Consider the following 57671-nt stretch of genomic DNA (forward strand, 5'->3'; position numbering starts at 1 on the left):
GCATGGTAACATGTGTAGCTGACCAATACTAACGGTTCGAGGGTTTGACCTAAAATAAGGTTAACTTGAAAAGATTATGTTTAGTTTTAAAAGTATATGCATAAATAAAAATTTAAAGCATATACTGTAAGAGTAACCAATTAATTAATAGGTCTCTTACACAAATATTCCTCGATAGCTCAGCGGCAGAGCATTCGGCTGTTAACCGAAGGGTCGTAGGTTCGAACCCTACTCGGGGAGTTTATAAGGCCCATTGGTCAAGCGGTTAAGACACCGCCCTTTCACGGCGGTAACAGGAGTTCGATTCTCCTATGGGTCATTTTTGGTGACGATGCGACTTAGGGAAACACCCGTTCCCATACCGAACACGTAGGTTAAGACTAAGTCGGCTGATGGTACTTGGCTGGAGACGGCCCGGGAGAGTAAGTGGTTGCCAAATTCATATGGCGGCATAGCCAAGTGGTAAGGCAGAGGTCTGCAACACCTTCATCACCAGTTCAAATCTGGTTGCCGCCTTTTAAAAACAGCTTAGATAATATCTAAGCTGTTTTTTTGTATGTAGAAAATTATATTACCTAGATATTTAAAAATGGCCGTATTATAATCGATAGATAGAATTTGAAAGAAGATATAATTGGAATAGAGACCAACAGATGGAAGAGAAGGTAAATGGAGTACATTAGGGGCAGGTATAGAAGCTATAGCAGGGATTATGACGATAGTTATTATATATAAGATAATGTTTTCTCAATATAATTTAATAGCCATCAAAAGGCTGTTGAAGGTTAAGATAGAATGGAAATAAGTAATCACAAAACCTATGATTGTTTCAATAGGTATGGGTGTAATGAGTTTCTTCCTATATAAAAGGTTTATAAGGGTTACACATAGTGTGATAAAATGGACATGAATTAGAGTACCAGTAGCAGTTTTAATTTATAGTATTGGATGCATATTAACTAAGACAGTTACATTACATGATATTCAATATATTCCACTAGTTAATAAATATATAAAGAAATTCAAAGATAGGAATGTAAAAGATAATATATCGAAAATTTCTTTTTTCCATTATCAAAGGATTTAATTTATAATTCTTGAAAAATCATGTATAATAAGAATTAAAAATGGTAATTAATCAAAGGAGGGTAAAGAAGTGAACTATCAAGTTGGAGATGTAGTGCAGATGAAGAAGCCGCACCCTTGTGGGACTAATGCCTGGGAAGTCCTAAGAGTGGGGGCGGACTTCAAACTGCGCTGCCAACAATGCCAACATATTATTATGTTACCACGTGACAAGTTTGAAAAAAATGTAAAAAAAGTTTTAAAACATGCAGATTCTGAAGCTTAAAAGCAACATTATCCAGCATGTTTTTCATTAAAAAGCTTGTATTCATTACCTGTTTATGATAAGATAGTAAACTGTAATGTAATCCTTGCTCTACACAAGATGTAGGGCCAAAGTCCAAAAGGAGGTGCCAAGATGAAAAACTACGAATTATCACTAGTATTTATCTCAACTTTAAGTGAAGAAGAAAAAGTAGCTAACCTTGAAAAAGTGAAAGAATTAATCGCTCGTTTCGGTGGTGAAGTTACTAACGTTGATGATTGGGGCAAAAGAAAACTTGCTTATGAAATCAACAAACAAAAAGAAGGTTTCTACTACTTCATTCAATTCAATGCTGAGACATCAACTCCAGCAGAACTTGAAAGCAGACTTCGTATCACAGAAACTGTTCTTCGTTACTTAATCGTACGTCTTGACGAAAAATAATAATAACCGTAAGAAGGAGGTTATGATATGAATAAAGTTATCCTAATGGGACGTTTAACACGTGATCCAGAAGTACGTTATTCACAATCTGCCAATCCAGTTGCAGTTGCAAGATATGGACTAGCTGTTAGAAAACAATTTGCAAAACAGGGAGAACCAGATGTGGACTTCTTTAATATAGTTGCTTTTGGGAAAGCCGGAGAATTTGCAGAAAAGTTCTTTAGAAAAGGACAAATGGTTGCAGTCGTAGGTAGACTCCAAACTAATAGTTGGGAAGACCAACAAAGAGTGAAACATACATCAATTGAGATTGTTGTAGAAGAGCAACATTTTGCAGAAAGTAAATCTTCAGCCGAATCAAGAGGTGTTATGACAAATAGCCCACTTGAAAGTATGTCCCCTGCCTCAACTAATCCTTCAACTGGTCCAGTAGATGGTTTTATGCCAACTACTATGGAAGAAGACGACGATTTACCATTCTAAATCACTTAAAAGGAGGGAAAATACCATGGCAATGCAAAAAAGACGTAACCGTAGAAGACGTAAAGTTAATCAATTTGCAGGTGATAACATCAAAAAAATCAACTACAAAGATATTAACACACTTAAAAAGTTTATCTCTGAAAGAGGTAAAATTCTTCCTAGAAGAATTACAGGTAACTCTGCTAAAGCACAACGCAAACTTACAGTTGCTATCAAACGTGCAAGACATATAGCACTTTTACCATACACTCAAGACTAATTAAGAATTATTAAATTCAATTCAGCACTATATAGAGAGACAAATAAGCGCACACACAATATGCACACGCACTGCTTTTAGCAGTGCTTTTTTTTATATATAAGGTGGTAGGGAGGTGCCTATAGTGGGGGACTATATATAATCTCTAAATTATGATATAATAGAGAGGACTCATTGAGGAGGATTAAAAAGCTATGAATCAAGATATAAGACAGTATGTAAAGTTATTGATGATAAGCCTTTTATATATTGCATTAGGGATTATAGGCATATATTCTAGTACACTTATCTTTTTAGTACCTTTATTAATGGCCCCTATGGCTATCTATTTAATGAGTAGCAAAAGAAACTATACAAGAGATATAATAATGCATATGGTGATTAGTATACTTATTTTTGGTATGACTATGCGATTTGATGAGGCATTATTATATCTGATTAGTGTGGCGATCCCTGCGCATATATTAGTAGCATGTTATAGAAAACAGTATTCTGTACCTCATGTTGCTATGTATACAGGCATAGGGACAGTTGGGTTATTCTATATTTATATTATAGCCATGAAGTATTTACAAATCGATTATATAGCAATGTATAATGCCTTGTTAGACGCCTTTAAAGTAGAATATATCAAAATGATAGAAGAAATGAGTCAGATGACTAATATGTCTGAACAAATGGCAGTGCAAATCAAGGTTATTAAAGAGCAACTTCCAAAGATTATTTCTTTATTTAAATACACCTATCCTGCCATGTTATTAGAAGCAGGTATTGTTATAGGGTTATTAAGTACAGCAATCATTACTCTAATTGGAAGAATGAAAAAGTGGCGTATGGCATCTCTTACACAACTTGTAAATTTTAAGTTTTCTAAATGGATGGCAGGGCTATTTTTAATTGCAGGATTTATTATTCAATTTAGTTCAGGAGGAAATGACTCACTTACAGCACTTGGCATTAATCTTTACTATTTTATAAGCTATTTATTACAGCTTATAGGGATTGTAGCGCTGATTATGATTATTAGAAAAAGTAAATGGAGCTCAGGCCTTAAAGTGATCAGTATTGTACTCAGTTTAATGATGTTTTGGACTACACCATTCATAATGATGATTATTGGACTTGGAGATACTTTATTTAATTTTAGAAAAGTTGATATTATTGTTTAGCTAGGGAAGGTAGGAACTATGAGTACAAAGAAAAAAAATCCATTAGGTTATATGGCCTATATAATACGCTTTGCTCAGGTGTGTTTTGTATTTGGAATAATACAAGGGATAATAGGGATTTACTTTAACACCTTTTTTGGTATTTTTGAAGCTTTAATTTTTGTAGGTATGCTTGCATATAGTTTTATGTTAGAAAAACGTTTAAAGTCGCATATGCAAGCTGAAATATTAGATCAAGTTAATGCTTTAGGTAAAATCAAAAAAGATATGTTTATAGATTCGCCTATTCCTATTGTTGTTATTGATAAAATTGGAACCATTGTATGGAGTAATGAATCTTTCAGAAGTATATTAGATGAGGAAGAAGATATAGATAAGAATATACGTGCTATATTTCCAGATTTTCAAATGGAGAACTTACCAAAAGAAACAGAGCTCTATGAGCGAGATATCTTAAAAAACGAGCAGCATTATCATATGATCTGTAATAAAGTTATAGATGTAGAAAATGCTTCTAACTTCCAATATGTATTATACTTTATTGATACAACAACTCAAAAAGAGTTAGAAGAACAAGTTAAGAAGCAAAGGTGCATGGTAGGTTATATCTATATTGATAATTACGAAGAGATTATGCAAAGCATAGAAGAAGTTAGAAGACCTATGTTAGGAGCTATCATTGATAGAAAGATTAATATATGGTTTAAAAATAATGATGTAGCAGTTTGTAAATTTGATAGAGATCGTTATATGATTTTCTTTACTCAAGAAAATCTAGAAAAGATGCAAAATCGTAAATTTGATATTTTAGATGAGCTTAGACATATTCAGGTAGGTAATGATTTACCTGTTACTGTAAGCATTGGTATAGGGCGTAATTTTGACTCCCTTATTGGTTCTAAAGAAGACGCTAGAGCTGCTTTTGACCTTGCATTAGGTCGTGGTGGGGATCAAGCGATTATTAAGAAAAATGATAAATATACGTTTTATGGTGGTAAAACTAAAGAGGTTGAGAAGAGTACACGTGTAAAAGTAAGAATTAAAGCTTATGCTTTTAAAGAGCTATTACATGAGGCTGATAAAGTTCTTATTATGGGGCATCAGAATATTGATATGGACTGTTTAGGGGCGGCTATGGGTGTTTATAGAGCTGCTACCATTATGGGTAAGAAAGCCCATATTATTTTACAGGACTCTACCTTTGCAGTACAGGAACTTTATAATAGAATTATAGAATTGCCAGAGTATCAAGATTTATTTATTTCACAAGAAAGAGCAGACCAAGAACTTACTAAACAGACATTAGTTGTCCTTGTAGATGTTCATAGAAAGAGTTATTTAGAGTACCCAGCGCTTTTAGATAAGACAGATAATATAGTTGTATTTGATCACCATAGATTAAGTACAGATTACATTGAGAATGCAGTACTTACTTATATTGAACCGTTTATCTCTTCAACAAGTGAAATGATTTCAGAGATTCTTATCTATCTTGCAGATAAAGTAAAACTTACTCAGATAGAAGCAGATGCACTTCTTGCAGGAATTACAGTAGATACTAAAAACTTTGCTTTTAAAGCAGGGGTAAGGACTTTTGAGGCGGCAGCCTTCCTCAGAAGGGCTGGTGCAGATAGCACAAGGGTACGTATGTTATTTCAAAATGATATGGAAACGTATAAGATTAAAGCAACAACGATTAAAGATGCTGAAATATGGGATGAAGATATTGCTGTGGCTGTTGTAACTAACAATCATATGCATTCTAATATTATAGCAGCTCAAATTGCTGATGAACTGCTTACTATTAAGGGTATACAGACTACATTTGTTATTACAGTTAATGGCCCTGATTTACAAGTTAGTGCAAGAGCTCTAGGTGATATGAATGTTCAACGTATTATGGAGATGCTAGGTGGAGGTGGGCATAAGAATATTGCAGGTGCCCAGCTTAAAGATACAACAGTTGAAGATATGAAAGTAAAACTTAGAGAAGCAATTAATGATTATAAACAGGAAGGTGAATAGAATGAAAGTTATTTTAACACAAGATGTAAAAAAAGTAGGTAAAAAAGGTGATGTTTTAGAAGTTAAAGATGGATATGCTAGAAATGCCCTTTTCCCAAAAGGTTTAGCAGTAGAAGCGAATGCAGTTAATCTTAATCAAAGAAAAGTAGAGCAACGTTCTGAAGATAAGAAAAAACAACAAGAATTAGATGCAGCTAATGAAACAAAAGCATTAATTCATGAGAAAAAAGTAAGCATTCCTATTAAAACAGGTGAAGGCGGACGCGTATTTGGTTCTGTAACAACAAAAGAGATTGCAGAAAGTATTCAAGTTGCTTTTGGTGTTAAAGTAGATAAGAAAAAAATCAATCTTGCTCAGCCTATTAAAGCAGTAGGAACAAAAACAGTAGAGGTTAAACTACATCCAAAAGTAACAGCAGAAGTTACTGTTTGCACAGTTGAATCAAAATAATTCATAATAAGGAAGAGGGGAACGTCTATGGATGAGTCACAAATAATGCGTATTCCTCCACATAATATTGAAGCAGAGCAATCCGTAATCGGCGCCATTATTATGGATCATGAAGCACTTATAGTAGCTACTGAAACTTTAAAGCCAAAGGATTTTTATAGACCGGATCATCAAGAAATTTATAGTGCTATTATGGAGCTTTATACTTCTAATAGTCCTGTAGACCTTGTTACGATTCAAAATAGGTTATCTGAAAAAGGGGTTTTAGAACAGGTTGGTGGCATTAGCTATTTAGCAGAGCTTGCAACCATCGTTCCAACTTCTGCACATATTAAGGAATATGCAAAGATTGTACAAGAGAAATCAATGCTTAGAAAGCTTATTAAAGCCAGTCAAGATATTAGTGCAAAAAGCTATGAAGGCGAAGAGGGACTTCATGATATTATGGGATTTGCAGAAAAGCAAATTTTTGATATTACTCAAAATGTCCAGACAGAAGATTTCTCACATATTAATGAAATTGTTGTTACTTCTATTGATAAAATAGAACAGGCACATATTACAAAAGGCGGTATTACAGGTGTACCTACTGGGTTTATTGACTTAGACTATAAAACAGCAGGGATGCAACCTTCTGACCTCATTCTAGTTGCTGCTAGGCCTTCTATGGGCAAGACAGCTTTCTCATTGAACATTATTCAAACTGCAGCTATAAAGCATAAGAAAAAAGTAGCTGTATTCAGTCTGGAAATGGCAAAAGACCAGCTCGTAAACCGTATGCTATGCGCAGAAGCATTAGTAGATGCACAGAAAGTACGTACAGGTAACTTAGAGCCAGAAGATTGGGATCGTATTGCTATGGCTATCCCTAATCTAAGTGCTGCAGATGTCTTTATAGATGATACACCTGGTATCTCTGTTATGGAAATGCGTGCTAAGTGTCGTAGGCTGAAACTTGAAAAAGGACTTGATCTTATTATGATTGACTACTTGCAGCTTATGACAGGTAGTTCAAAATCAGATTCAAGGCAGCAGGAAATCTCAGAGATTTCACGTTCTTTAAAAGCACTTGCTAGAGAGATGCAGGCACCTGTAATTGCTTTATCACAGCTCTCTCGTGCGTGTGAAGCCCGTGCAGACCATAGACCTATGTTATCAGACCTTAGGGAATCTGGAGCTATCGAGCAGGATGCTGACGTTGTTATGTTCTTATACAGAGATGAGTATTATCACCCAGATTCAGATAAGAAGAACATTGGTGAAGTTATTATTGCAAAACAAAGAAATGGTCCAACAGGTACAGTAGAACTGGTATGGCTTGGACAATATACAAAATTCGTTAATAAAGATAGAGAATAGTAAAAGAGGTATGAACATGAGTCATACCTCTTTTTATGTTATGAGTGTCCTATTAGATACGAGATAAGTAATTATAGTATATCGGTTCTATAAATGACTATGCTTTGGCTAAGGTACTATGGATTTCTGCAAAGATATCTTCTACATGCTCAATGTGAGTAGCTTTATAAGCATTACTGCCGCAGAATAGCAGTGCATTCTCTGTATCACCATTAACGGCATGAATAAGGGCACTGGAAATACAATAAGGAATATCTGTCACACCACACTTATGAAGACAGTGGAAGAAGCAAGCTTTATTGCCACGGGGGTTAGTGATAAAATCATTTAAAATGGCACGTCCTGGCATACCTACAGGACTTTTAATAATACCTATGCTATCTTCTGTAGAGTGAATATAAGCTTCTTTAAAGGCTAAATCGGCATCACATTCATGAGTTGTTACAAAGCGTGTTGCCATTTGTACGCCATCGGCACCTTCTTTTAGTGCGCATGCCACATCTTTACCAGTATAAATACCACCAGCAGCAATAACAGGAATAGATTTATTATATTTTTGACCATATTCTAGGGCTACAGCCTTAACTTCTTTAACAAGATCCATAAGTACAGGAGGATTATCAAGTACATCAGCATGGAAACCTAAATGACCGCCAGCAAGAGGGCCTTCTACTACAATAGCATCAGGTGTACATTGGTACTTCCTATCCCAGTGCTTACAGATGATATTAGCAGCCTTACCAGAAGATACAATAGGGACGATTTGAGTACTAGAACCTTTTGTATAAAGTGGGAGATCTAAAGGAAGCCCTGCACCTGAAATAATAAGATCAATTTTAGATTCTACAGCCTTTTTTACATATTCACCATAGTGTTTCATGGCAACCATTAAATTAACGCCAATAATACCTTCTGGTGCTTTTAAACGTGCTTTATGAATTTCATCTGCAAGAGCACGTAAATTTGCTTCAAGTGTATTCTTAATAAAGTCTTTTTCTCTATAACCAATTTGTGCGCCTGAAATGATTCCTATACCACCACATTTTGCTACACTTCCAGCTAATGAACTTAAAGATACGCCTACTCCCATACCACCTTGGATAACTGGGAATTTTGGTCTTAAATGACCTATAATAAGTTTTGATATTGACATATAACACCTCGTGGAATAAGTTTTGATTAACAAATAATTTGATTTTCAAACTATATAATTATTATAAAGAGACTATAAAAAGATGTTGTGAAGAGAATAAATAATATTATTGAAAGTATGGAAAAATATGGTATAATTGAGGAAAAGGGTTTTTATACAAAAGATAGGGGGCAAATCAGTGAACGAAAAAGTTTATACGATTAAAGAAGTGGCCACTATTTTAGATATTGAAGCTTATGTTCTAAGATATTATGAGAAAGAACTAGAGCTTCAAATACATAGAAATAGCCAAGGGCATCGTATCTATACGCAAAAAGATATTACAATACTACAGCAGATTAAAGAGTTGAGAGAACAGGGATTAGAGCTTAAGGGCATACGTAACGTCATACATACATTAGATCAGGAAGGATTAGAATCACTTACACAAGTAAGTGCTACAAATGCTAAGGTTATTCCATTAGTAGGAGAGGACATAGATATTGGAGATAAAGATGATCAGAAAGTAAAGCAGTTTACGATGATTATCAAAGAAATGCTTAAACAAACCTTAGTAGAGTATGGAGAAGAAAACAAGAGGCAGCTGCATGAGGAATTGACACAAGAAATGGATATTATGATGGATAAGAAACTATCAGAATTAGAGGTAAGTCAGCAACAAAAGAATGAAGAGTATTATAAGAAGATGGATGAAACCATGCGAGAGATGCAGAAAATGCGAAAAGAGATTGCTTTATTAGAACAAAATACACAGAAACCATCTTTATGGAAGAAATTATTTAAAGACAAAAATAAAACAGAAGAAATAGAAGAAAAGAGCATGTAGGGGCAGCTACATGCTCTTTTTATATTTTAAAGGAATTGTGATTTATGCATAAATCGGTAAGTTATATTTCTTAAAAATCTCTTTAACTTCTTCAACTTCTGATTTAGAAGGTTGTTCAGTATCGAAGAGAGAATACTCATAACCGAGTTGTTCCCATTTGAACTCGCCCATTTTATGGAATGGAAGTAAATCTACTCTCTGTACGTTTGGAAGAGTAGTTAAAAACTGTGCTAAGTCTTCAATATCTTTTTTATCATCCGTTAAGCCTGGAACATAAACATAACGAATCCATACTGGAATATTACGTTCTTTTAGATGTTTAGCAAATGCTAATGTTGGATCTAAAGGAACACCTGTTAAATCTTTAAATACAGTAGGATTATAAGACTTAATATCAAGTAAAACTAGGTCAGTATAATCAAGAACAGGGTCAGCTTTTTCAATGCTAACAAAACCTGAAGTATCAAGACAGGTATGAATGCCTTCTTCTTTGCATTTTATAAACATATCTTTGACAAAGTCAGGTTGAAGAAGAGGTTCTCCACCACTTATAGTGAGACCGCCACCTGAGCAAGTCATAAATGATTTATATTTTCTGATATCTTGAATAAGAGTGTTGGTATCTTCTTCTCTCCCATCATTCATTTTCCAAGTATCTGGATTGTGACAGTATTTACAACGCAGGGGGCAACCTTGTGTAAATAAGATGTAACGAATCCCAGGCCCGTCTACAGTACCGCAGGTTTCTACTGAGTGAATTCTACCTATCATGCCTTATACCTCCTGTAATGTAATGGTTAAGAGGATACACACTTATCCTCTTAACCTCATAAAGATTTAATAAATTAGAATTTTTCGTGGAATGTTCTATTGATAACGTCTAATTGTTGTTCTCTTGTAAGACGAATGAAGTTTACAGCGTATCCAGAAACACGGATTGTAAGCTGTGGATATTTTTCTGGGTGATCCATAGCATCAAGTAATGTTTCACGGTCAAATACGTTGATGTTTAAGTGGTGACCATCTTGTACGAAATAACCATCTAACATACCTACAAGGTTGCTGATACGTTCATCTGCTGATTTACCAAGAGCACCTGGAACGATTGAGAATGTGTATGAGATACCATCTTCAGCGTGTTGGTATGGAAGTTTAGCAACTGATGCAAGAGATGCGATAGCACCTTTTGTATCTCTACCATGCATTGGGTTAGCACCTGGTGCAAATGGTTCGCCAGCTTTACGTCCGTCTGGAGTGTTACCTGTTTTCTTACCATATACTACGTTTGATGTGATTGTTAAGATAGACATAGTTGGGTAAGAGTTTCTGTATGTTTTATGTTTTCTAATTTTGTTCATGAATGTTTCTGTTAATTTAACAGCAATTTGGTCAACTCTATCATCGTTGTTACCGTATGCTGGGTATTCACCTTCGATATCGTAGTCAACTACAAGACCATCTTCATTTCTGATTGGTTTAACTTTAGCATATTTAATAGCTGATAATGAGTCAGCTGCTACTGAAAGACCAGCGATACCTGTTGCGAAAGTACGAAGGATTTCTTTATCATGAAGAGCCATTTCGAGTTTTTCGTAGCAGTATTTATCATGCATGTAGTGGATGATATTTAATGCATTTACGTATGTTTCAGCTAACCAATCCATCATTGTATCGTATTTAGCCCAAACGTCATCGAAGTCAAGGTATTCTGTAGTAACAGGAGCAAATTGTGGAGCAACTTGTTCACCTGATTTTTCATCTTTACCACCGTTGATAGCGTAAAGTAATGCTTTAGCAAGGTTAGCACGAGCACCGAAGAATTGCATTTGTTTACCAATTCTCATTGCAGATACGCAACATGCGATACCGTAGTCATCACCCCAGTAAGCTCTCATAAGATCATCGTTTTCGTATTGGATTGAGCTTGTTTGGATAGAAACTTTAGCACAGAAGTCTTTGAATCCTTGTGGGAAGTTTTTAGACCAAAGTACTGTTAAGTTTGGTTCTGGAGCTGGTCCTAAGTTGATTAATGTGTGAAGTACACGGAAGCTGTTTTTAGTAACAAGTGTACGTCCATCAAGTCCCATACCACCGATTGATTCTGTTACCCATGTTGGGTCTCCTGAGAATAAATCATTGTATGCTGGAGTACGAAGGAAACGTACCATACGTAATTTCATTACGAAGTGGTCCATTAATTCTTGAGCTTCTTCTTCTGTGATGATACCAGCTTTAAGGTCTCTTTCCATGTAGATATCAAGGAATGTAGATGTACGACCAAGTGACATAGCAGCACCATCTTGTTCTTTAATAGCACCAAGGTATGCAAAGTATGTCCATTGAACAGCTTCTTTAGCTGTTTGAGCTGGAGCAGAGATATCGAAACCATAGTTTGCAGCCATTACTTTAAGTTCTTTTAAAGCGCCGATTTGTTCTGTGATTTCTTCACGAAGTCTGATAATATCTTCTGTCATGCTTGGAACTTCAAGTGTAAGTTTTTGAGCTTCTTTATCAGCGATTAATCTATCTACACCGTATAATGCAACACGACGATAGTCACCGATGATACGACCACGGCCATAAGCATCTGGAAGACCTGTGATAACACCTGAGTGTCTAGCTTTTTTGATATCTGTTGTATATGCAGAGAATACACCATCGTTATGTGTTTTACGGTATTTAGTAAAGATTTCTTGTGTTTCTTTATCTAATTCATATCCGTATGCTTCAAGAGCATTTTTTACAGTACGCATACCACCGTTTGGCATGATATTTCTTTTTAAAGGTGCATCTGATTGGAAACCTACGATTTGTTCTAAATCTTTATCTAAGTAGCCAGGACCGTGAGAAGTAATTGTTGAAGGAATTTTTGTTTCAACATCTAAGATTCCTTTTTCACGTTCTTTTTTCATAAGTTCAGCTACTTCAGCCCATAATTTAGTTGTTCTTTCAGTAGCTCCTGCTAAGAAAGAATCATCTCCTTCATATGGTGTGTAGTTCTTTTGGATGAAGTCACGTACATTAACTTCTTTTTGCCAATCGCCTGCTATAAAACCATTCCATTGTTCAAACATCTTAAGGTCAACTCCTTTTATTTTTAAAATCATCTTATTATCCAATTAATAATAAACTCAGATACAAAGTTGATAACTTAGAGGATAATAATTATTAGTTAATTTCTTTACACTCCTATTATATAATGTATACTGTATACACGTCAATAGTAATACAAAAAAATATTATTATGAATTTTGTAATAACTTTAAGTTTTTAATTAGAATAAATAAAATCAGGCTGATAGAGAACTACATTAATAAGGAAAGGATTAGGTAATAGATAAGTAAAACATTGTCATAAACAAGGTGAGACATTATAATAGTACAGGTATATACTACATATTTTAAAAGGAGTCCGAAATGATTAAGCATGTTATGAACATCTTTTATGGCATTATTTTAGGTGTATCTAATGTTATTCCGGGTGTGAGTGCGGGCACTATGGCAGTTGTACTTAACATCTATGATGAATTATTAGGTGCAGTAAGCCTTAAAAAAGAGTATTTAAAGAAAAACCTTATATTTCTTGCAACGATAGGGATAGGGGCAGTTGTAGGTATTCTTGTTTTTAGTAATGCCATTACTTTTTTATTTGAAAAATACAATATGCCGACTAATTTTCTCTTTATAGGAATTATTATAGGAAGCATTCCTATGGTAATAAATCATGCAAGAGCTGGGGAAAAAATACGTTCTAAAAACTGGATACCATTTATTATTACATTTGGAGTGATGATCGTAATGGTATTGACAAATGATGCAGAGGCTAATGAAGTTATTTTAAGAGAAATAAATCTGGGAATGTCTATATGGTTAATATTTGCAGGTGCTATTAGTGCATTTTCAATGATTATTCCTGGGATTAGTGGATCTTTTATCATGCTCACTTTAGGCGTGTATACATCAGTTATTACAGCTGTATCAGAATTTAACTTTGCAATTCTTATACCAGTAGCAATCGGCATACTCATTGGACTTATTTTGGGCATTAAGATTGTAAAAGTGTTGTTATCAAAGTATCAACAAGCAACTTATATGGCTATATTAGGACTTGTAATAGGTTCTGTTTTAGTTATTTATCCAGGATTTACATTTAACTTTACTGGATTTTTTGCTTTAATATGTATGTGTATAGGTATTATGATCACTTATTCTTTTGCAGATAAATAACCGTAAATGATTTAAAAAGAATAAGGACATACTAAATTAAGTACAAAACGACAGTGAATGTACGTAATAAATGAAGGAGACAATTATGGGAAAAGAGACTTATGTATTTGGACACAGAAATCCCGATACAGATTCTATATGTTCAGCAATAGCTTATGCACATCTTAAACGTGCATTAGGTGTAGAAAATGTAAAAGCAGTAAGACTTGGAAAAGTAAGTAAAGAGACAAACTTTGCATTAAATTATTTTAATGTAGAAGCACCGACTTTAATTGAGCATATTAAACCACAAGTGAAAGATATGAAGTACTATGCTATCCCACCTGTCTACACAGTAGATTCTGTAAAAAAAGCATGGGATGTTATGACTGAGAATAGAAGACCTATGATTCCAATACTTTATCCAGATCATAAATTAGCTGGTGTAGTATCTATGTCAGATATTGCAAAAACTCATATTGGTTTAACAGATGGTAATGTACTTCAAAAATATCGTACACCATTTGTAAATATTGCAGCAGTACTTGAAGGTAAAATCGTATGTGGTGATTATCCACAACCTTATGTAGAAGGTGAAGTCTTTACTACAGCTTCTATTACAGAAGATGATAGACTTAAAGATGTAGACATTGTTATTACAGGAAGTAATAAAACTCTTGTAGATATGGCAATTAAATCAGGTGCAGGTTGTGTTATTATTACAGATCAAGATATGGATGAACTTGATTTTACACATCAAGTAGAAGGTAACTGTGCAATTATTTGTACACCGTACTCATTCTTTAAAACAATTAAAATGATTTCTCAAAGTATTTCTGTTAAACACTTAATTGGTAAACAAGATCTTATCTTCTTCCAAACAGAAGATACTATTGATGAAGTTAAAGAAATCATGCTTAATACAACACATAGACATTTCCCGATTGTGGATGAAGATGGCAAAGTAAAAGGAATTATTTCTAAACGTCATATTTTAGATATTCAAAAGAAACCTGTTATTTTAGTGGACCACAATGAGAGAGATCAAAGTGCCATGGGTATTGAACAGGCACAAATCTGTGAAATTATTGATCACCACCGTATTGCAAATATTGATACAGTAGGGCCAGTGTTCTTAAGAGCAGAGCCTGTAGGATGTACATCTACAATCGTGTCAAAAATGTATGAAGAAAACAATATTATGCCACCTAGAGAGATTGCGGGTCTTATGCTTAGTGCAATTCTTTCTGATACACTTATCTTCAAGTCACCAACTTGTACAGAGACTGATATCAGAATGGCAAAACGTCTTGCAAAAATTGCAGAAGTTAATCTTGAAGAATATGGTATGGACCTTATTGCAGCAGGAACTTCTCTTGAAGGTATGACACCAAGAGAATTACTTGATATGGATCGCAAACCATTTGTAATGGGTCAATTTAGTACAGCTGTTGCCCAAATCAATACTGGAGATTTCAAAAGCATCTATAAGATGAGAGATGAAATTCTTGCAGAAATGGAGAACTTAAGAGAACAAGAAGGGTTAGGACTTGTAGTTCTTATGGTAACAGATGTAGTTGTTGGTGGTACTGAATTATTTGCAGTAGGGCCAGAAAAATGGATTGTAGAGAGTGCCTTTGAACTTCCAAAAGAAGATGATAGTATTTTCTTGAAAGATGTTTTCTCAAGAAAGAAACAAATCATTCCACAACTTACAGCAGCAGCACAAAATTAATTTTTTAAAAAGTTGATAAATAGAAGTATTCTATTTATAATATAGAAGTGAAATACACATTAAAAAAGGAGGATATACAAATGGCTAAACAAGTGACAAAAGACATGGTAATTGGTCAAATTATCCAAGTAGATAGAGGTATTATTCCTATTCTTATGCAAGCAGGTATGCATTGCCTTGGCTGTCCATCAGCTCAAATGGAATCTATTGAAGATGCATGTGCAGTACATGGTATGGATGCAGATGAATTAATCAAAAAAATCAATGATTATCTTGCAACAACAGAAGAAGCATAAAATATAAAAAAGAGGGATGTCCTATAGTCTTAGACTATTAGGATGTCCCTCTTTTTATAAATAGTGAACGAGTATATCTAATGCATTAGAAGCGATAAGAACTTTTGCATGTTCTTTAAGGAATGTTTCATTTAAATCACTAGCAGTGCCTTCTTCGCCAAATTCACTTAACATACTCTTTAAAATGTCTGTATTTGTTTTTTTATTCTTATTAGGTTCGAGAATCATAAAATATTGGTTATCATATTTATAAAGAGTCGTCTCGCCAAAATAGAGATGTTGTATATAACAAGAGGCATGTGTTACATCCTCTAAATTCTTAAAAGTATACATAAGCATATGGGAAGCAGTATTAGAAGCTTTAGGGGTCTCTTTAGCTAAGGCTTGCAGATCGCTTAATTTATTTTCTAGAGACTCTTTGAAGGTACGATGAGTTGGCCTTTCACCGATGGCTTCTAATCTTTCTTCTATTTGATTAGGGTCATCAACTTTTGTTACAACAATCATGATGCTGTCTGTAGATAATGGAACAGCTTCAATCATAAGTGGTACATTTTCAGCCTCAAAGCCGAAGTCTTCATAAGCTTTAGCCATCATATCTCTAAAAAGTGCTTGAGCTTTAGTTGACCCATAAGCAAGCTCACCGATTTTAATATCTCTATTTTGTAAATCAGAATGATTTAGAGTGACTCGGATTTGTGTATCGCTAATTTTCTCGATTTTCATACAACTCACATCCTTTCATAAAGTCACGATATTTTAAGACAAATAAATATAAAGATATAAATTAGTATAAGGGAATGAACCATAAAAGTAAAGAGGATAAATCTATCAAATGCATAGTAAGAGTGAGTTAATTTATTATATGATAAGAAGAAGGTTTTTATTGCCTACTTGTAACAAAAAAAATCAAAAGTATGATATACTGAATCAAATAAAGGAGGTTAAACCATGTTAAAAAAGATATTCTTGACACTACTTATAGGTGTTTTACTCGTGGGCATAGCTATAGGTACAGTTCTTTTTATGCCAGGTAAAGATACCGTTGACCCGCTTACATATTTCAGTGAGTTTAAGAAGGGTCAAATCAATGTAGTTTACGAAGATACAAGAGTAGATATGGAAAAGCCAATTATAGAAGAGGCAAATCAAATTTATGTTTCTTCAGAATTTGCAAAGCAGTATATAGATGATAAGATTTTCTATGATGAAGCAGAAGAAATTTTGACCATTACTAATTTAGAAGAGATAAAGCGTATCTTGCCAGGAGAGAAAGTAATAGATGTAAATGGTGAGAAAATAGAGTTAGCTGATCCTGTTATTGTAAAAGAGAATAAAGTTTATATTCCTGAAAGTTACCTAGAAGCAGAGTATCCTGTAGAAATTGAAAAGGGTAAAGATGGTCGTTTAGTTATTGTGTCTAATGCGAGAACACCTAAAAAGTTAGGAGTAGTAAGGAAGAAGGAAGCGAGTGTAAGAACACATCCAGATAATAAATCATTAATTACAGATACTACTCAAAAAGGAGAGAGTGTAGTTGTATATAAAGAAACTGGAGACCATTTAAGAGTAAGAGATGAAAATGGTATTATAGGCTATATGGATAGAAGTGATGTAAAACTAGAAGGAGAGACTTCTATTAAGGAAGAGAAGACATACACTTTAGCGCCTATGGCAAAGCCTTTACAGGATAAGGTAAAACTTGTATGGGATCAGATGACAGTTAAGTCAACTGGAGATTGGTCTACACCTAAATATCGTAATATAAAAGGTGCTAATGTCATTGCACCTACTTGGTTTGAATTTGAAGATGAAAGTGGTAAATTAATAGACAGAGCATCTAAAGCCTATGTCAATGAAGCACATGCTAGAGGAATGCAAGTATGGGCACTTATGAGTCATAACTTTACATCACCTGAGCTTACTAAAACGATTTTAACAAGTACAGCTAAAAGGCAATATGTGATTGACCAGCTATTAGAAGCAGCAGATATATATGGATTTGATGGTATTAATATTGATATAGAAAATGTACAAGCTGACTTTGGAGAAGAATGGGTACAATTTATGAGAGAACTATCTGTACAAGCTAAGAGACAAAATCTTAGTGTTACAGTAGACGTTTATATGCCATCTGCTTGGTCAGGACATTATTCAAGAGAACGAGTGGCAGAAGTTGTAGACTACTTCATTGTAATGGCCTATGACCAACATTGGGGCGGTTCTGAAATAGCAGGACCTGTAGCAGGGCTTACTTGGGTAGAAGAAGGGATTCAGATTAATCTTGAAGAAGTACCTAAAGAAAAGCTTGTGCTAGGTATGCCAACTTATACACGTATATGGAAAGAAACAAAGGATGGTATGAGTTCATCTGCTTATGGTATGGCAGCAGCTAAAAGCATAGTAAGTAAGTGGAATAGTGAAGCACTATATGATGACCAACATGGTCAAAACTACATGCAGATGATAGATGGCGATACTTTATATCAAGTATGGATAGAAGATGCTACAACAATTGAAAAGCGTGTGGGGCTTGTTAATAAATATGATTTAGCAGGTTATGCACTTTGGAAATTAGGTCTTGAAACACCAGATGTATGGGATAGTTTAAAACAGATGCAAGAATAAAAGTGTCATATTAATGGAGGGGAACTTAGATGATTAATGCTAATCGATATGATAAAATGGTTTATCGTAGATGCGGACATAGTGGGATTTTACTTCCTGCACTATCACTTGGATTATGGCATAACTTTGGAAAAGTAGATAACTATGAAAATAGTAAAGAAATGATTCTAACAGCTTTTAATTTAGGAATAACACACTTTGATCTAGCCAATAATTATGGACCTCCTTATGGTTCTGCAGAGGAGACTTTTGGAAGGGTATTAAAAGAAGATTTAAAAGGTTATAGAGATGAACTTCTTATTTCTACTAAAGCGGGTTGGGACATGTGGCCGGGACCTTATGGGAATTTTGGTTCACGTAAGTACCTTATAGCAAGCTTAGATCAAAGCTTAAAACGTATGGGATTAGATTATGTAGATATTTTCTATTCACATAGAAGAGATCCAGAGACACCACTAGAGGAAACCATGGGGGCACTAGCATCTACAGTTCATCAGGGTAAAGCTCTTTATGTAGGGATTTCTAGCTATAATGCATTAGATACTAAAAAAGCCGCTACAATACTGAAGAATATGGGAGTGCCTTGTCTCATTCATCAGCCCTCTTACTCTATGATGAATAGGTGGATTGAAGAGGGGCTTACGGATGTATTAAGACAAGAAGGAATAGGTTCCATTGCCTTTTGTCCACTAGATCAAGGTTTACTGACAAGTAGATACCTTGATGGCACTATTCCAGAAGGTTCAAGAGCAAGTAAAGAGTACAGTTACTTAAGTGCAGAAAGTATTACATCAGAACTTCTAGATAAGATAAGAAAATTAAATGAAGTGGCTAAAAGAAGAGGACAAACTCTTGCACAAATGGCATTAGCATGGACGCTTCGTGAGGGCGGAGTAACTTCAGCATTAATAGGGGCAAGTCATAAAGCGCAAATAGAGGAGAATGTAAAAGCTTTAGATAACCTAGAATTTTCTAGAGAAGAGCTTATAATGATTGATCATATTGTAAAAGGATTATCATAAAAAGAGGAGGCCTAGCCTCCTCTTTTTATGGTATTTTTTTTCTTCTTGTCTAATACAATTAAAAGAGAAATAAAGAGTACAAGTATAGGGAAGAAGGGGAATAAATATGGAGCGTTTAATTAAAAGAAACCAATTAAACATGCTTGTCCTAGGGTTAGTATGTATGATTTCATTTTGTGCATACTTAAAGTTTGCAAATGGTGCATTAGAAACATTTGGACTTTCAACAGCTTCTAAAGTTATTGTCATAGATGCAGGACATGGTGGATTTGATCCAGGTAAGGCAGGTCCAAACGGAACGAAAGAGGATGAAATTAATCTGCAAATTGCATTTAAGCTTAAAGATTATTTAGAACAATCTGGAGCAACAGTCATTATGACTAGAACTGATGATGAGAAACTTCAAGGAGAAAACGGGAATACACATAAAAGAAGAGATATGAATTATAGAAAGCAGGTCATTCAGTCAAGTGATGCAGATATTTTAGTGAGTATACATCAAAATGCTTTTTCACAGCCTAAAGTAAAGGGAGCGCAGGTCTTTTATTATCAAGATTCTGAGCAAGCAAAATTGCTAGCAGGATGTATACAAAATAGTATTAAAGCTTATGCTGACTCTGAAAATACGAGGAAGATAAAAAGTAGCAAAGACTATTACATATTAAAAATCAGCCAAATGCCAGGTGTCATAGTAGAGTGTGGTTTTTTAACGAATCCAGAAGAGGAAGCAAAACTGGCTAGTGACAAATATCAAGATCAAATAGCATGGGCCATTTATGTAGGAATTATAGATTACTTTGGGCAATTAGAGAAATGAAAAGGAGGTAATGTTTCAACTTAAGAAGCATTACCTCCTTCTATTAATTCATTTCAAGTGTAGAGAGCTCTTTAAGACAGTCTATCATAAGGGGGAGTGTATGGTCATCTAAGTGAGCTAAAGAAAGACGGAAGTATGTACATTTAGATTTTAAGGTAAACACTTCTCCAGGAGAGATAATAATATGATGTCTAAGAAAGCAATCATAGAAAGCTTCAGAAGAAATCTTAGTAGGCTTTATCCAAAAGAAAAGGCTACCTTTATGAGAATAAATTTCTAAAAGATGAGAAGCAGCAGAAAGCGCTTCATAAACTTTTAGATAGGCAAGATAACTCTTTTCAATAATCTCCTGACGTATACTGCCTAGAGCATCAGATTCTAAATAAAAGTGAAGTAAACGCTCATTAAAAGTACATGCTACAGGATCATTAATCTTTTTATGTAAGCTATTTGGAAGCGCTATAAAAGTATATTGAAGTGGTGGCAAATAAAGTTTAGAAAAGTGATGCAGATAAATAACCTGACCATGAGAATCAAGTGTATAAAGAGGTTTTAGACATTCATGGCTATAGGTGAAATCACTTAATGTACCATCCTCAATAATATAAAAATGGTGTAAATGAGCGAGTTCTATAAGACGATTTTTGCATTCAGGGCTATAAGAAATGCCTGTAGGATTTTGAACATAAGAAGATACCCATATAAAGCCAATATGCTCTGTTTGAAGTTGCTTTTCAAGATAAGTTAAATCTAATCCATCGTCAGTAAGCGGTATTTCTATAATTTTAAAACCTAAAGAACGTAGAAATGAGCTATAAGTTAAATCGTGATAAGCTTCTACACAGATAGTAGAAGAAGGATGTACCTTAAGTAAGTCTAATAGGAATGTGCAAAAATCTTTAGGAAATCTAATTTGAGCAGGTGTGGTCATAATACCTACAGACTTAAAGAACTGGCAGATGCTTTGTCTAAGAAGATTACGTTCTCTGTACAGAGGGTCAGAAAAAGCTCCCCAGCCTTCAAGTGCGATAATTTGCTCAGTGAGCTGTGTAATAAGAGAGGTAGGAAAATAGTCTTTATTAAAAGAAAGTGTACTACAGGATATAGTCTGAAGATTAGTTTCAGACTCATAATCTTTTTGAGAGGTAAGCGGACTCACATAAGTCCCACTACCTACATGCGCTACAACTAGTCCCTTATTTTCTAGAACCTTATAGGCATTAACAACTGTATCGCGATTAATTTTAAGCTTACGAGAAAGTGTACGTATGGTAGGAAGCTTAGTGCGCTCTGGAATTTCGCCTATTTTAATAAGGTGAGCAAGTTCACTGGCTAGCTGTATATATAAAGGGGTTGGATCAGATTTAGAAAGATGAATTGTACAAAACATATAGACCTCCTTAATGCTATCTAGTAGTAGAAAAGATAAGCTTTTATAAAGTATATTAGAAAGTCTACAAAAATATAGCAACCTCTTTTAAGAAGTTGCTGTTTTACCCCATTTCTTCAACATACGAATATCATCACCAAAGAATCTAAAGGCAATATATTCCCCAAATATACGGGAGAGAATACGCTCAGAATAAAGATTCTTCCAGTCTTCGAGAGGAAGGTTTGTTGAAATAATGGTAGAAGTATTATTAAGTGCTCTTGTATTAATAACATGGAAGAGATCAGGTGCTGTAAAGCTGTTTGTTGCCTCTGTTCCGAAATCATCTATAATGAGTAAATCTACTGTGAGTAAAATATCTAAGTTATTTTTTGCATCCTCTTCCATATCTTCACGGTGGAATCTAGACTCTTCAAAAAGCTTAAAGAGCTCTTGGGCACTTAAGTAGAGTACACTATAACCAAGATTTAATAATTCTCTTGCAATACAATTACATAAGAAGGTTTTACCTAGTCCTGTGGGGCCGTGGAATAAAAGATTTGTTTTTTTAAAACCGAACTGTTCTACAAAGTCTATAGATGCACGGTAAACACGTTCAATATTTCTTCTAGGGGAAGTACCATAGGTCTCATCTATAGCATCAGAGTAGTAATCAAATCTAAAGGATGAAAAGTTTTGATTAGCTGTTAAAGCCTTCATATTAGATTGAGTGCAAGCCATGTTAATTAAAGCTTGTTCAAAACATTTACAAGGTTTATGGTGAGCATATTCACTTGCAATGCTATCAGGTCTTGAAATATCACTAATGAATCCTGTATCTTTACAAATAGAGCATTCATAATGCGTATCTAAGTAATCAACAGGGTAACCATGTTCAACTAAAAGTTGCTTTTTACTACGTAAAAGTTCTTCATTTTTTTTGCGAAAATCTTCTAATAGGTTCTGAGGAGAAGTACTAAGTGCACTTTTAACAAGATTAATCCCTAATCGATTTAAGGACCTATCAATTACCTCGATATCTGGAATTTTAGTATAGATTTCTCTTTCACGATTGCGTTTTTCTTCAGCTGCACGTGTACGTTTTTGGTCATATTCTTTTATAAGAAGCTTATATTGAATTTCTCTATTGGTCATACTAGTTTCCTCCATACATCTTCTCTATATATTCACGTTCACGTTTTTCAAGTTCTGCTAAATCCCAATTATGAGAATAAGTCGTCGTGAAATGTGGATTTTTACTTTTAGCTTTGGGAGCCACAGGCCCTGCTTGCTGCTCTTTTTCTTTAGTGTGATTTTTATCTAAACGTTCGATATCTTCAACGGTTTTAATTCCTTTGTCGTGCCACTTGTCTAAAATGGAACCTAAGTAGTTAAGACTTGGAGATGAAGAATAAGTTACAGTGCGATTACATGCTTCGAGTATAACCGATAAATCAAAGGCATAATCAGTAAGCCATTTATCAAGCAGTTTACGCTGGTGTTTTGTAATCGTTTCTCCGGTCATTCCCAGTGCTTTTAAAATAGTACGATATTTTTTAGTAACAGCCGCTTGGGCTTTCGCACTTTCTACAGTGGTAATACCTTGATCCACCCATCCTAATGCAACCTTCTCTATGTAGCGTATATGGGTGTGATTATTAGAAGTGCAGTATTCTACTAAGTATTCAATTAAATCAAGAGGGAGATTGAGCCAGTCGTAAAGACCATACAGTACTTGCTGATCTGTAGCAGAAAGTAATCTACCTAAGTATTTTTCACAGATTGTGAATAAGTTAGAAATGGAAGCATGTTCTTGACAGTAGAGGCTTAATTCATCAGCAGAATAATGAGGTCTAGTCTGTTGAATGAAAGTTCTAGGTGCAGCAGTAGCAGCTATAGGGATTTCGGGAGATTTAGTTTCCATTTCAGGCTTTGTTTCAGCAAAACTTAACTCAAATTCATCTTCTGTTAAAAGTTTAAATGTAAGGACACCTGTCGTATTCCAGTATTCTAAAGCAGTAATAAGCTCTGAGTGGAGCATGTCTAGGTCTTTTGCAATATCTTCAAGCTGAATACCTTCTTGGGCTGGATTTTGATAGATTGCTAACATATAAAGATAAACTTTAACGTAGCCACCTAATGCTTGTGGCATATAATCCATAGCGAACCAGTAAGGAACAGAAAAAGATGTGGGAGTATTTGAGATGAACTTTACATATGCCAAAGCGTACGCCTCCTTTAAACGAAATATTATTGTGTTAGTATTATAGCACAAAAAATAAAAAATAGTATGGGGCAAAAAATAAAATCCCCTTAATTCCAAGGGGATTATGAGGATAAGCTGTTAATAAGTAAATAAATATATTCACATGACTTATGAACAGGCACCTGTGGATAATGTGGATAACTTAGTTTCCTAGTAAAATATCAGCGATTTGATTTACGTTACCAGCACCCATAGTTATAATCAAATCGCCTGGTACACAATGTTCCAACAAATAATCTGCAATTTCGCCAAAATCTGATATATACACAGCTGTCTGTTCTGTTTTGTGGATTTTATTGATAATATCTTGTGCATGGATATCCCCAGGATTTTTTTCCCTTGCTGCGTAAATATCTGTTACAATAAGACAATCTACTGAAGAAAGCACTTTAGCAAAGTCATCTAAGAAAGCTTTTGTACGTGTATAAGTATGTGGTTGGAAGACAACAAAAAGGCGATTATGAGGATAATCTTCAGCTACTTTTAAAGTGGCTGCGATTTCAGTAGGATGATGTGCGTAGTCATCAACAATTGTAACACCATGAATGTTACCTTTAATTTCGAAACGTTGGTCAGGGCCTGTAAAGAGCGTAAGGCCTAAATTAACTTGATTAATATCTATTTTAAGAAAGTGGCAGACAGCACATACAGATAAACAGTTAAGGACGTTATGCATACCAGGAACATGTAGATTAATGTGACCTTTATGCTGGCCTTTATAATAAACATCGAAAGAAGCACATGCTTTCTCGTTAAGATGAATATTTTTGGCATACCAGTCAAAGCCTTCATCAAGACCAAATGTTTCTACCTTACAAATCATGTCATTAGTAAGTTCTTTTATATGATCAATATGACCATTGATAGCTAAGAAACCATCCCAAGGAATAAGCTTGCCGAAATTTGTAAAAGAGCCACGAATTTGATGAATATCTTTAAAGTAATCCATATGATCTTCTTCGATATTTAAAATGACACCAATCTTAGGAAAGAAGTTTAGAAAACTGTCACAGTACTCACAAGCCTCAGTAACAAAGTATTCGCTACCACCTAATCGGATATTACCTTGAATAGATTTAAGCATACCTCCTACAGTAATAGTAGGATTAAGACCAGCATCCATAAGAATTTCAGAAAGCATAGAGGTTGTTGTTGTTTTGCCATGTGTTCCAGAAACGCAAATTGGATAGTCATAAGTTTTCATAAGTGCACCTAAAAATTCTGCACGTACTAGTGTAGGAATCTTGTGAGCTCTAGCAGCAATTAGCTCTGGGTTATCATCATGGACAGCTGCTGTATAAACAACTAAATCAATACCATTTGTAATATTTGAACTACTATGAGTAGGAAAAACTTCAATACCTAGGGACTCAAGGTGCTTGACTGTAGCAGAAGTTTTCATATCAGAACCTGTTACCGTATGGCCACGGTCATGCATGATTTCAGCAAGTCCGCTCATACTAATACCACCAATTCCAATAAAATGAATATGATGTTTGCTTGTAATTGCACTAAAATCTATCATATAATTATCCTTCCAATCTTTATAAAATATTTCTATACAGTATTATACTATAAGGAGTGAATAACGTGTACTTAAATTATTAGGTAAAACTACAAGATAATAGCAAAATATTCGAATGTTTTATAATCTATACATTGAAAGATTCGGGTTATGATGTATAATAAAGCTAATGATAACAATAAAGGAGCTATGGGCAATGAGAAAAGTTCAAAAAAACGAGAGAATAGGGGTTATATCAAGTATTCTGACGGATAACCCAAATCAAATTTTTACCCTGACTCATTTTTGTGAAGTATTTAATTGTGCGAAATCTACAATAAGTGAAGATATAGATGTAATTAAAGAGATCTTTAGTAATTATCAGTTAGGAACAATAGAGACAGTAGCTGGTGCAGCAGGTGGTGTATATTATAATCCACTTATGAATCATGAACAGATTAAAAACTTTACAGATGAACTATGTGAGATTATTGATCATCCAGATCGTATAATTCCAAGTGGTTATATTTATACGAATGATTTACTTTATTCTCCCCAAATTTCAAAAAAAATAGGGACAGCACTTGCTAGTTTATTTAATGGTCAAGAAATAGATTATGTTGTAACTGTGGAAACAAAAGGTATTCCTATTGCGCTTATGACAGCAAGAGCGCTTAATAAGCCAATGGTAGTTGTAAGAAATCAAAGTAAACTTACAGATGGTACAGTAATTTACATGAATTACATTACTGGAAGTAACAACCGTATTAAAACAATGTGTTTACCTACAAGAGCTATTAAAAAAGGTTCTAAAGTTTTATTTATTGATGACTTTATGAAAGCTGGAGGTACAGCAAAAGGTATTATTGATTTAATGCAAGAGTTTCAAGCTGAGATGGTGGGGGTAGGTGTGCTTATGGCGACTAAAGAACCCCATAATAAACTTGTGGATGATTTTAAAACTTTAGTATGGATTGATAATATGGATGAAGCAAATAAAAAAATGCATATCTATAGTGCTTTTAAATAACAACTAGATTAAATCTAGTTGTTATTTTTTTATGTGATAAATTGTTCTTGATAGGCATCATAAAATACATGATATTCATATACAGTATACGAGGTAGACTGAAAAAAAATTCTTATAGCTTATAAAACCTAAAAGAATCATAGAAATTCCTGTATATATAAGAAAAAATATAAACTACAAAAAATGTAAAAAACTTGAAGAAATTATATTTGAATGTTATAATCTAATTAGTTGGAATTTTTTATTAAAGTACAAACGAATATGGAGGGGTGTGCATGGGAAAAACGGAAATGATGGCAATGCTACTTGCAGGTGGACAAGGAAGTCGTCTGGGGATTTTAACAAAAGAGATTGCAAAGCCAGCAGTTATGTTTGGTGGTAAATATCGTATTATTGATTTTCCACTAAGCAATTGTATTAATTCAGGGGTTTACACAGTAGGGGTACTTACACAATATGAGCCACTTATTTTAACAAAACATATTGGAATAGGAACGCCATGGGATTTAGACAGAAGTAATGAAGGGGTGACAATGCTTTCACCTTTTGTAAAGGGAAATCAAGGTGAGTGGTACTCAGGTACTGCAAATGCTATTTATCAAAACATTAGATTTATTGATAGTTATGATCCAGAATATGTACTTATTTTATCAGGGGATCATGTATATAAGATGGATTATAGTAAGATGTTAGACTTCCATAAGGAACATAATGCAGATGCAACCATCGCTGTTATGGAAGTAAGTTATGAAGACGCTAAACAGTTTGGAATCATGAATACAGATGAGACAGATAAAATTATAGAGTTTGAAGAAAAACCACTAGTTCCAAAAAGTAATTTAGCATCTATGGGGATTTATATCTTTTCATGGGCAGCTTTAAGACAAGCTCTTATTGTAGATCATGAGAAGCATGAAGATAGTGATTTTGGAAAGCATATTATTCCAATGTTTATTGAAGAAGAGAAGGAAGTATTTGCTTATCGATTTAACGATTATTGGAAGGATATTGGAACAATAGATGCTTATTGGGAAGCTAATATTGAGCTTACTCATACACTGCCTGAGTTTAATCTTTATGATGAATTTTGGAAAATTTATACTAATATAGATCATCAACCACCACAATTTATAAATGATACAGCTATTGTAGAAAAAGCATTACTTTCAGAGGGATGTGAGATATCTGGAAAGGTTTATAATTCAGTCATTGGGCCAAGGGTAATTATTGAGGAAGATGCTATGATCATTAATTCTATCATTATGCAAGATACTATTGTAAAACGAGGGACAGTTATAGAAAGAGGTATTGTATCTGAAAAATGTATTATAGGAGAAAATACATATATTGGCCAAGGGGAAAATACCCCACATGAAACTAAATCCCATATTTATCATAATGGTATTACGGCAATAGGGGCATATACCAATATTCCTGAGAATGTAGTGATTGGGAAAAACTGTGAAGTTAGTGGAAATACTACAAAAGAACATTATCAAAACGGTAAGCTTGAAAGCGGACGTTCACTTATTGTATAGGGGAGGTATACTATGAAAGCTGTAGGAATTGTATTAGCAGGTGGAAAAAGAAATGCACTTGGAGCACTTACCATGCAACGTAATGTAGCAGCTATTCCTATTGGAGGATCTTATAGAGCTATTGATTTTGCATTAAGTAATTTAAGTAATTCTGGTATTAAAAAGGTAGCAGTTGTATGTCAGCATAATACAAGGTCATTAACAGACCATATTACTTCTTCTAAATGGTGGGGGTTTGGACGTAAAAAGACGGGGCTCTTTTTGTTTACGCCTCATATGATTAGTGCAGAAACATTTAGTTATAGAGGAACAGCAGATGCTATTTATCAAAATATAGATTTTCTTAAGAAGAGTAATGAGCCTTATGTTGTTATCACAGCGTGTGAGCAAGTCACCAAGATGGACTATAATAAAGTCATTAAATACCACATAGAAAAAGGTGCAGATATTACAGTTGTATGTAAGGAAATGGGGAGTTTTGATGTAAGAGATTATGGGGTAGTAGAACTAGATGAAGAATCAAGACTGATCAATCTAGAAGAAAAACCTCTAGAGCCTCAACATACAACGGTATCTCTAGGAACTTACGTAATAGGTAGAGAACTTCTTATTCATTTATTAGAAGAACTTGAGAGTGAAGCGCGTTATAACATTGTAAGTGATATTCTTATTCGTTATAGGCGTAAACTCAAAATTTATGGATATATGTTTACAGGATACTGGAAAACAGTTAAAGATATAGAAGCATTTTATAATATCAATATGGATTTCTTAAACGCTGAAGTGCGTACATTATTATTCAAAACATCACCACATATTTACACAAAAGCTAAAGATGAGCCACCAGCAAAATTCAATGATCATTCTAATATTTCTAATAGTATTATAAGCGGTGGAGACATTATTAATGGAATGGTAGAGGAATCTGTAATCTTTAGAAAAGTATTTGTTGGAGAAAATGCTGTTATTAAAAATTCTATTATTATGGAAGGATGTACAATTGGACGAGGTGCTGTGTTGGAAAACGTTATTTTAGATAAACAAGTTTATGTTTCGGATGGGCAAAGGCTCATTGGAACACCTAATGATATCCTAGTTTATCCTAAGAGAAGTATTATATAACACATTAAAAATAGAAAAATTACAATAATACACTATTTTTATGCATTTTTATTAATAAAGGTTAAAAAAATATTGATTATTGTTTAAAAATGTTATATAATTTAAAATATAATACACAGGTTAGCTGAAGGATGGGGACACCTTGGCTCGACTTTAAAAACAGGAGGGTTTGCTAATGGAAATCACAGATATCAGGGTCAGAAAAATAAATAAAGAAGGGAAGATGAAAGCAGTAGTTTCTGTTACATTTGATAATGAATTCGTAGTTCATGATATCAAAGTAATCGAAGGCGACAAAGGTAGCTTTATTGCAATGCCAAGTCGCAAAACTCTAGATGGTGAATTTAGAGATATTGCTCATCCAATTAACTCTGAAACACGTGATCGTATTCAAAAGACAGTACTTGAAAAGTATGAGATGGTACTTCTTTCAGATGACGATATTGTAAGTGACGAAGTAGCCGTTTCAGAAGAATACTAAAATAAAAGGCATCTCTTAGAAATAGAATACTAAGAGGTGCTTTTTTTTAGCGCCTCTACTTGCGTAAAATAACAAGAAATGAGAAAATAAGATTAGCAAAATTGTGAGAGGATGTGCAATCGGTGAAAACGAAGTCCATTATATTAGCGGCAGGTCAAGGAACTCGCATGAAGTCTGGTACTTCTAAAGTACTTCATGAAATTTTTCATAAGCCATTAGTTTATTATCCTATTGAGGCAGCTAGATATGCAGGAGCACAGGAAGTATGTCTTGTAGTAGGGCATAAATCAGAAGAGGTTATGAAAACCTTTGGAGATACTGTAAAATATGCATTGCAGGCAGAGAGATTAGGGACGGGACATGCTGTCATGCAGGCAATGGATTTTATTGGAGATGACGGAGAAATTCTTGTTCTCTATGGAGATACACCACTTATTACAGCTCAGACAATAGAGAAGATGCTTGCTTTTCATAGAAAAAAGAAAAATGCTGTAACTGTACTTTCAGCTTTAGTGGATGACCCTACAGGATATGGCCGTATTGTAAGAGATGAGAGTAAACACTTTGTAAAAATTGTAGAGCAAAAAGATGCAACAGATGAAGAAAAACGTATTACAGAGATTAATGGTGGGATGTATGTTTTTGAAGCTAAGCACTTAAAATCTGCCCTTTCTAAAATTACAAATAATAATAAACAACAAGAGTATTACTTAACAGATACTATAGAGATTTTGCTTCATGAGGGTTATAATGTAGATGCTATTGCTATTATGAACCCAGACGATATATTAGGTGTTAACTCTAGAGAGCAGCTAGCACAGGCAACTGCTATTATGAAACAACGTATTAATAGAAAACATATGGATAATGGTGTTACTTTAATAGATCCTCATCATACGTATATTGATCCAGAAGTTGAAATTGGGCAAGATACAGTTATAGAGCCAGGCTGCATCATAGAGGGAAATACATCCATCGGAGAAAACTGCCTTATTGGTTATAATACTAAGATCAGAAACTGTAAAGTAGGCAATAGCGTTGCTATAGAATCTAGTATGCTCATTGATAGTCAAATAGATGAAGGATGTCATATAGGACCATTTGCTTATATTAGACCGAACAGTCATATAGGAGCAAAGGTAAAGATTGGTGATTTTGTAGAGATTAAAAATGCCACAATTGGAGAAGGAACAAAAGTGTCTCATTTAACCTATATAGGTGATGCAGATGTAGGTTGTGATGTGAACTTTGGATGTGGTACAGTAGTTGTAAACTATGATGGAGAGAAGAAACATCGTACTATAATAAAAGATCATGCTTTTATTGGCTGTAATACAAACCTGGTATCTCCTGTTGTAATAGAGGAAAATGTTTACACAGCAGCAGGGTCTACCATTACACAAGATGTACCAAAAAATAGTTTAGCTATTGCAAGAGCAAGACAAGAAATTAAGCCTGAATGGGTAACAAAAAAACGACAGAAATAGCCGAAATATTTACTAAAAATGTATAAAAACGTTCATATAAGTTGCAATTTATCCTCAATATGATATAATGTTGTCGATTTAGTGGACGTAGATTCTTAAGGAGGACTTAATCAAATGATTAGAAATTATGCTGATATCAAAGTGTTTACCTGCAATGCACACCCACAACTTGCAGAAGAAATTGCTAAGTGTTTAGGTGTTACACTTGGAAAATCTGAGGTGTTAAGATTTAGCGATGGAGAGGTTTCAGTAAAAATTGATGAAAAAGTACGTGGTACAGACGTTTTCATTATTCAACCAACTTCAACTCCTGCTAATGAACATCTTATGGAATTACTTATTATGATTGATGCTATGAAACGTGCATCAGCTGGTCGTATTACAGCAGTTATTCCATACTATGGATATGCAAGACAAGATAGAAAAACAAGAGCGAGAGATCCAATCAGCTCAAAACTTGTAGCAGACATCCTTCAAACAGCAGGTGCAGACCGTGTTCTTACAATGGATCTTCACTGTGCACAAATTCAAGGATTCTTCAATATTCCTTTAGATCACTTAGTAGGTATGCCATTACTTACTAAATACTACACAGATAAACTTGATGGCAACACAGATGATGTTGTTGCAGTTTCTCCGGACTTAGGAAGTGTAGGTCGTGTTAGAGGATTTGCTACAAAATTAGATATTCCTATTGCTATCATTGATAAGAGAAGACCAAAAGCTAATGTATCTGAAATTATGAACATCATCGGTGATGTAGCTGGAAAACGTGTTATCTTAGTAGATGATATGATTGATACAGCAGGTACAATTTGTAATGCAGCAAATGCATTAAAAGAAAGAGGGGCAACAGCTGTATATGCATGCTGTACACACGGTGTATTATCTGGCCCAGCTTTAGAAAGAATTAATGAATCAGCTATTGAAGAGCTTGTAGTACTTAATACAATTGCTCTTCCAGAAGAAAAAAGAATCTCAAAAATTAAAGAGATTTCTGTAGCAGAAATCTTCGCAGATGCAATTAGACGTATCCATGAAGATTTATCAGTTTCTAAATTATTTGATTAATGATTGTAAAGGGTTTAGATTTTTATCTAAACCCTTTTGTTATGCCTTAAAAAAGGTATAATATATAATAAGATAATCAACTTATTATACATAAAGCATAAGATGGAGGAACAATATGAAATTAATCGTTGGATTAGGTAATCCGGGACTACAATATGATGGAACTAGACATAATATAGGATTCGAAGCCTTAGATAAACTTGCTGATATACATCATATCAGTGTAAATAGAAGTAAATTTAAAGCTTTGGTTGGAGAAGGAACAATCGGAGGAGAAAAGGTAGTTCTTATGAAACCTCAGACTTATATGAACTTAAGTGGAGAGGCTATTGCGGCATGCAAGAGTTGGTATAAGTTGGAAAATGAAGATATAATTATAATGTATGATGATACTTCTTTAGGTATAGGAGATATTCGTATTCGTAAAAATGGTAGCAGTGGTGGACACAACGGTATTAAAAGCATCATTGCACATTTAAGTACAGAAGTTTTCCCAAGAATTAAAATTGGGGTAGGTCAAAAACCAAATGGTTGGGATTTAGGTGACTATGTGCTTGGAAAGTTTACAGATGATGATAAGAAAGTGCTTGATCCAAGGCTTAAAGTCGTTTGTGAAGCTGTAGAAACAATGCTTAAAAAAGATGTGGATACAGCAATGAATAACTATAATGGTAAGACAAGACGGTGATCATATGGATTATAAACGTAAGATGCTCATTAATCCCTTAACAGATATTGAGGGATTTAATGAGTTCCTTTATAAGTTTCAAAGTACCCATAAGGGAAAAGTAGTTGGAACAGTAGATGCCTGTAAAGCTCATTTTATTTATAGTACATCTGCACTCATAGGCCAAACACCTGTCATCATTACACCAGATGAAATCAGTGCAAGAAAGCTTTATGATGACTTACAGTATTTATATGAAGAAACAAAAGTATATCTCTATCCTGCTAGAGATATACTCTTTTATAATGCCGATGTACACAGTATGGATATTACTGCAGAACGTATGAAAATTATAGAGGCTTTACTGCATAAGCAGGAAGCTATTTTAATTATACCTGCAGAAGCGTTACTTAATCCTCTTTCACCTAAGGAAACATGGCTTTCCTATCAGAAGGAATTAAAAGAAGGAAGCATAATAGATATTAAGAAGTTAGGAACTTACTTGATGGAAATTGGCTATGAGCGTGTAGGCAAAGTGGAGGGAATAGGGCAATTTGCTATTAGAGGAGGGATTATAGATTTATATCCTCCTAATAGTGTTATGCCTTATCGTATTGAGTTATGGGATGATGAGATTGATTCTATTCGTACTTTTAATCCTTCTACACAAAGGTCCATAGAAAAGGTAAAGCAGATTCTTGTTGTTCCTAATCAGGAGATTATTTTCCCACTTACACTTTTACAAAATGCTTTGCCGGCTATTAAAGAGGATCTCAAAGTAGTAACAGACAAACTTAGAAATGAGGGGAAAAAAGAAAGTGCCAAGGCTATTGAAGAGCAGGTTAAAGAGCATATAGAGCAAATTCAGGAAGGTCTAACTATAGAGGGGCTTGAGACTTATGTTCCATATACTAATTTACAGACTGTCTCTATATTAGACTATCTTCCTGCTGATACGATCATTTATGTAGATGAACCTGCTAAAGTAAGAGATAAATGTGATAGGCTCTATGAAGAGTATAGGAGCAGTATGATGGACCGATTAAATTATGGACATATTCTATCAGGGCAGATAGAGTTCATCTTTGAATATGAAGAAGCTGTATATACTATACAAAAAAGGCCTGTTATAAGTTTAAACAATTTCTTAAAGACAGATACAGATTTTGAGACAGATAATCAACTTTCTATAGCAGTGTATGAAAATAATACATTTTATAATAGTTTGGATCTACTTGAGAAGGATATTAAAGAGTGGAAAAAAGGTAATAAAAAAATTATTATACTAGCTGGTATTAGGGCTAAAGCTATGAGGCTGATGGAAGAGCTTGAGGTACGTGGTATATTGACCACATATAGTGAAACTCTATCGGATGAGTTGCAAAAAGGACAAGTTGTTATTACAAAAGGCTCTCTTGGTAAGGGGTTTGTCTATGAAGGCATAGATTTTTATATTATCGCAGATAAAGACTTATTTGGAAAAGAAAAGAAAAAGGTAAAAGTCAAGAAGAAACATAAAGGAAATAAGATAGATAGCTTCTTAGATCTTACACCTGGAGACTATGTGGTTCATGAGAATCATGGTATTGGTATTTTTAAAGGCATTGAGCAAATAGTTATAGAGGGGATTGCAAGGGATAATTTAAAAATAGAGTATGCTAATAATTCTACACTTTATGTAAATATTAATCAGATGGATATGGTACAGAAGTATGTAGGTGCAGAAAGTAAATCCCCTAAACTTAGTAAGCTTGGAGCATCAGAATGGAAGAAATCTAAGGCAAAAGTAAAAGGTGCTATTCAAGATATTGCTAAAGACTTGATTAAACTTTATAGTACGAGATACAATGCTAGAGGTTTTGTCTACGAAGAAGATTCTATTTGGCAGAAAGAATTTGAAGCAATGTTTCCATATGAAGAGACATCGGATCAGCTTGAAGCTATAGAAGATGTGAAAAAAGATATGGAAAGTAATAAGATTATGGATAGGTTGGTATGCGGTGATGTAGGTTATGGTAAAACTGAAGTTGCCATAAGAGCAGCTTTTAAAGCTGTGCAAAACAATAAGCAAGTTGCCTATCTAGTGCCTACTACTATTTTAGCACAGCAGCATTTTCAACGATTTGAAGAGCGTATGGCTAACTATCCTATTAATGTGGGTGTACTGTCTAGATTTAGGACACCAAAGCAGATTAAAGAGACCTTAGAAGGTATTAGAAAAGGTACTATAGATATTGTTATTGGGACACATAGATTACTTTCTAAGGACGTTCAGTTTAGAGATTTAGGTTTACTTATTATAGATGAGGAGCAACGCTTTGGTGTTAAGCATAAAGAAAAGCTTAAACAAATACGTACAGAAGTAGATGTACTTACACTTACGGCAACACCAATACCTCGTACACTTCATATGAGTTTAATTGGTGTACGTGATATGAGCGTTTTAGAAGAAGCTCCGTTAGAGCGAAGACCTGTCCAAACATATGTATTAGAGTATAGTGAAGACTTTATTAAAGATGCTATACACAGGGAACTTGGTAGGGATGGACAAGTTTATTTCTTATATAACCAAGTAAGAGATATTGAAGAAAAGGCTATGCAAATTCAGAAGATGGTACCTGCTGCAAAAGTAGGATTTGCTCATGGTCAGATGAGTGAAAGAGAATTAGAAAATATTATGATGGCCTTTATTGAAAAGGAAATTAATGTACTTGTATGTACTACAATAGTTGAGACAGGCCTTGATATTGCTAATGCAAATACTATTATTATTAATAATGCAGACCGCATGGGGCTTAGTCAACTTTATCAATTACGTGGACGTGTGGGGCGTTCTAACAAGGCATCCTATGCTTATCTGATGTACCAGAAAGATAAGGTGCTTAAAGAAATTGCTGAAAAGAGGCTCCAAGCTATTAAGCAATTTACGCAACTAGGTGCAGGCTTTAAAATTGCTATGCGAGATCTAGAGATTAGGGGAGCAGGAAATCTTCTTGGGGCCCAGCAACATGGACATATGGAAGCTGTCGGTTATGATTTATACTGCAAGATGTTACAAGAAGCTGTGGCGCTTGAAAAGGGTGAATCGGTAAAAGAAAGCTTTGAAACAACTATTGAGATGAAAGTTAATGCGTATATTCCAGCTAGCTATATATTAGATGAAGTGGAAAGGCTAGATATTTATAAAAAGATTGCATCTATCCAAGGCGATAAGGATTACTATGATGTGCAAGAAGAATTAGAAGATCGCTATGGCACATTGCCAAACAGTGTTCAGAACCTTATTGATATTGCACTTGTTAAGTGGGAAGCTAATCAGATTGATATTACTTTGGTTTCTGAAGTAGAAGGGCATCTTACTTTTAAATTTAAGGAAGATGCGCAACTTGATCCTACATGTCTCCCTGAGGTACTGCAAACTTATGGAAGAAAGATTAAGTTTGTAAGTGGTAAGGAAGTTATGCTTAAATTAGATGCAACAGATATTCCTAAGAAAGGCCTGATTGATTATATTAAGAATGTATTACATTCGTTCAAGAAATTGAAGAGCATTTAATTTTACTTTATAATAAAGATAAAATTGAAGCATAAATGCAGATAATCAAATCGACAGGCTAAGGAGAGATGGCAGTGAAAGGTATAAAAAAATTATTAGCATTAGCTCTAACAGGTGCAGTACTTATGACAAGTATAACAGGATGTGCCTTTGGTAATGGAAAAACAAGTAAGGCTGTAGTTGCTGTTATCAATGGAGAAAAAATTCCTGAATCTTTATATAGAATTTATCTTTGGTATACTCAACAGTATTTTGAACAAATTTCGGGTCCAGGTATTTGGGACATGGAAATTGAAGGGCAAAAAACAGGTGATTTAGCTAAACAACGTGCATTAGAATCTAATATTCTTTCGGTCGTTGCTAATAAGAAAGCTGAGGATTTAGGAATTAAGATTTCTAAAGAAGCTAAAAGAGCTGCAAAAGAAAATGCTGAGAGCTTTGTAAAGAGTAATCCAGAGATTATAGAGATTTATGGTTTTAATGAAGGAGATATTGAACAGTTTCTTATTAGCACAGACATTGTAAGTCTTGTAGAAGAGAAACTTGGGGAAAACTATATGCCTCAAGAAGAAGAAATCCAAAAGTATATCGATGAAAATAAGAGTGCTTATGAAGAAGTAACTGCTAAACATGTACTCATTAAGACGACAGATGACAATCTTAATGAGCTTCCTAAGGAAGAGCAGGAAGCAAAACGTAAGCTGGCAACAGAAGTTTTAAATAAGGCTTTAGCTGGTGAAGATATGAGTGAGTTAGCAAGAACTTATTCAGAAGATCAAGGCTCACTTAATCAAGTAACAGGTGTAGAGGATGGTGAGTACACCTTTAAACGTGGTAAAATGGTGAAAGAGTTTGAGGATGCAGCTTTTAATGGAGAAGATGGAAAGGTGTGGCCAGAGCTGGTTAAAACAGCTTATGGATATCATATTATTAAAACAGAAAAGCATATTCCGGCAAACGAAGAAGTAATGCGTGATGAATTCATTGCTGATGCTAGAAGAGAATTTACAAATAATGAATTTAATACAATGATTAGTAATGCAACTGTAGAAAAAACTGAGCTCTATGATACAATCTCTATTATAAGAGAGAGTGATAGAGCAGAAGAAATGCCTGAAACGAATACTACTACAAATGAATAAAATGGATAAGAAAGAAGGAAAAGAGTAACTTGTTAATATGAGCTCTTTTCTTTTTTTTATACAAGTGAAACTCTAACTGAAAATGTATATTATAGAAAAAAAAGTAGCATAATATACCTAAAGATTAAAGAACATTTATTCCCACTTCAGACAATTAAGGAGGTTGTTTATTTGAAAGCAACAGGCATCGTTAGAAGAATAGATGATTTAGGACGCGTGGTTATTCCTAAAGAAATTCGCCGAACGCTCAGAATTAGAGAAGGTGACCCGCTTGAAATTTTTACAGATCATGATGGGCAAGTGATTTTAAAGAAATATTCGCCGGTAGGAGAGCTTAGTGCCTTTGCTAAGGAATATGCAGAAGCACTTGCACAAGCTACAGGACATATTACTTGTATTTCTGATAAAGACCAAATCATTGCTATTTCAGGAGGTTCTAAGAAAGAATTTCTAGATAAGAGTATCAGTAGTAATTTAGAGCGAGCTATTGAAGCGCGTAGTCTTTTGCATGCAGCAAAAGAGGACTCTAAGTTTGTACCTATTTTATCAGAAGGTAGTACAGAAGGTTATTTTTCTGAAATTATATCTCCTATTATTTGTGAGGGAGATGCTATTGGAGCAGTTATTTTCCTATCTACCAATAAAGGCACACATATGGGCGAAGTAGAAGAAAAACTCGCACAATCAGCGTCAGGTTTTTTAGGAAGACAAATGGGCCAATAAAAGAATGCCAGTAACTATTTTGTATAAGTTGCTGGCATTTTATATGATACAATAAATTTAAAGAGGTGATGAATATGAAAGATAAAAAGTATACATACCAAGAGTTATTAGAGATTATTGCAAAACTTAGAAGTGAAGAAGGATGCGCATGGGATAGAGAGCAGACGCATGAATCATTGAAAGAATCTTTATTAGAAGAGAGTTATGAACTTATAGATGCTATTAATAATAAAGATATGGTGAATATGAAAGAGGAGCTTGGAGATGTATTACTTCAAGTACTTATGCATGCTCAAATTGCAAGTGAACAGGGAACATTTACTATGGAAGATGTAGTGGATGGTATTGCATCTAAGTTAATTTATAGACATCCTCATGTATTTGGAAATGAAGAAAAGACAAGTGATACCTCAAAAATTCTCCAAACTTGGGAGATACTTAAGAAAAAAGAGAAAAATGAGCAAAGCCAGACGGAATCTATGATGCGTATTACAAAGACCCTTCCAGCCCTTACAAGAGCTTACAAAGTGCAGAAAAAAGCAGCTTCTGTAGGATTTATGTGGGATAGCTATGAACCTATTATTGACAAGGTTTTGGAGGAACTTGAAGAACTTAAAATAGAGATTAAATCAGGTAATAAACAGAACATGAATGCTGAATTAGGAGATGTTTTGTTTTCTGTGGTTAATTTATCTTATTTTTTAGAAATAAATCCGGAATTTGCCTTGACAAACACTACGGAAAAGTTTATAAATAGATTTAGATATATTGAAAATTCGGCGTTTGCTAAGGAAAAACAACTAACGCAAATGACATTGGAAGAGATGGATCAGCTATGGCAAGAATCTAAAAAAGTTGAATCAAACATCTAATTTTCAATACATAATATCCATGTATGTACATGAATAGAGGAGGAACTCATTATGAACAAATCTGAATTAGTAGCAGCTATGGCTGCAAAAGCTGAAATTAGTAAAAAAGATGCTGAAAAAGCTTTAAAAGCTTTTGAAGATGCAGTTATGGAAGAACTTACAAACAATGGTAAGGTGCAATTAGTTGGATTTGGTACATTCGAAGTTACTGAAAGAAAACCACGTGTTGGTAGAAATCCAAAAACAAACGAAGAAATCCAAATTCCAGGGGGTAAAGCTCCTAAATTTAAAGCTGGTAAAGCTTTAAAAGATGCTGTAAATCAATAATTTATTGATAGATGAGAGAATCTACACGTTGTGTAGATTCTTTTTATCTATACAAGAAAGGAATTTCTTATGCGTATTGATAAATATTTAAAACTTACAAGAATTATTAAAAGACGTACTATAGCACAGGAAGCTTGTGACCAAGGGCGTGTAAGTATTAATAATAAAGTAGTAAAAGCCTCTAACAATGTGAAAGTAGGAGACGTTATCCAAATTCAATTTGGTGAGAAACTTTTAAAATATGAAGTTCTCGATATTAAAGAGCATGTAAAAAAAGAAGATACAGAAAGCCTATATCGCATGTTGTAATAAAAATCTATCCACCTCAATATAAATAAGTAGTAAGAACTTATTATAAAGGGGTGGATTTTTGTATGGATGAGAAGATATCCAAGAAACATGCAGTAAATCTCATAGATCGTGCTAGGCTTAATATGACAGGTGTAACAGATGTCTTTGCTTTTGATGAGAAGGTAATAGAGCTTGAGACTGTAGATGGATACTTAGACATTGAGGGAGACGATTTGCACATCGTAAAAATGAATTTGGATAGTGGGGAATTAATTGTAGAAGGCCGTGTAACAGGACTAGCTTATCAAGATCAAAGTGGAGCGAGCAAAAAGGGTTCATTAATAGCTCGTTTATTCAAATAAAAGAGGCGTAGAATGAATCAAGTAGTTAATAGTCAAACCCTTCTATTTCTAACTTGTATAGAGATAGGCATTATTATGGGGATGTTCTATGATCTGATTAGGATTTTCAGAAAGATCATTCCCCATCCCAATTGGCTTATCCAAGTAGAGGATACATTGTATTGGGTTAGCGGCGCACTCATAGGCTTTGCTATCCTCTATATGCATAATTACGGTAAAATTAGGTTTTTCGTGTTCCTCGGCATGCTTTTAGGTGGAGTATTCTACCTTTGTACATTTAGTATTATTTTTATGAAGTTTGCAACCTGGCTTATTGACTTGATGAAGCAAATTATAGATTACATCTTACATATTTTAGGAATCCCAATTAAGTGGATAATCCATTTAATTAAGATTCCATTAAAGGCATTCCAAAGATTGCTGTTGCGTCTTAATACATATCGCAGAAGACAAACTAAGAAACTAAGTCGTAAAATCTATTATCAAAAGTCAGATGTGCGTTCACAATTAAAGTATAGTAAAACAAAGTGATTTACAACTTTATCCAAACATATTAAAATTAGGTTATATGATTAATTAGGTGGGGTACATATGATGAACAAAAAAATAGTATGGCGTATAACACTTGTTGCCAGCATAGGTATACTAATCTATTTTGGATTTAAAACAATAGAACTTAATAAAGTCATAGATAGTGTAGATGAACAGATTATAGAAGCACAGAAAGAGTTAGAAAAAGATAAAGCAGAACTTCAAGGACTAGAAGATGAACGTGACCACATGGAATCATTGGAGTATATAGAACGTGTAGCAAGAGATAAACTTGGAATGGTTAAAAAAGATGATATTGTATTTAAAGAGAAATAAAGCATAAAAAACACGTCTTGATAGGATTTAGTATACCTGTTAAAGACGTGTTTTGATGTTTAGGCGTACATGCAAAGTTTCATAGCAAGTCCACTTTGGTGTTCACTTGTACCAGGACGAGCCTTATAAGTATCTGCTTTTTCGCGTGGTAACCGCTAAAAGAGAATTTCACATTGGGAATGGTAAGATAAGAATATAAATGAACAGAGTAATAGTGATTTGAATCTTATCGTGATGAATCCTCATTTGTTCCTTATAATACAACAAAAAATTCAAATTTACATTATTATTTAAAAATAACATTAATAAAATTACAAAAGATGCTAGACAAAAGAAGGAACATGAGAATAGAATCAAAGAAAGAAGTTTTGAAGGGAAAGAGATGATAGAGATGAACAAGGTCGGTCTAGTATTAGAAGGTGGAGGTATGAGAGGGCTTTATACAGGGGGCGTATTAGATTTTTTCCTAGATAAAGGTCTGCTTTTTCAGGATATTATAGGTGTTTCAGCAGGTGCTTGTAATGCTGTGTCTTATATCTCAAGACAAAGAGGGAGAAACTTTAAAGTGAATACAGATTATGTTGGGGATAAACGTTATTTAAGCTTTGAAGGAATGATTAAGAGAGGTAGTATATTTGGAATGGATTTTCTCTTTGAAGAAATTCCTAATAAGTTAGTACCTTTTGATTATGAAACTTACTATAATTCTAATATGCATTTAACTATTGTGGTAACTAACTGTGAGACAGGGGAACCAGAATACCTAGATGGTGGTCATAAAAGTTTAGTAAATCGTTATTTGAGGGCATCAAGTTCTATTCCTATGTTTGCACCTATTGTGGAGATTGAAGGAAAGAAGTATCTAGATGGGGGAACTGCTGATTCTATACCTATTCAATTTTCGAAAGAGAGAGGAAATACGAAACAAATCGTTGTGGTAACACGCAATGAAGGATATGTGAAAAAGCCAGAACCTTTTAAATGGTTATACAGTAGACAATACAAGGGTTATCCAAAGCTTATTGAGACGATCCAAAATAGGCATCATATGTATAACAATACGTTAAAGACATTAAGTGAGTGGGAAGCTTCTGGAGAAGCTTTGGTTATTCGTCCCTCTAAGCCTATTACAATAGGAAGATTTGAAAAGGATGTAGAAAAACTTAGAGAACTTTATAATAATGGATATGAAGATGCAGCAAGGCTCTATGGACAGATAAAAAGTTTCTGTAGTGATTGCGATAATGTAGTAGTTAGCAAATAGTGTATTTATATCTTCATCACAATATTGTAGTATGGTATGATTTAGTAATGTAAAAGGAGATGATAAAGTGAGTCAACAAACTACAGATTTAGGAAAAGATAGTGTAGGTAAGTTACTTGTTAAGTTAGCACTTCCGGCCATTATTGCTCAACTTGTGAATGTTCTTTACAATATTGTAGATAGAATATATATTGGTAGACTTCCAGATGCAAAGGCAGCTATGGCGGGTATTGGAGTAGCTTTCCCAATTATTATGATTATTTCAGCGTTTAGTGCACTTATAGGTATGGGTGGAGCACCTCTTGCAGCTATTAAGATGGGAGAGAAGGATAAAGAGGGCGCACAAAAGATATTAAGTAATAGTTTTTCATTGCTTCTTATCCTTGGAACAGTACTTATGTGTGCTCTATTTATCTTCAAAGAGCCTATTTTATGGGCATTTGGAGCAAGTAATGACACGATTACTTATGCAACTCAATATTTAGGTATTTACTTATTAGGAACACTTGCTGTACAAATTGCACTTGGTATGAATCCATTTATCAATACACAAGGTTTTGCAAAAGTAGGTATGTGTACAGTCATGGTGGGGGCATTTATTAATATCGTATTGGACCCTATCTTTATTTTTGGATTTGATATGGGTGTGCGTGGGGCAGCTCTTGCAACAATTATGGCACAAGCTGTTTCTGCAATATGGGTTATTTACTTCTTCTTTGGTAAAGAGAAGAAATTTAACAACAAAGTAATAAATGAGATTCTAGGTAGTAAGACAACAATTAAAATAAAGAAAGAATACTTAAAGCCAAGTGCTTCTATAGCCTTTAAAATTACGACTTTAGGTGTATCACCATTTATTATGCAGGCGACAGAAAGTCTTGTTTTAATCAGTCTTAATAAACAATTACTTATATATGGGGATGCAATAGGGGTAGGAATTGGTGATTTAGCCATTGGTTCTATGACCATTATGAGTAGTATCATGCAAATCATTGTGTTACCACTTATGGGACTTGCACAAGGAGCGCAACCTATTATTAGTTATAACTATGGTGCTAAACAAATGGATAGAGTTAAGAAAGCTTTCAAACTCTTCTTGATGAGTAGCTTTGCTTATACAGGTATAATGTGGATTTTGCTTATGACGGTACCAGGAGTATTTGTAAGCATTTTTAATAAAAATCCAGAAGTTATGAGTATGACAAGTTGGGGGATTAGGATCTTCTTTGCTGGGATGTTTATGATGGGTATACAAAATTCATGTCAACAGACGTTTTTAGCGTTAGGTCAGGCAAAAATTTCTTTATTCTTAGCTTTATTAAGAAAGGTTATTCTATTAATTCCGCTTATCTTTATCTTACCATTACTAATGGAAAATAAATTAGCGGGTGTATTTACTGCTGAGCCAGTAGCAGATATTTTAGCATCTATTACAACATTTATTTGTTTTGGCATCTTCTATAAAAAGACTTTTAATGATAAAAAGGTTATGGATTAATCTAATTTTCTCATGTTATAACTAGAAGTGATAAAAAACTTCTAGTTATAACAAAAAAAATAAAAAAAGTACTTGCATTATGACAAGTAATAGTATATACTACAGAAGTACTTGAGGCACGGGCCTTAAAGAAATGAATATGGCGGAATAGCTCAGTTGGCTAGAGCACATGGTTCATACCCATGGTGTCGGCGGTTCGAATCCGTCTTCCGCTACTTTGGTCGCTTAGCTCAGCTGGGAGAGCACCTGCCTTACAAGCAGGGGGTCATAGGTTCGAGCCCTATAGCGACCATTTTTAATTTAAAAAAGCACCGCATTTTGCGGTGCTTTTTTATTTTGTTAAGGGGTGTAGAAGGCATAGATTTTTGAGAAAATACAGCTATACGATAGCCTTGGGTATTTTGATACCATGGGTAGATATTCCTATGATGGCAACTTTATTGGGTGTGTTCTAGCCTATTTTAAACTTTATACCAGATAAGGCTGTATAAAAGCTGTAAGAGAATCTTGATCGGTCTCGAACCAAGTATCAAAATTTATATTAAGTGATTCTAGTTGCAGAGCTAGCTTATAAAGAAATTCTGGAATAAGTGGTGAAGGTATATCTCCTAAAGGTATACCAAGTCTTACATGATCGGCATGGAAAGAACCGCCTATATACAGCGTATAACAGTCGGTGATAACATTCTCGATACGTTTTTTCTTGCCCGCAAAGCCGATGCTACCTATTTGGTGTACCCCACAGGAGTTAGGGCACCCAGAAATATATACACGGGGTAATATATCTTTTTTATACTTTTTATGATTGAAGTAGGAGATAATGTTATCTAGAAGTTCTTGGCTATTTAGTATACCCATTTGGCAAGTGGGAACACCAATACAACTTACACTTTGAGTAAGTTTAGTTTCACCACCTAGGCCGTCTGTAAGCTCAAGTAGTTTAAGGGCTGTTGCCTCATCTAAATTAATCATATAAAAACCTTCGGTCATAGTAAGCCTTAAGCGTACTTTAGGCAGATAGTCTAAGTATTGAAGGAGTTGCTTGAGGAGCTTCAATGTAAGCTGGCCACCTAGAGGTTGAAAATACATGCTATATAGATTTATCTGCTTTTGCTTAAAAATACGAGGATGTATGAGGGTAGTAGACCAATCTTCATAGACTTCGAAGCTAGGTGTAAAAGGGAGGGAAAGCTCTTTGCTTTGTTTAGCTATTTCAAGCTCATCTAAAAAACTAGCAATAAATTGAGCTTTGCCTAGTTTGTTGACGATGTATCTGACACGCGCTTTATTGTGATCCTCGTAATTTCCTTCCTTTATAAATAAATTTAGCATAGCTTCTATAGCATAGAGTACATCTGAGGGAGGAAGTGAAATAGGGATAACAAGAGAGGGTTCAGGATCCTTGCCTAAGCCACCGCCTGCATAGACCTTAAAGAAGGGGTTATGATCATAGGACATAGCAATAAAGCCTAAATCCTGTATTGTAGAATGAGCATCTGCAGTTGGGGTATTAGAAAAAGCTACTTTGAATTTTCTAGGTAAATGATAAGCATAAATAGATTTTAGAAGATAAACATTAGCTGCTATAGCAAAAGGAAGAACATCAAAAGCTTCTCCAGGGGTTACACCGGTGAGTGGAGACATAGATACATTTCTAGGATAATTTCCACCACTTCCTCGAGTGTAGAGACCTTTTAAAATGCCTTGTTCTATAATGTCTAGGATAGCATCTAAGGAAAGATTGTGTAATTGAATACATTGCCTTGTTGTAAGATGGATACCGCCTAAATTATATTTAAGAGCCATATCATAGATGAACTGAAGTTCTTCTTTAGAGATAACACCTCCGGGGAGTCGAAAACGGAGAATAAAACTTTTCTGACTACGCGTAGCGTATACACCAAAAGCTCCAGAGTAACGTTTAAAGTTTAGTTTTGAAAGTTCTTTATTAAGAAAAGCTTCGCTGTGTTTTTTTAGGTCAGGGAGTTCTTCAAGTAGGATTTCGTTAAGTTTATTCATAATATCACCTGTAATGGTTAAAGTTTTTCTTAGTTTTCCACATCTAAATAAAGGTATACTTAAAAATAAAAAGAGCGCAAGAAGTCCATATGGATTTCTTGCGCTCTTTTAAATAGGAAAAGTTATTTTACTTCTACAGTGTATTTTGCTTTAAGTTCAGCTTGTTTTGCTGTGTAAACTGCGTTGTGTTTCATAGACATAACAAGTTGTTTAACTCTATCTTTTACATCTTCAAATTTAGCATCTTCACCTTCGTTTACAGATGCAACTTTAATAATGTGGTAACCAAATTGTGTTTGAATAGGTGCGCTTACTTCACCAGCTTTCATGTTAAATACTGCATTTTCAAATTCAGGAACCATTTGACCTTTGCCAAATTCACCTAAATCTCCACCACGTTCTCTAGATGGGCAGCTTGAGTATTTAGAAGCAGCTTCTTCAAAGCTAAGACCACCGTTGATTTCTTCAAGAATAGCTTCAGCTTGTTCTTTAGAATCTACTAAAATATGACTAGCACGTGCACTTGGGCCTGATTTGAAAGTATCCTTGTGATCGTTGAAATAGCTTTCAGCTTCTTCATCAGATACTGTTACAGTACCGAGTAATTTGCTAAGCGCATATTGTTTTAATAATGTATTGTACATGTTTTCAGCAGTAGCTAAAAATTCTGCATCTTTATCTAAACCATTAGCAATAGCATCTGAATAGAAAAGTTCTTGAGTGATTAATTCTTCAACAAGTTGTTTGCGACCACCTTCGCCAGCAAATCTTGCAGCATTTTGACCTAAACTTTGCACTAAGCTTACAAGATGGCTTTCTGTTACTTCACGGCCATCAACAACAGCGATAACTTTATTTTCCATAATAGTCTCCTTTTAATAAGTAATTATGCAACTATTGTACCATAAATAAAGAAAGGCATAAAGGAAATTCGACAGGTATAGGATAGAGTAAGGGAGGTGGTAATATGACAGATGAACCTAGGAAGGTCCAGGAGTTTATTATGGGATATCTGCAAAATTACTATAAAATGTTAGGAGAACAAAAGTATAAGGTATATCAGTTTAAGGATTACTTTGCGTATAGTTTGAAAGGAAATTATACCTTTATAAAGGAAGAATTTTTACTAAAGGCACAAATTGAACATTATAAACAGCAATCGGTCAACCTTACTTTTCAAAGGCCGGTTCTACATCCAGCATGGAAGTACATAGGAGGAAGTGATAGAGCGTGTGATGTAAGGGTGGGTTTAGATATGGAGTTGCAGTATAAGGGCATTCCTGCTAAGACCATATTAAAGAACCTAGAGCATCAATTTGTATTAGTAAAGGAAGGGAGGGAATGGAGAATAGAAGAAGATACTTATGAATATGAGTTTGATTTGGCAGGACCATATGAGCTGGAGCTGCGGGGAAGAAGGCAGAAAAAGAAAAAATGGGAGTTTAGCCAATCCCGTGAGATAAGAGCTATCCCTAAAGGTATTTATAGTAGAGAAAAAGCTGTAGAATATGCGAGAAAATATGCATTGGTGCCGAATACAAAGGAGTGGAAAAATTATGAGGCATATGGTGGGGATTGTACAAATTTCGTGTCACAGTGTCTATTTGCAGGGGGAATACCTTTTGATCATCAGGGTAAGTATGTAACACATAAATGGTATTGGTACTCTGATCAGTATCGTACCCCTAGTTTTACAAGTGCTGATGCGCTGAAGACTTATATGCTTAATAATGAAGGCTTTGGATTGGTGGCCCAACTTGGAGATATGCAGTCTATGAAATTAGGAGATATTGTACAGCTAGGAGACCTTAAGGAAACAACGCATAGTATGCTTGTAGTGGGTATTGTAAAAGAGGATGGAGAGACGCCGTTGACAAAAGATTTACTTATTGCACAGCATTCGGGGGTAGATGGTATAAGAGGTTTTAATATTCCTCTTGCTACTAAGCCTAATCAAAGAGTTTATTATAATATTTTGGGCTATAACCCCTAAAAAAGTTAAAGGATAGGCTAAATTTGTCTAAAAGTTTTTTGATTATTTAGCTAAGTATTTACAAATATTTCAAATAGGCTCTTCTATAATGAACATTATGTAGGAGGGGAAAGAGATGAATAGAGTAGATACAAAAGATAAAAAACAAGTCGCTTTAGGAGTCAATTGGCATGAAATTTGTTTAATCCTTATAAGTTTTATGTTTGCTCGAGTAGGATTTGAGGGAAGTTTTTATACAGCTGGTATAGCATATATAGGAAGTTTATATGTAACCAAAAGTATGAGATACTTTGGACCATTGGTAGCTATACTAGGAATACTTTCAGTAGGAGATTTTAATATTCGAGTGCTAAAGTATATCTTAATGATTACTATTATAATGCTTATAAGGAAATTCATAGAAGAAAGTCAGAAGTCTTTTAATATACGTAATCAAATGGTGAGCGTCTTTGTAAGTACCTTATTAGTGAATTTAGTATGTACAGTTATTTTAGGTAGAACACTGTATGCAATCGCAATCGGTGTAGTAGAAGCTATAGTAGCAGCAGCTCTTACTTACATATTTTATTGTGGTATAGAAGTACTAAAAGAACAAAGGGATACGCCCTTGACAAATAAAGAAGGTATTAGTGTTATATTAATGTTTGCTGTATTAATAGCAGGACTTGTAGATTTTTATATACGTGTACCACTGTGCAAAGAAATTTATTTTAGAGATATTCTTACCTATATTGTACTTATAGGTGTCATTTATCTAGGTGGCATGAATATAGGGGTGACTATAAGTATGGTCATGAGTAGTTTACTTGTCATAATTGGATACATAGAGCCTGTTTTTGTAGCTATATATGGTATGACAGCCTTAATGGGAGGGCTGTTTTTAACACTAGGAAGATGCGGTGTCATATTAGGAGGTGCCGTAGGGCAAATTTTAGGGTGTATGCTATTTAATGGAGGGCAGATAGACCTAAGTTTATTAGGAGCCTATCTTATAGCTTCATTAATTAGTATGATTTTACCTAAACATTATTTTGGGCTTGCGGGCTGGTTTGGAGAAAAGAGTAGAGAACAGAATGAACAGCTACATTTAGAACGTGTACAACGTATTATGACAAGCAGGCTTAAGCATATTGTAGGTGGCTTTGAGAAGTTAGGTGATAGTTTTCAGAAGACAGATTTGAAGAAAACTGATTTTACACAAAAAGATGTGAAACGTATTATAGAAGAAACTGGGGAGAAAATGTGTATAGATTGCTCTATGAGACGTTTTTGTTGGGAGCAGGATATAAATACAACTTATAAGCATGCTCAGGAAATGATGAATATTTTCGAAAAGAAAGGTTTTATTGCAGAGGGAGAAATCCCTGCATTGTTTAAAGCACATTGTCCTAATGCTGTGAACTTTGCCTATGTAATGAGCTTTAAGATGGATTTACTTAGGCAGGAGATGGCATGGCATAACCGGTTTATAGAAAATAGAGCACTTATAGCTCAGCAGTTAAAAGCTGTGGCTGTAACACTTAAAAATTTAGTACAAGAAGTAGAAAAAGAAATTTATTTTAATAAAGAAGAAGAAAAACTCCTTAGGGAGAGCTTACTTGCAGCAGGCATAAAACTAACGGATATTATGATTCTAGAAAACAAGGGGAAGATCCAGTCTATAGAGCTATATACTTCTTTAGAACAAAGAGACTATAAAGATTTAATGGAGCAGATAATAGAAGATACACTCGGTTATAGAGTAACACTAGATAGTTGTACCTATCAAAAAAATAATTATGAATATAAGTGGAGAACTAAAAATACTTATAGGATTACTTCAGGCTATGCAGTATCTGCTAAAGAGGAAATTAGTGGCGATGTTTATACCTTTATGGAAGTAGAGGATGACCAGTATTTATTAGCGTTAGCAGATGGTATGGGGAGTGGTAGAGTTGCCTATGAGGAAAGTGCAGCGACCATAGGTATGCTGGAAGATTTTATGGATTCAGGATTTAGGAAAGACTTAGCAGTTAAAATGATCAATTCAGCACTTATTCTAAATGAAAAAAGTGAAGTATTTTCTACTATAGATGTAACCCTTATTGACCGTAAGAGTGGTATAGCTGAATTCTTAAAGGCTGGAGCAGCTACGAGTTTTATCTTACATAAAAATGAGGTTATTCCGATTAGAATGTCTACCTTACCGATAGGTATTGTAAAAGATGTAGACTTAGAGATTAAACGTGTACAGCTTGAAGATGGAGACATAGTCATTATGATTACAGATGGTATTTTAGAAGCTTCAGGCGATGAAGTAGGAAAAGAAGAGACCTTCAAGCATTTCATACTAGAGTGTAAAGGACAGGCGCCACAGTATATGGCGGATTATTTAATGCAAAAGAGTAAGGACCTACTTGGTGTCATGCCGGGGGATGATATGACCATTGTTGTCGCACGTATTTGGCAGGAGTATTAAAGCTATTGAAGGGAAAGTGCATATTTCTTATGGATAATGGAATACTTTAAACACTTAGTAGATGAGGGATTGCTAGGCAGTCCCTTTTATATTGTTTTTTTATTTAAAATATGATGTAATACACTTAGGAAATATGGTTAAACTGTGAAAGGATACCCTATGATTGCACGTATTAAAGAAAAGGTCAAAAGGTACATAGAAGAACAAAAGCTCATTCAAAAAGGGGATACCATTATTGTAGGTGTATCTGGTGGAGCGGATTCTATGATGCTATTACATTTTTTGAATTCTCATAAGGCTTTTTATGAGATTAAACTTAAAGTTGCCCATGTACACCATGGCATTCGTAAAGAAGCAGATGATGATAGGGATTATGTTAAAGAAATGTGTAGGGAGTGGCAAATTCCTTGCTATATACATGCCTGTAACATTAAAGAACTTGCAAGGCTAAATAAAATAAGTGAAGAAGAGGCAGGAAGAATAGAAAGATATAACTTCTTTATATCTTTAACAAATCAAAATGATAAAATTGCTACAGCGCATAATACTAACGACCAAGCAGAGACAATGATTATGCGTTTTCTAAGAGGGGCAGATATTAAAGGTCTAAGAGGCATTCAGCCCAAAAGGGATAATATTATTAGACCTATCTTATGTCTGACGAGAGAAGAAATAGAAACATATTGCAAAGAGTATAAGATTAATTACCATGATGACCATACTAATTTTGAGACAATCTATACACGTAATAAGATAAGGCTTGAATGTATACCTTATATTAGGCAGAATTTTAATGAGAATATTGTAAGTACTTTGTTTGAGCATAGTCAGCTTTATCAGGAAGAAGAAGCTTTCTTGGAAGACTATATACAAAAAGTCTTTGAAAAGGTGGTAACTAAAGCAGGCATGCAGCTTAAAATTTCCATTAATGCGCTAGCACAAGAAAAGGTTTATATCCAAAAAAAACTTATTCATAAATGTTTAGAAAGTTTCATAGGACATAGTAAGGATATTACGCTTTTACATGTTAAAAGTGTTTTAGAGCTTGTAGAGAGGCAAAATGGTAAAAAAATCTGTTTGCCTTACGAAACAGTAGCTCATAGAGTTTATGAGGATATTGTCTTAAGTAAGGAAAATGAGGGAGTAATTTCTAATTATGAGTACACCCTTGAACTGGGCATAAATAATATAGAAGACTTGGATATGCAGTTGAACTTGCAATGTGTACCAAGGAAAACATTTGAACAATCCCAGCAAAATATGTATACTAAATATGTGGATTATGATAAAATAAGGGATAGCTTGCATTTAAGGACAAGACGAGTGGATGATTACATTGTCCTTCAAAATGGATCTAAAAAGTTAAAGAAATTATATATAGACGAAAAAATTCCACAGCATAAAAGAAGTACACATCCTATTATTGCAGATGGAAATGAAGTCGTATGGGTTTTAGATTCTAGGCTAAATATTGATTATTTTGTCACGGATCAGACTAGACATATACTAGAAATTAAAGTTATTAAATAACCAAAGCTCAGGAGGGATTATGTTGAAGTTAGAAACACTCATATCAGAACAAGATATCCAAAGAAGAATTGAAGAATTAGGGGCGCAAATATCTAAGGATTATGATGGTAAAGAAATTATCATGCTTTGCGTACTTAAAGGTGGGGTTATGTTTATGACAGACCTTGCAAAACGTGTTACAGTACCAATGAAGATGGAATTTATGGCTGTATCTAGCTACGGTGATGAGTATAAAAGCTCAGGTATCGTAAAAATCCTGAAAGATTTAGATGAACCAATTGATGGTAAACACGTGCTTATCGTAGAGGATATCATTGATTCAGGTCGTACACTTAGTTATTTAAAAAATATTTTAGAAGGAAGAAACCCAAGCAGTGTTAAAATTTGTACATTACTTGATAAACCAGATCAACGTGTAGTGGATGTAGAGGTAGATTATGTAGGATTTACTATACCAGATAGCTTTGTTATCGGTTATGGTCTTGATTATCATCAATTCTATAGAAACCTTCCTTATATTGCTGTAAATAAAGGGGAATAACACAAGTACATTATTTTAACGCCAGGAAGGAGGAGAGAATTTGAAAGGTAAAATGAAAGGGAGTATGCTCTATCTCATTATAGTTGGGATTTTATTAGTCGCAATTTTATTTGGAGCAAACCAAAACTTTGTTAGTCAAAAACAACAACTTAACTTAGGCGATTTTATTACAAACTTATCATCCGGCAATATTGCTAAAATGGACGTAGAACTTGCGTCAGATGGCAGTACAGCTTATGTAAGCTTTAAATTAAAAGACCAAGGAAATTATGTAGCATCAGAAGGAATTGTACCGATGGATCAAAGTGCATTCTTTGATTATGTACTTAAAGAGGTACCACCAGAATTAATGGCTACATGGGAATTTGATGGCTATGTTCAACAACCAAGCCTATTCTTCCCAATTTTACAAATTGTACTGATTGTAGGTATGTTTATCTTCATTATGGTATTCTTCATGCAACAAATGCAAGGCGGCGGTGGCGGTGGCGGCCGTGGTGTTATGTCATTTGGTAAGAGTAAAGCAAAAATGACAGTTGATGATAAAGGTTCAACAACTTTCAAGGATGTTGCTGGTCTTGATGAAGAGAAAGAAGAAGTAGCAGAACTTGTAGACTTCCTTAAAAATCCTAGAAAATACACTGAGATTGGTGCAAAAATTCCAAAAGGTATTCTCCTTGTAGGACCTCCTGGAACAGGTAAAACATTACTTGCAAAAGCTGTAGCAGGTGAAGCACAAGTACCATTCTTCAGTATTTCAGGTTCAGACTTCGTAGAAATGTTTGTTGGTGTCGGTGCATCTCGTGTACGTGACCTTTTCGAACAAGCCAAGAAAAATGCACCAGCCATCGTATTTATCGATGAGATTGATGCGGTAGGTAGAAAGCGTGGCGCAGGTCTTGGTGGCGGTCACGATGAAAGAGAACAAACACTTAATCAATTACTTGTTGAGATGGATGGTTTTGGTATTAATGAAGGGGTTATTGTAGTGGCTGCTACAAACCGTGCAGATATCCTTGACCCAGCCCTTCTTAGACCAGGTCGTTTCGATAGACAGGTAGTAGTAGGTAGACCGGACGTTAAAGGTCGTGAATCTATCCTTAAGGTACATGCAAAAGGTAAACCTCTTAATGAAGATGTAGACCTTAAAGTTATTGCTCGTACAACACCAGGTTTTACAGGTGCAGACCTTGCCAACTTAATGAATGAAGCAGCACTTCTTACAGCACGTCATAATAAACGTGCCATTGATATGGAAGAAGTTCAAAAAGCTTTCATTAAAATTACAGTAGGTACAGAGAAGAAGAGTCACCTTGTTACAGATAAAGAAAAACGTATTACTGCATTCCATGAAGTAGGGCATGCATTAATCCATGAACTTTTAGAAACACTTGACCCAGTACACAGTGTATCAATTATTCCGACAGGTTTTGCTGGTGGTTATACAATGCCTCTTCCAAAAGAAGATAAGCTTTATATGACTAAAACAAGAATGTTAGATGAGATTGTATCTTTACTTGGCGGTCGTGCTGCCGAAGAATTAGTATTTGGTGACATTACAACAGGTGCTTCTAACGATATTGAACGTGCAACTAATATTGCACGTGATATGGTTACTAAATATGGTATGAGTGAGCTTGGTCCAATCAAGTTTGGTGATGAACAAGAAGAAGTATTCCTTGGACGTGACTTCTCTCATCAACGTAACTATAGTGAAGACGTAGCAACAGCTATCGACCATCATATCCGTAGTATTGTAGAAGATGCTTATGATAGATCCAAACAACTTCTTACAGATAATATGGATACTCTAAATCGTGCATCAGAAGTATTACTTACAAAAGAAAAAATTACTGGTCATGAATTTAGAAAAATTATGCGTGGCGAAGATGTTGATATGGAAGTTCTAGATGAACAAAGTATCTTTGAGATGGCTAAGCAAATGGAACAAGCTGATCAAGAAGAAGCTGAAAGAGAACTATAAGAAAAAGGTATATTAAAAAGCTTAGGGGAACAGCCTAAGCTTTTTTTTATGCAGTAGGGTATGCTATAATGCTACTAGGTATTTAGAAGGGGTGCATAATATGAATTTACAAGAGATTAAACAAAGTCGTACTTGTTTCATGGGGAAGGAGATAGAATTCTATGAAGAAATAGATTCTACTAATATAAGGGCAAAAAACTGGAGTAAAGAAGGGGCTATAGAAGGCAGTTTAGTCATTGCTGAGAAGCAAAATGCCGGTAGAGGCAGAATGGGTAAACAGTGGGATTCTCCTAAAGGAGAGGGGATATGGATGAGCTTTATTGTGAAGCCAGTTATGAGCATAGAAAAAATACCTCAGTTGACCATTTTAGCAGGTCTAAGTATGTGCTACAGTATAAGGCAGGTAACGGGTTTGGATATATATATAAAATGGCCTAATGACCTTGTTGTAAACAATAAAAAGGTTTGTGGTATACTATGTGAGATGGTAAAGGTAAAAGATGAACTTGTAGTAGTCGTAGGGATTGGTGTAAATGTAAACAGTAAGAAATTTCCTGATGACTTATCCCATGCAACTTCATTATATTTAGAAGGGAAAAAACTTTTCAGTAGGGAAAGTATTATTAAAAGTTTTTTAAGACGATTTGAAGAGAATTACAAGATCTATATCGAAACAGGTTCTCTTATGAACTTTATAGGAGATTATAAAAACTATTGTATAAATTTAAATAAGCAGGTAAAAATAATAGAAGGCCAACAAGAGTTTATAGGCTTTGTAAGAGATATAGACCAAGAAGCAAGACTTATAGTAGAAAAAGAAGATGGAAGCCTAATAAGTATTTTATCAGGTGATGTATCTGTCAGAGGTCTATATGGCTATGTTTAACAGATGATAAAGGAGTTTTAAAGATGGAAAAAACAATTGTTATTAGTGCATCACCATATAACCATAAATATTACTTTGAACCAAGTTATAATGATATTCCAAGTGAAATCCAGGAAGAACTAATTGAAAGCATAGCGGCTATTGCTGAAAAAGTTAATGCTATTATCTCTTTAGGATTTGATGAAGTAGGACATATCTTTATTGAGCAAACTGCAGATGAAAGTGTATTTGCGGATGATATTGGTGCAGAGCTTGAAATTAAGAGATTCCAAAAAGAAAAAGATGAACTTTTAAAATCATTACAACTGTGGTACATGATTTACCGTAGTGAACAAGGTCAAATTGTAAAAGAAATTGTACTGATGCAGAGTAAAGGTTTAGAGCTTGAAGACATTTTAGATGAAATAGAAGCAAAATATGGTGAAGAAGCGAGAGTCTTTGCAGAGCAAGTATTAGACTAAGGAGGATTACTATGATTTTAGTAATGGATGTAGGCAATACCAATATTGTCCTTGGCGCAATGGAAGGGGACAAGCTTATAGCAAGTTTTAGACTTACAACGCAGACACCAAGAACATCAGATGAATATGGTGTAACCATTATAAGTATGCTGAATCAAAAGGGTATTAAGCATACAGATATTAAGGCTATTATTATTGCGTCTGTTGTACCAGATATTATGTATTCACTAACTAACTGTATTAAACGTTATTTTGGGCTAAAGCCTATGATTGTAGGGCCTGGTCTTAAAACGGGCATAGCTATTCGTACAGATAATCCAAAAGAAGTAGGGGCAGGCCGTATTGTAAATTGTGTAGCTACTTATGAACGATTAGGTGGACCATGTATGGCTATTGATTTTGGAACGGCTACTACTTATGATGTGGTTAATGAAAAGGGGGAATTCATAGCAGGTATTACTTCACCAGGTATACGCATTTGTGCAGATGCTATGTTCCAAAGGGCAGCACAGCTTCCACATATTGAGATTAAAAAAACTAAGAGTATACTTGATGCTAAGAATACAATTACAAGTATGCAGACAGGACTTGTGTAGCTACTTATGAACGATTAGGTGGACCATGTATGGCTATTGATTTTGGAACGGCTACTACTTATGATGTGGTTAATGAAAAGGGGGAATTCATAGCAGGTATTACTTCACCAGGTATACGCATTTGTGCAGATGCTATGTTCCAAAGGGCAGCACAGCTTCCACATATTGAGATTAAAAAAACTAAGAGTATACTTGATGCTAAGAATACAATTACAAGTATGCAGACAGGACTTGTGTATGGGTACATAGGGCAAGTTGAATACATTGTAAAAAAAGTAAAAGAAGCTTTAGCTGCACCTCATATGAAAGTTATTGCAACAGGAGGATATGCAAAGATTATTCAAGATGGAACAGATGTCATTGATTATTATGATGGCTTATTGACTTTAAAAGGACTGAATATAATTTATCACAAAAATAGATAGGATGATACAAAGTGAAATTTAAAAATATAACAACGCCAAATGATGTGTTTCTTGCACCAATGGCGGGTATTACAGATTTACCATTTAGGTTAATCTGTAAAGAGTTCGGGGCAGGGATGGTTTATACTGAAATGGTAAGCGCAAAAGGCTTATTCTATGACAGTGAAAAATCAAGAATCTTACTCAGTGTAGAAGAGGGAGAACATCCTGTAGGTGCACAGCTCTTTGGAAGTGATCCTCAAATTATGAGTGAGATGGCTAAAGTAGTGTGCGAGAGTGATGTGGATTTTATTGATATCAATATGGGATGTCCGGCACCTAAGATTACAAAAAATGGAGAAGGTTCAGCACTTCTTAAGAATCCTGAACTGATCGGTGAAATTGTATATGCTGTATCTCATGCTATTGATAAGCCGCTTACAGTTAAAATACGTAAAGGTTTTGATGATACATGTGTGAATGCTGTAGAAGTTGCAAAAGTTATCGAGCAGGCTGGTGCAAGCTTATTAACCATTCATGGACGTACAAGAGAGCAATTCTATAGTGGTGAGGCGGACTGGGATATCATTAAAAAGGTTAAAGAAGCGGTCAATATTCCTATTGTAGGGAATGGTGATGTAAGAGAGCCTCAGGATGCAAAGAGAATGATGGATTATACAGGATGTGACGGTGTACTTATTGCACGTGCAGCGCAAGGAAATCCATGGATTTTCTCACGTACAAATCATTACTTTAAAACAGGTGAAGTACTTCCAGAACCGACATTAGAAGAACGTATTCCAGTTATTTTGAAGCATGCACAAATGCTTGTAGCACATAAAGGAGAGTTTATAGGCATAAGAGAGATGCGTACGCACCTTACTGCTTATGTAAAAGGTATTCATGGTGCGACAGGGTTTAGAAGAAGACTAACAGCAGTAGAAACTTTAGATGATATTAAATTCTTATTAGAGGACATACAAAATGAATTAAAAAGCTTATAAATATGGCATATACCTTTTCCTTATTGAATAGATATGAGTAAAAGTTCATGGAGGATCAGATATGAGCCAATTTGCATGTATATCTTTTGAAGAAGATAATATAATAGTATCAAAAGAAAAGTCCCTTAGATATCCTCATCTTAAGATAAGCCTTGA

The 57671-nt window shown here is 34.6% G+C and carries 53 protein-coding genes, 5 tRNA genes, 1 rRNA gene and 1 pseudogene (1 of these 60 running past the window's edge); 50 read left to right on the top strand and 10 right to left on the bottom strand.

The genetic code is table 11. The features are described from left to right. The first annotated feature begins 168 nt into the window (after window positions 1-168). The 12 genes from ACLTBU_RS10705 (at window position 169) to dnaB (ending at window position 7520) form a co-directional block, all read left to right on the top strand. A tRNA-Asn gene (locus ACLTBU_RS10705) sits at window positions 169-240 on the top strand. Between the two features lie 7 nt (window positions 241-247). Beyond that, window positions 248-319, top strand: a tRNA-Glu gene (locus ACLTBU_RS10710). Window positions 320-321: 2 nt separating this feature from the next. Beyond that, a 5S ribosomal RNA gene (rrf, locus tag ACLTBU_RS10715) occupies window positions 322-439 on the top strand. A 6-nt stretch (window positions 440-445) separates the two neighbouring features. After that, window positions 446-516: transfer RNA gene (locus ACLTBU_RS10720), tRNA-Cys, on the top strand. 640 nt (window positions 517-1156) lie between these two features. Next, window positions 1157-1351 carry a DUF951 domain-containing protein gene (locus ACLTBU_RS10725; RefSeq protein WP_177670366.1) on the top strand — a complete coding sequence of 65 codons (195 nt, stop codon included), beginning with the start codon at window positions 1157-1159 and terminating at the stop codon, window positions 1349-1351. Window positions 1352-1483: 132 nt separating this feature from the next. Then, on the top strand, window positions 1484-1774 hold the full coding sequence (gene rpsF, locus ACLTBU_RS10730; protein WP_177670364.1) for a 30S ribosomal protein S6: 291 nt from the start codon (window positions 1484-1486) through the stop codon (window positions 1772-1774). A gap of 27 nt (window positions 1775-1801) precedes the next feature. Next, a complete protein-coding gene (locus ACLTBU_RS10735; protein WP_249331518.1) occupies window positions 1802-2257 on the top strand; it encodes a single-stranded DNA-binding protein in 456 nt (151 codons plus the stop codon). 25 nt (window positions 2258-2282) lie between these two features. Beyond that, window positions 2283-2516, top strand: a complete 234-nt coding sequence (gene rpsR / locus ACLTBU_RS10740) for a 30S ribosomal protein S18 (protein ID WP_177670360.1) — start codon at window positions 2283-2285, stop codon at window positions 2514-2516. Window positions 2517-2710: 194 nt separating this feature from the next. Next, window positions 2711-3685 carry a DUF2232 domain-containing protein gene (locus ACLTBU_RS10745; protein ID WP_177670358.1) on the top strand — a complete coding sequence of 325 codons (975 nt, stop codon included), beginning with the start codon at window positions 2711-2713 and terminating at the stop codon, window positions 3683-3685. An 18-nt stretch (window positions 3686-3703) separates the two neighbouring features. Next, entirely contained in the window at window positions 3704-5710 is a 2007-nt protein-coding gene (locus ACLTBU_RS10750) for a DHH family phosphoesterase (RefSeq protein WP_177670356.1), read from the top strand. A gap of 1 nt (window position 5711) precedes the next feature. Next, entirely contained in the window at window positions 5712-6161 is a 450-nt protein-coding gene (gene rplI / locus ACLTBU_RS10755; RefSeq protein WP_249331520.1) for a 50S ribosomal protein L9, read from the top strand. A gap of 27 nt (window positions 6162-6188) precedes the next feature. Next, on the top strand, window positions 6189-7520 hold the full coding sequence (gene dnaB, locus ACLTBU_RS10760) for a replicative DNA helicase (RefSeq protein ID WP_177670352.1): 1332 nt from the start codon (window positions 6189-6191) through the stop codon (window positions 7518-7520). Between the two features lie 97 nt (window positions 7521-7617). Here the strand turns inward: dnaB and ACLTBU_RS10765 are convergent, their stop codons facing one another. Further along, window positions 7618-8673 carry an NAD(P)H-dependent flavin oxidoreductase gene (locus tag ACLTBU_RS10765; RefSeq protein ID WP_249331521.1) on the bottom strand — a complete coding sequence of 352 codons (1056 nt, stop codon included), beginning with the start codon at window positions 8671-8673 and terminating at the stop codon, window positions 7618-7620. A gap of 178 nt (window positions 8674-8851) precedes the next feature. On the opposite strand from ACLTBU_RS10765, the gene ACLTBU_RS10770 reads away from it, so the two are divergent. Next, window positions 8852-9499 (top strand): helix-turn-helix domain-containing protein, encoded by a 648-nt coding sequence (locus ACLTBU_RS10770; protein ID WP_177670348.1) that lies wholly within the window; start codon window positions 8852-8854, stop codon window positions 9497-9499. Between the two features lie 42 nt (window positions 9500-9541). Here ACLTBU_RS10770 and pflA read toward each other — a convergent pair whose 3' ends face one another. Together pflA and pflB are read right to left on the bottom strand one after the other, a co-directional pair. Next, window positions 9542-10270 carry a pyruvate formate-lyase-activating protein gene (gene pflA / locus ACLTBU_RS10775; RefSeq protein WP_177670346.1) on the bottom strand — a complete coding sequence of 243 codons (729 nt, stop codon included), beginning with the start codon at window positions 10268-10270 and terminating at the stop codon, window positions 9542-9544. A 74-nt stretch (window positions 10271-10344) separates the two neighbouring features. Beyond that, window positions 10345-12573 carry a formate C-acetyltransferase gene (pflB, locus tag ACLTBU_RS10780; protein WP_177670345.1) on the bottom strand — a complete coding sequence of 743 codons (2229 nt, stop codon included), beginning with the start codon at window positions 12571-12573 and terminating at the stop codon, window positions 10345-10347. 342 nt (window positions 12574-12915) lie between these two features. On the opposite strand from pflB, the gene ACLTBU_RS10785 reads away from it, so the two are divergent. From ACLTBU_RS10785 to ACLTBU_RS10795, 3 genes are all read left to right on the top strand, one after another. Next, complete coding sequence (locus tag ACLTBU_RS10785) at window positions 12916-13725, top strand: DUF368 domain-containing protein (protein ID WP_177670343.1); 810 nt, start codon at window positions 12916-12918, stop codon at window positions 13723-13725. A gap of 85 nt (window positions 13726-13810) precedes the next feature. Beyond that, window positions 13811-15439 (top strand): putative manganese-dependent inorganic diphosphatase, encoded by a 1629-nt coding sequence (locus tag ACLTBU_RS10790; RefSeq protein WP_177670341.1) that lies wholly within the window; start codon window positions 13811-13813, stop codon window positions 15437-15439. An 80-nt stretch (window positions 15440-15519) separates the two neighbouring features. Further along, window positions 15520-15735, top strand: coding sequence for a DUF1858 domain-containing protein (locus ACLTBU_RS10795; RefSeq protein ID WP_177670339.1), 216 nt, complete (start codon window positions 15520-15522; stop codon window positions 15733-15735). 54 nt (window positions 15736-15789) lie between these two features. Here ACLTBU_RS10795 and ACLTBU_RS10800 read toward each other — a convergent pair whose 3' ends face one another. Then, the gene (locus tag ACLTBU_RS10800) at window positions 15790-16461 is read right to left on the bottom strand and encodes an adaptor protein MecA (protein ID WP_412218896.1); all 672 of its coding nucleotides are present in this window, start codon (window positions 16459-16461) and stop codon (window positions 15790-15792) included. A 225-nt stretch (window positions 16462-16686) separates the two neighbouring features. Between ACLTBU_RS10800 and ACLTBU_RS10805 the strand changes: the two genes are divergently transcribed. The 3 genes from ACLTBU_RS10805 (at window position 16687) to cwlD (ending at window position 20202) form a co-directional block, all read left to right on the top strand. After that, window positions 16687-18363, top strand: a complete 1677-nt coding sequence (locus ACLTBU_RS10805) for a glycosyl hydrolase family 18 protein (protein WP_177670336.1) — start codon at window positions 16687-16689, stop codon at window positions 18361-18363. A gap of 29 nt (window positions 18364-18392) precedes the next feature. Beyond that, window positions 18393-19385: an L-glyceraldehyde 3-phosphate reductase gene (gene mgrA, locus ACLTBU_RS10810; RefSeq protein ID WP_412218897.1), complete on the top strand. Its 993-nt coding sequence runs from the start codon at window positions 18393-18395 to the stop codon at window positions 19383-19385. Window positions 19386-19491: 106 nt separating this feature from the next. Further along, window positions 19492-20202 carry an N-acetylmuramoyl-L-alanine amidase CwlD gene (gene cwlD, locus ACLTBU_RS10815; protein ID WP_177670332.1) on the top strand — a complete coding sequence of 237 codons (711 nt, stop codon included), beginning with the start codon at window positions 19492-19494 and terminating at the stop codon, window positions 20200-20202. A 43-nt stretch (window positions 20203-20245) separates the two neighbouring features. Here the strand turns inward: cwlD and ACLTBU_RS10820 are convergent, their stop codons facing one another. The 4 genes from ACLTBU_RS10820 to murC form a co-directional block, all read right to left on the bottom strand. Continuing rightward, entirely contained in the window at window positions 20246-21592 is a 1347-nt protein-coding gene (locus tag ACLTBU_RS10820) for a PLP-dependent aminotransferase family protein (RefSeq protein ID WP_412218898.1), read from the bottom strand. 87 nt (window positions 21593-21679) lie between these two features. Beyond that, window positions 21680-22726, bottom strand: coding sequence for an ATP-binding protein (locus ACLTBU_RS10825; protein ID WP_320650667.1), 1047 nt, complete (start codon window positions 22724-22726; stop codon window positions 21680-21682). A gap of 1 nt (window position 22727) precedes the next feature. Next, window positions 22728-23795 carry a DnaD domain protein gene (locus tag ACLTBU_RS10830; RefSeq protein ID WP_177670326.1) on the bottom strand — a complete coding sequence of 356 codons (1068 nt, stop codon included), beginning with the start codon at window positions 23793-23795 and terminating at the stop codon, window positions 22728-22730. Between the two features lie 184 nt (window positions 23796-23979). Beyond that, the gene (gene murC, locus ACLTBU_RS10835; protein ID WP_249331528.1) at window positions 23980-25362 is read right to left on the bottom strand and encodes a UDP-N-acetylmuramate--L-alanine ligase; all 1383 of its coding nucleotides are present in this window, start codon (window positions 25360-25362) and stop codon (window positions 23980-23982) included. A 196-nt stretch (window positions 25363-25558) separates the two neighbouring features. On the opposite strand from murC, the gene purR reads away from it, so the two are divergent. From purR to ACLTBU_RS10935, 20 genes are all read left to right on the top strand, one after another. After that, window positions 25559-26371, top strand: coding sequence for a pur operon repressor (gene purR / locus ACLTBU_RS10840; protein WP_177670322.1), 813 nt, complete (start codon window positions 25559-25561; stop codon window positions 26369-26371). 275 nt (window positions 26372-26646) lie between these two features. Continuing rightward, window positions 26647-27909, top strand: a complete 1263-nt coding sequence (locus tag ACLTBU_RS10845) for a glucose-1-phosphate adenylyltransferase (protein ID WP_177670319.1) — start codon at window positions 26647-26649, stop codon at window positions 27907-27909. Window positions 27910-27921: 12 nt separating this feature from the next. Continuing rightward, window positions 27922-29031 carry a glucose-1-phosphate adenylyltransferase subunit GlgD gene (gene glgD / locus ACLTBU_RS10850; protein ID WP_177670318.1) on the top strand — a complete coding sequence of 370 codons (1110 nt, stop codon included), beginning with the start codon at window positions 27922-27924 and terminating at the stop codon, window positions 29029-29031. A 175-nt stretch (window positions 29032-29206) separates the two neighbouring features. Then, entirely contained in the window at window positions 29207-29512 is a 306-nt protein-coding gene (spoVG, locus tag ACLTBU_RS10855; RefSeq protein ID WP_177670316.1) for a septation regulator SpoVG, read from the top strand. 122 nt (window positions 29513-29634) lie between these two features. After that, entirely contained in the window at window positions 29635-30999 is a 1365-nt protein-coding gene (glmU, locus tag ACLTBU_RS10860) for a bifunctional UDP-N-acetylglucosamine diphosphorylase/glucosamine-1-phosphate N-acetyltransferase GlmU (protein WP_330597573.1), read from the top strand. A gap of 114 nt (window positions 31000-31113) precedes the next feature. Then, on the top strand, window positions 31114-32070 hold the full coding sequence (locus ACLTBU_RS10865; RefSeq protein ID WP_177670312.1) for a ribose-phosphate diphosphokinase: 957 nt from the start codon (window positions 31114-31116) through the stop codon (window positions 32068-32070). A gap of 115 nt (window positions 32071-32185) precedes the next feature. Further along, the gene (gene pth, locus ACLTBU_RS10870; protein WP_177670310.1) at window positions 32186-32758 is read left to right on the top strand and encodes an aminoacyl-tRNA hydrolase; all 573 of its coding nucleotides are present in this window, start codon (window positions 32186-32188) and stop codon (window positions 32756-32758) included. Beyond that, complete coding sequence (gene mfd / locus ACLTBU_RS10875; RefSeq protein ID WP_412218901.1) at window positions 32739-36293, top strand: transcription-repair coupling factor; 3555 nt, start codon at window positions 32739-32741, stop codon at window positions 36291-36293. Before pth ends, mfd begins: the two co-directional genes overlap by 20 nt. Window positions 36294-36367: 74 nt before the next feature. Continuing rightward, the gene (locus ACLTBU_RS10880) at window positions 36368-37435 is read left to right on the top strand and encodes a peptidylprolyl isomerase (protein ID WP_177670307.1); all 1068 of its coding nucleotides are present in this window, start codon (window positions 36368-36370) and stop codon (window positions 37433-37435) included. Between the two features lie 171 nt (window positions 37436-37606). Continuing rightward, window positions 37607-38158 carry a stage V sporulation protein T gene (gene spoVT, locus ACLTBU_RS10885; protein ID WP_177670305.1) on the top strand — a complete coding sequence of 184 codons (552 nt, stop codon included), beginning with the start codon at window positions 37607-37609 and terminating at the stop codon, window positions 38156-38158. Window positions 38159-38232: 74 nt separating this feature from the next. Then, the gene (gene mazG, locus ACLTBU_RS10890; protein WP_249331534.1) at window positions 38233-39030 is read left to right on the top strand and encodes a nucleoside triphosphate pyrophosphohydrolase; all 798 of its coding nucleotides are present in this window, start codon (window positions 38233-38235) and stop codon (window positions 39028-39030) included. 51 nt (window positions 39031-39081) lie between these two features. After that, entirely contained in the window at window positions 39082-39357 is a 276-nt protein-coding gene (locus ACLTBU_RS10895; protein WP_177670301.1) for an HU family DNA-binding protein, read from the top strand. 69 nt (window positions 39358-39426) lie between these two features. After that, window positions 39427-39666 (top strand): RNA-binding S4 domain-containing protein, encoded by a 240-nt coding sequence (locus ACLTBU_RS10900; RefSeq protein WP_177670299.1) that lies wholly within the window; start codon window positions 39427-39429, stop codon window positions 39664-39666. A 65-nt stretch (window positions 39667-39731) separates the two neighbouring features. Continuing rightward, window positions 39732-40010 carry a sporulation protein YabP gene (gene yabP / locus ACLTBU_RS10905; RefSeq protein ID WP_177670297.1) on the top strand — a complete coding sequence of 93 codons (279 nt, stop codon included), beginning with the start codon at window positions 39732-39734 and terminating at the stop codon, window positions 40008-40010. Window positions 40011-40022: 12 nt separating this feature from the next. Further along, window positions 40023-40541 (top strand): spore cortex biosynthesis protein YabQ, encoded by a 519-nt coding sequence (yabQ, locus tag ACLTBU_RS10910; protein WP_177670295.1) that lies wholly within the window; start codon window positions 40023-40025, stop codon window positions 40539-40541. A 60-nt stretch (window positions 40542-40601) separates the two neighbouring features. Further along, entirely contained in the window at window positions 40602-40877 is a 276-nt protein-coding gene (locus ACLTBU_RS10915; RefSeq protein ID WP_177670293.1) for an FtsB family cell division protein, read from the top strand. Window positions 40878-41268: 391 nt separating this feature from the next. Further along, window positions 41269-42141 (top strand): patatin family protein, encoded by an 873-nt coding sequence (locus ACLTBU_RS10920; protein WP_412218902.1) that lies wholly within the window; start codon window positions 41269-41271, stop codon window positions 42139-42141. Between the two features lie 67 nt (window positions 42142-42208). Then, window positions 42209-43639 (top strand): MATE family efflux transporter, encoded by a 1431-nt coding sequence (locus tag ACLTBU_RS10925; protein ID WP_177670289.1) that lies wholly within the window; start codon window positions 42209-42211, stop codon window positions 43637-43639. A 141-nt stretch (window positions 43640-43780) separates the two neighbouring features. Further along, a tRNA-Met gene (locus ACLTBU_RS10930) sits at window positions 43781-43854 on the top strand. Window positions 43855-43858: 4 nt separating this feature from the next. Beyond that, a tRNA-Val gene (locus ACLTBU_RS10935) sits at window positions 43859-43931 on the top strand. 176 nt (window positions 43932-44107) lie between these two features. On the opposite strand, the gene ACLTBU_RS10940 is transcribed toward ACLTBU_RS10935, so the two are convergent. Then, entirely contained in the window at window positions 44108-45658 is a 1551-nt protein-coding gene (locus ACLTBU_RS10940; RefSeq protein ID WP_412218904.1) for a nitrite/sulfite reductase, read from the bottom strand. Window positions 45659-45780: 122 nt separating this feature from the next. Continuing rightward, complete coding sequence (locus tag ACLTBU_RS10945; protein ID WP_412218905.1) at window positions 45781-46521, bottom strand: peptidylprolyl isomerase; 741 nt, start codon at window positions 46519-46521, stop codon at window positions 45781-45783. A 104-nt stretch (window positions 46522-46625) separates the two neighbouring features. Between ACLTBU_RS10945 and ACLTBU_RS10950 the strand changes: the two genes are divergently transcribed. From ACLTBU_RS10950 to ACLTBU_RS11000, 11 genes and pseudogenes are all read left to right on the top strand, one after another. After that, window positions 46626-47651 carry an amidase domain-containing protein gene (locus tag ACLTBU_RS10950; RefSeq protein WP_320649664.1) on the top strand — a complete coding sequence of 342 codons (1026 nt, stop codon included), beginning with the start codon at window positions 46626-46628 and terminating at the stop codon, window positions 47649-47651. A gap of 115 nt (window positions 47652-47766) precedes the next feature. Next, on the top strand, window positions 47767-50109 hold the full coding sequence (locus tag ACLTBU_RS10955) for a SpoIIE family protein phosphatase (protein WP_249331542.1): 2343 nt from the start codon (window positions 47767-47769) through the stop codon (window positions 50107-50109). A gap of 159 nt (window positions 50110-50268) precedes the next feature. After that, window positions 50269-51639 (top strand): tRNA lysidine(34) synthetase TilS, encoded by a 1371-nt coding sequence (tilS, locus tag ACLTBU_RS10960; protein WP_412218906.1) that lies wholly within the window; start codon window positions 50269-50271, stop codon window positions 51637-51639. 19 nt (window positions 51640-51658) lie between these two features. Further along, a complete protein-coding gene (gene hpt, locus ACLTBU_RS10965; protein ID WP_177670276.1) occupies window positions 51659-52180 on the top strand; it encodes a hypoxanthine phosphoribosyltransferase in 522 nt (173 codons plus the stop codon). A gap of 52 nt (window positions 52181-52232) precedes the next feature. Then, window positions 52233-54164 carry an ATP-dependent zinc metalloprotease FtsH gene (ftsH, locus tag ACLTBU_RS10970; protein ID WP_334309095.1) on the top strand — a complete coding sequence of 644 codons (1932 nt, stop codon included), beginning with the start codon at window positions 52233-52235 and terminating at the stop codon, window positions 54162-54164. Window positions 54165-54264: 100 nt separating this feature from the next. Next, complete coding sequence (locus ACLTBU_RS10975; protein ID WP_249331545.1) at window positions 54265-55050, top strand: biotin--[acetyl-CoA-carboxylase] ligase; 786 nt, start codon at window positions 54265-54267, stop codon at window positions 55048-55050. A 23-nt stretch (window positions 55051-55073) separates the two neighbouring features. After that, the gene (locus ACLTBU_RS10980; RefSeq protein ID WP_177670272.1) at window positions 55074-55511 is read left to right on the top strand and encodes a DUF6145 family protein; all 438 of its coding nucleotides are present in this window, start codon (window positions 55074-55076) and stop codon (window positions 55509-55511) included. Window positions 55512-55534: 23 nt separating this feature from the next. Further along, a complete protein-coding gene (locus tag ACLTBU_RS10985; protein WP_412218995.1) occupies window positions 55535-56107 on the top strand; it encodes a type III pantothenate kinase in 573 nt (190 codons plus the stop codon). Further along, window positions 56104-56532: pseudogene (locus ACLTBU_RS10990) on the top strand (type III pantothenate kinase); the annotation flags it as partial. The gene ACLTBU_RS10985 and the pseudogene ACLTBU_RS10990, both read left to right, overlap by 4 nt. Before the next feature lie 11 nt (window positions 56533-56543). Continuing rightward, the gene (gene dusB, locus ACLTBU_RS10995; RefSeq protein WP_177670269.1) at window positions 56544-57515 is read left to right on the top strand and encodes a tRNA dihydrouridine synthase DusB; all 972 of its coding nucleotides are present in this window, start codon (window positions 56544-56546) and stop codon (window positions 57513-57515) included. Between the two features lie 61 nt (window positions 57516-57576). Then, window positions 57577-57671: the start of a hypothetical protein gene (locus ACLTBU_RS11000; protein WP_320649670.1), read on the top strand. It continues 748 nt past the right edge of the window; 95 of the gene's 843 nt are visible here — the first part of the coding sequence; the start codon lies at window positions 57577-57579; its stop codon lies beyond the right edge, outside the window.

It is taken from the genome of Zhenhengia sp. (assembly GCF_046966505.1).
Taxonomy (GTDB): Bacteria; Bacillota; Clostridia; order Lachnospirales; family Cellulosilyticaceae; genus Zhenhengia; species Zhenhengia yiwuensis.

Coding starts and splice junctions, on each gene's coding strand:
- rpsF (WP_177670364.1), top strand. CDS start 1,484: ATGAAAAACTACGAATTATCACTAGTATTTATCTCAACTTTAAGTGAA.
- ACLTBU_RS10735 (WP_249331518.1), top strand. CDS start 1,802: ATGAATAAAGTTATCCTAATGGGACGTTTAACACGTGATCCAGAAGTA.
- rpsR (WP_177670360.1), top strand. CDS start 2,283: ATGGCAATGCAAAAAAGACGTAACCGTAGAAGACGTAAAGTTAATCAA.
- ACLTBU_RS10745 (WP_177670358.1), top strand. CDS start 2,711: ATGAATCAAGATATAAGACAGTATGTAAAGTTATTGATGATAAGCCTT.
- ACLTBU_RS10750 (WP_177670356.1), top strand. CDS start 3,704: ATGAGTACAAAGAAAAAAAATCCATTAGGTTATATGGCCTATATAATA.
- rplI (WP_249331520.1), top strand. CDS start 5,712: ATGAAAGTTATTTTAACACAAGATGTAAAAAAAGTAGGTAAAAAAGGT.
- dnaB (WP_177670352.1), top strand. CDS start 6,189: ATGGATGAGTCACAAATAATGCGTATTCCTCCACATAATATTGAAGCA.
- ACLTBU_RS10765 (WP_249331521.1), bottom strand. CDS start 8,673: ATGTCAATATCAAAACTTATTATAGGTCATTTAAGACCAAAATTCCCA.
- pflA (WP_177670346.1), bottom strand. CDS start 10,270: ATGATAGGTAGAATTCACTCAGTAGAAACCTGCGGTACTGTAGACGGG.
- pflB (WP_177670345.1), bottom strand. CDS start 12,573: ATGTTTGAACAATGGAATGGTTTTATAGCAGGCGATTGGCAAAAAGAA.
- ACLTBU_RS10785 (WP_177670343.1), top strand. CDS start 12,916: ATGATTAAGCATGTTATGAACATCTTTTATGGCATTATTTTAGGTGTA.
- ACLTBU_RS10790 (WP_177670341.1), top strand. CDS start 13,811: ATGGGAAAAGAGACTTATGTATTTGGACACAGAAATCCCGATACAGAT.
- ACLTBU_RS10795 (WP_177670339.1), top strand. CDS start 15,520: ATGGCTAAACAAGTGACAAAAGACATGGTAATTGGTCAAATTATCCAA.
- ACLTBU_RS10800 (WP_412218896.1), bottom strand. CDS start 16,461: ATGAAAATCGAGAAAATTAGCGATACACAAATCCGAGTCACTCTAAAT.
- ACLTBU_RS10805 (WP_177670336.1), top strand. CDS start 16,687: ATGTTAAAAAAGATATTCTTGACACTACTTATAGGTGTTTTACTCGTG.
- mgrA (WP_412218897.1), top strand. CDS start 18,393: ATGATTAATGCTAATCGATATGATAAAATGGTTTATCGTAGATGCGGA.
- cwlD (WP_177670332.1), top strand. CDS start 19,492: ATGGAGCGTTTAATTAAAAGAAACCAATTAAACATGCTTGTCCTAGGG.
- ACLTBU_RS10820 (WP_412218898.1), bottom strand. CDS start 21,592: ATGTTTTGTACAATTCATCTTTCTAAATCTGATCCAACCCCTTTATAT.
- ACLTBU_RS10825 (WP_320650667.1), bottom strand. CDS start 22,726: ATGACCAATAGAGAAATTCAATATAAGCTTCTTATAAAAGAATATGAC.
- murC (WP_249331528.1), bottom strand. CDS start 25,362: ATGATAGATTTTAGTGCAATTACAAGCAAACATCATATTCATTTTATT.
- purR (WP_177670322.1), top strand. CDS start 25,559: ATGAGAAAAGTTCAAAAAAACGAGAGAATAGGGGTTATATCAAGTATT.
- ACLTBU_RS10845 (WP_177670319.1), top strand. CDS start 26,647: ATGGGAAAAACGGAAATGATGGCAATGCTACTTGCAGGTGGACAAGGA.
- glgD (WP_177670318.1), top strand. CDS start 27,922: ATGAAAGCTGTAGGAATTGTATTAGCAGGTGGAAAAAGAAATGCACTT.
- spoVG (WP_177670316.1), top strand. CDS start 29,207: ATGGAAATCACAGATATCAGGGTCAGAAAAATAAATAAAGAAGGGAAG.
- ACLTBU_RS10865 (WP_177670312.1), top strand. CDS start 31,114: ATGATTAGAAATTATGCTGATATCAAAGTGTTTACCTGCAATGCACAC.
- pth (WP_177670310.1), top strand. CDS start 32,186: ATGAAATTAATCGTTGGATTAGGTAATCCGGGACTACAATATGATGGA.
- mfd (WP_412218901.1), top strand. CDS start 32,739: ATGGTAAGACAAGACGGTGATCATATGGATTATAAACGTAAGATGCTC.
- mazG (WP_249331534.1), top strand. CDS start 38,233: ATGAAAGATAAAAAGTATACATACCAAGAGTTATTAGAGATTATTGCA.
- ACLTBU_RS10895 (WP_177670301.1), top strand. CDS start 39,082: ATGAACAAATCTGAATTAGTAGCAGCTATGGCTGCAAAAGCTGAAATT.
- ACLTBU_RS10900 (WP_177670299.1), top strand. CDS start 39,427: ATGCGTATTGATAAATATTTAAAACTTACAAGAATTATTAAAAGACGT.
- yabP (WP_177670297.1), top strand. CDS start 39,732: ATGGATGAGAAGATATCCAAGAAACATGCAGTAAATCTCATAGATCGT.
- yabQ (WP_177670295.1), top strand. CDS start 40,023: ATGAATCAAGTAGTTAATAGTCAAACCCTTCTATTTCTAACTTGTATA.
- ACLTBU_RS10915 (WP_177670293.1), top strand. CDS start 40,602: ATGATGAACAAAAAAATAGTATGGCGTATAACACTTGTTGCCAGCATA.
- ACLTBU_RS10920 (WP_412218902.1), top strand. CDS start 41,269: ATGAACAAGGTCGGTCTAGTATTAGAAGGTGGAGGTATGAGAGGGCTT.
- ACLTBU_RS10940 (WP_412218904.1), bottom strand. CDS start 45,658: ATGAATAAACTTAACGAAATCCTACTTGAAGAACTCCCTGACCTAAAA.
- ACLTBU_RS10945 (WP_412218905.1), bottom strand. CDS start 46,521: ATGGAAAATAAAGTTATCGCTGTTGTTGATGGCCGTGAAGTAACAGAA.
- ACLTBU_RS10950 (WP_320649664.1), top strand. CDS start 46,626: ATGACAGATGAACCTAGGAAGGTCCAGGAGTTTATTATGGGATATCTG.
- ACLTBU_RS10955 (WP_249331542.1), top strand. CDS start 47,767: ATGAATAGAGTAGATACAAAAGATAAAAAACAAGTCGCTTTAGGAGTC.
- tilS (WP_412218906.1), top strand. CDS start 50,269: ATGATTGCACGTATTAAAGAAAAGGTCAAAAGGTACATAGAAGAACAA.
- hpt (WP_177670276.1), top strand. CDS start 51,659: ATGTTGAAGTTAGAAACACTCATATCAGAACAAGATATCCAAAGAAGA.
- ftsH (WP_334309095.1), top strand. CDS start 52,233: ATGAAAGGGAGTATGCTCTATCTCATTATAGTTGGGATTTTATTAGTC.
- ACLTBU_RS10975 (WP_249331545.1), top strand. CDS start 54,265: ATGAATTTACAAGAGATTAAACAAAGTCGTACTTGTTTCATGGGGAAG.
- ACLTBU_RS10980 (WP_177670272.1), top strand. CDS start 55,074: ATGGAAAAAACAATTGTTATTAGTGCATCACCATATAACCATAAATAT.
- ACLTBU_RS10985 (WP_412218995.1), top strand. CDS start 55,535: ATGGATGTAGGCAATACCAATATTGTCCTTGGCGCAATGGAAGGGGAC.